Genomic DNA, 57,671 nt, shown 5'->3' on the forward strand with positions numbered 1-57,671 from the left:
TTCTTCAACACCGACCTCTTCCGCCGGTCCTTCTTCAACTCCGTCTATGTGTCCGGCATGTCGGTCGTCTGGGCGAGCGCCATTGCGCTTCCGCTCGCGGTGCTCACCACCCGCTTCGATTTCCGCGGTTCGCTCATCATTCAGACGCTCGGCTTCGTGCCCCTGATCATGCCGCCCTTCGTCGGCGCGGTGGCGATGCAGCTTCTCTTCGGTCGCAACGGCACGGTGAACCTGCTCTTGAACGACTGGTTCGGCATCCGCATCCCGTTCATGGAGGGGCTGAACGGCGTCATCTTCGTGCAGTCACTGCACTACTTCCCCTTCATCCTGATCAACCTGTCGACCAGCCTGCGCAACATCGACCGGTCGATGGAAGAGGCCGCCCAGAACCTCGGCTCCTCCGGCTTCCGGCTCTTCCGCCGCATCGTCTTTCCGCTCGCCATGCCCGGCTATCTCGCCGGCGCGTCGCTTGTCTTCGTCAAGGTCTTCGACGACCTGGCGACGCCGCTGCTCCTCAACGTCAAGGACATGCTGGCGCCGCAGGCCTATCTGCGCGTCACCTCGGTCGGCCTCACCGATCCGATGGGCTACGTCATCTCGGTGATCCTGATTGCTGTCTCGATCTTCGCCATGTGGCTTTCGGCGGTCGCCATGCGCGGCAAGGACTATTCGACGGTGCAGCGCGGCGGTGGCGGCCTTTCCAGGCGCAAGCTCAGCCGCGGCGAGAGCGTCATCGCCTATGGCGTCGTCGCGCTGATCCTGCTCTTGGTGTTGTCGCCGCATATCGGCCTGTTGCTGCTCTCCTTCGCGACCGTCTGGTCGTTCAGCCCGCTGCCCGATGCCTACACCGTCGCCCATTACGGCCGGGTCTTCGGCGAAAGCTCGCTCTACATCAAGAACACGCTGATCTACGCCAGCCTTGCCGGCCTGATCGACGTGGTCATCGGCGGCGCCATCGCCTATCTCGTGCTGCGCACCAAGGTCATCGGCCGTCGCTGGCTCGACTGGGCGGCAACTGCCGCGCTTGCCATCCCCGGCGTCGTGCTTGGCATCGGCTATCTCAGAACCTTCTACGGCATCACGCTGCCCGACGGCACGCCGCTCGCGACGCTCTGGGTCATGGTGGTTCTAGCGCTTGCCATCCGCCGCCTGCCCTATGCGCTTCGTGCCTGCTACGCTGCCCTGCAGCAGGTATCGGAATCGCTTGAAGAAGCGGCTGAAAACCTCGGCGCCACCAAGCAGCGGACCATCCGCCGCATCGTCCTGCCGCTGATGACCGGGGGGCTGCTTGCCGGTTTCGTCACCAGCTTCTCGACCGCAGCGGTCGAACTGTCGGCAACGCTGATGCTGATCCAGAGCAATTCGGACGCGCCGATCGCCTACGGGCTCTACGTCTTCATGCAATCGCCGGCCGGTCGCGGACCGGGTGCAGCCCTCGGCGTCATCGCCGTGATCATGGTCGCGCTCTGCACGCTTCTGTCCCACTACGTCATCGAGCGTCGCCAGAAGGCGCTGGGTACGGCCAAGTAATTCGGGAGGAAAAACAATGACAGTGAACATCAACAGCGCTGCACTCGCCGCCGGCCCCGCCAAGGCGATCAGCATCAGCGACGTCAATCTCTACTACGGCGCGCTTCACGTGCTGAAAGACATCAACCTTGAAATCCGGCCGGGCGAGTTCTTCGCCTTTCTCGGCCCATCGGGCTGCGGCAAGACCACGCTTTTGCGCCTGATCGCCGGCTTCAACAATGCCCGCCAGGGCAAGGTCGTGATCGGCGGACAGGACGTGCTCGACATGCCCGCGTGGAAGCGCGACATCGGCATGGTCTTCCAGTCCTATGCGCTCTGGCCGCACATGACGGTCGCCGCCAACGTCGCCTTCGGCCTCGAAGAGCGTCGGCTGCCGCGCGCGGAGATCGAAAGTCGCGTCCAGAAGGCGTTGGACCTCGTCGGCCTCAAGCACCTTGCCGACCGACGCCCGTCGCAGCTTTCGGGTGGTCAGCAGCAACGCGTGGCGCTCGCCCGCACCATCGCCATCGAGCCGAAGGTGCTGTTGCTCGACGAGCCGCTGTCCAACCTCGACGCCAAGATGCGTGTCGAGGTTAGGCGTGAACTGCGCGAGTTGCAGCAGCGGCTGCAGCTGACGACGATCTTCGTCACCCACGACCAGGAAGAGGCCAACACCGTCTGCGACCGCATCGCCGTCTTCAACGAGGGCAGTATCCAGCAGGTGGGAACGCCGATGGGGCTTTATGAAAAGCCGGCCAACCTGTTCGTCGCCAACTTCCTCGGCACGGCCAACATCCTCGACGGCAAGGTGGCCGGCAGCGGCGCTGCCAGGAGCTTCGAGGTCGTGGGCGGCGGCTCCATCCCGATCCCGGCCGGCACCGACGTGCCCGCCGGCGCCAAACTCGTCTTCCGGCCGCAATATGCGACGATCGGCAGCCTCGAGCCCGGCGCCGTCGCGCTCGAAGGCATCATCGCGCATCGCGAATTCCTGGGCGCGACCGTGCGTTATGGCGTGAGGATCGGGGCTGCGACGGTGCTGATCGACGCGCCGTTCCATTCCGGCGACGCGCTTCTCGAACCCGGTGCGGCGACGACGCTCGGCCTCAAGCCGTCGTCGGCGCAATGGCTCGCCCATTAGAGCATACGATGCGCGTCCGCCGGTCTGACCGGCGGACGCGCCCCTCATCCATTCAAGCATCGCGAGATCGCTGCTTTCTTGAGTTCCGCATGAAAAAAGATCTTCCAAGCCTCATCCTCATCCGCCACGGCGAAACCCAATGGAACGTCGCCGGCCGCCTGCAGGGCCGCAAGGACACGCCGCTGACGACCAATGGCGTGCGCCAGGCGCTCGCCGTCGGCCTGCGCCTTGCCGAACGGATCGCCGAGGAGGACAAGAACCTGACCTTCTGGGTGAGCCCGCTCGGCCGCGCCCGCCAGACCGCATCGATCCTCGCCGACACCTGGTCGATCCCCTTCGATCGTTTTGCCGAGGCGGCCGCCCTCGCAGAACGCTCCTATGGCGCGTGGGAGGGGCTCGCCCATGACGAGATCGAGCGCGATCTTGTGGACCAGTACGAGGCGCACAGCGCCGACCCGTTCGACTATTCGATGCCGGGAGGCGAAAGCCGGACAGCGCTTGCAGCGCGCCTCGAAGCCTGGATCGACACGCTCGACCGCGGCCGGCGCCATGTCGTGGTTACCCATAGCGGCTGCCTCAGGGCGCTGCGCGGCATCTACACCGCCGCCTCGCGCGACGAGATTCTTGCCTATCGCGAACCGCAGACGGCCTCGTTCCTTCTGACAGCAGGCCGCGAGACCATGCTCGACGTGCCTCTCAACATCCTGCGCGCCCTTGGCTGCGATGGCGCCGGAAGGACCGTCTGGATCTGATCGACCAGGCTGCCGCAACCAGCCACAAGAAACGCCGCGCATGGAAGCCATGCGCGGCGTTCGATATTCAGAGGGATTGCCGCCCCCTTAGAAGCTCACCTTCAGCTTGGCGTTGACGCCGTGGTCGGAAACGCCGGAGGCGATCTGGCCGGTGTAGTTGACGCCAAAGGTCGCGGTCGGAGCGATCTTGACGTCGATACCGGCTTCGACGAGTGCGGCATCCCGGGCGATCGGCGCGCCGCCGACCGTAAAGCCCTGACCGCCGGCAAAGGCGAGCGTCGAGGTCGGCACGACATCGCCGAATGCATGGCGCCAGCCGACCGTGCCGCTGAGAACCGCCGCCGTTTCGCCGAAGGACACGTCGGTCGACGTACGCACGCCGATCGTCGTAAAGGTCGTGTCGGTGTTGTCCGAGCGGCCCGAGAGCGCCGCTGCTCCCCCATTTTCACGGAAACCGTCCGTGTCGAGGTTGAGATAGGCGAGGTTGGCGAAGCCCTCGAAATCGAAGCGACCGGCACTTGCCGCATAGCTCGCCTCGCCGAAGATCTGGGCGGTGCGGGCATCATAGGCTGCCGACAGGCTATCGTCGAAACCGCCGAAGGCTACGCTGCGGTTCGTTTCCATGCGGTGCCAGCTATAGGTCGCACCCGCCGTCAGCGACAGCGCGCCAAGCCCGGTCCCGGCATAGGCGCCGATATGGTAGTTGTCGCTGTCTCCCGAGGAACGACGATCGACCACGTCGAAGGTCGAGCGGCTGTAGCCGCCAAAGAGGCCGGCGCGCCAGTTGTCACCGACAAGACCGTCCGCGCCCATGAGGAAACCACCGACATTGCGCTGGAAGCCCGCCGCATTGCCGTTGCTGTCCGTATCGCCCCAGGTGCCGAAGGCCTGGCTCCAGAAGGCGAAGCGCGCAGTATCGGCCGCAACGCTTTCGATGCCGCCTTCGCCATAGGCGAGCACCGGCGTCGCCTTGGTGCTGTCATCGCCGAAGGCCGCACGGATGCGGTTGGTGGCTGCCGCGTTCAGAAGCAGACCGTCCTGCAGCAGCATGCCCTTGGTCGAGGCATGGATCTCGCCCGAGAGCTGGCCGAAGGCAAAACGCGCCTGTGCGCGGTCGAGGTTGGTGAGCGCCGAATAGGCGGCATTGGAGAAGCCGAGGCTTTCGGCCGCGATCGCCGTTGCCCGCTGGTTGGCGGTCTCGGTGACATCTGCGAAGCGGATATCGTTGCGGCTGAGCGTCAGCGTCACGCTGTTGGCGTCATAGCCGAGCGTAGGGTCGAGGAAGACGAGGCTCGATGCGACGTCGGCAAAGGTACCGGTCACGCCGCCGGCCGCCGTCAGGATCGTGTAGCTGGTTTGCGGCGCATAGCTGCCATTGGCCGCAAGCGCCAGGACCGAGCCGCCGTTGAGCGTCGCCTTGCCTGACGCGATGATCTTGTCGCTTTCACCCTTGTCGTTGGCTTCGACCTGATAGGTGGAGCCCGCCGCGAAACTGATATCACCGGTAACGTTGAGCGTACCGACCGAATTGCCGGGCGCGATCACGCCGCCCTCGGCAATCGTGATGCTGCCGAACGTACCGATGCCGCCGATGGCGCCCTCCTTTTCGATGGTGAGCCCCGAAGACGAGGCGATCGACCCTTGCACCGAGAGCAGGCCGGACTTGACCACGGTCGCGCCGGTATAGGTGTTCTGGCCGTTGAGCACGAGCGCGCCGGCGCCGAGCTTGGTGAGACCGCCGCTGCCGCTGATCGCCTTGTTGACGGCAACGACGTTGGCAGCGTCCGCCACGTCGAGCGAACCGCCGCCCGCTTCGAGCACGATATCGCGGTTGATCTGGTGCATGTCGCGGCCGGCGATCCGGAGCGCACCGCCGTCGAGCCGGAGCTTCGCCGCTGCGCTGCCGAGGGCTGCATCCTCTTCGACCACAACGGTACCGCCGTCGGTCACCAGCGTTTCGCCGATAAAGGAGTGATCGTCGATGCAATAGTCGCGGATCGCCTGCTGGAAGCGGGCGTCGGTGCTCCTGCAATCGAGCAGCGTCTTCTTTTCCTGGTCGGTCAGGCCGGTAAGGATCGGCAGCCCGTTTTCGTCGGCGATCTGGCCGAGATAGACGTCGTTGCGCATGTTGTTGCGGCTGAGGTTGAACACCCCACCCTTCTCGGCAAAGGTCGACGCTTCGTCATCCCAGACAATGCGGGTCTTTGCCGCCGAGGTCGCCGGATCCGTGTAGTTCTGCAGCACCGGGCCAATCCAGCGCACCGTGTGCGCAACCGGCTCATGATCCGAAAGCGGCGTCTTCGATCCATCCGGATTGTTGACGTAGCTGACGTCTGTGATGACGCCGGAATAGGGATCCTTCGGATCGTCGGCGAGCGTCCACCACTTGCCGAAAGGACGCGACGCCAGGAAGTGGTCGATCTTCACCCGGTGCCAGCTCGCCCAGGTGTTGGTGGCGTCCTCGCCGTGCGACGGCCAGGTGACGCTGCCGTCGTTCAGAGCATGCGGCGAGAACTGTTCGCGCTCGTTCGGAAGCTGCAGGATCTGGAACTGCTTCTTCAGGATGTTCATCGTCTGCGGCAAGTTGCCGGCAACCGGATACATCTCGTCGGCAAAGAGGCCTGACGGCACCGTCGAGGCGTTGATCGCCGAAGCGCTCTTGCCCTTCCACTCGGCGATATAGGCGTCGAGCTTCTGCTGGTCCTTGGCGTAGTCGCGCAGGAGGCTCAGATAGAAGCTGTTGCTTGGGCTTTTGACATAGGTCTTCAGCAGCAATTCCTGCTGGCTGACCGAATGCAGGCCGCGTTCCGAGACGTCGCCGGCATTGAAGTCGCCGGTGAGGATGATCGGCCGCGTCTCGCCCTTGGCCCACTGGTTGATGCCCTTGGCCTCGCTGATGCGCGTCGTCGCCGGGTCGTAATAATTGAGGTGGGTGGTGCCGACGACCACCTGCGGCTTGCTGACGGTCGGATCGACCACCGTATAGGTCACGATGTCGCCGAGTGTGCTGGCGCCGAAGGTGCCGGGCAGGCGCGAGAACACGCCGGTATCGCTGTCCTGGCGGGTGGCGTAGGTTCCGAGACCGGCATTCTTCAGGATGCCCGGGATGTCCCGCGCGTAGGTGCTGTTGGCGCGGAACTCCTGGAAGGTCAGGATGTCGTAGTTCCCCTTGATGAAGAAGTCCGACATGACGCTCGGGTTGGCCTTGAAGCGGTCCAACCAGGTGTTCAGCGTCAGGATCTTCATGCTGTCGTCGGCGGCGCGCGCCTCGGCCGCCGAAAGCGTCAGGCTCGTGCCGCACAGAAGGATCGCCGTCGCCAGGCGCAACGGTTGCGTAAGGCGCGCGAAAGCCCGCACCCCGCGGAGGTCGTGTCCACGTTGTCTCATTATCTGCTCCAATGTCGCGATGCGAACACGCTCCGTCACAAGACCTTCACGGCGATGGTGTTGATGAGCGGAAGAGTTCACTGAAATGTACGATTACGGACATTAGGCGAGTCAAATGTCAGTTTTACAACATTTCATATGTCGCCATAAAATTTCGCGCGGCCCACAGGTGGTGCGCCGGCTTCCTTGGAGATCGGCGTTGGCCCTATGGTAGCAAAACGTGCTGAGGGGCAATGAGGATGAGGGTGATGGACGATCGGGATATTGCGGGTGGGGACAAGAAGGCGCGCCGGCAAGCGCAGCTTCTCAGCCACCTCGAAACGAACCACTATATTTCGATCGAGGAAATTACCGGCCTGTTCGGCGTCACCACCCAGACGGCGCGCCGCGATATCATGGCGCTCGAACAGGAGGGCAAGGTGCGGCGCCTCCACGGCGGCGCGACCATTGCGACCCCGGTTGATCCCAACATCTACCGCCAGCGGCGCATCGACAACGCGGAGTTGAAGGAGCGCATCGGGCAACTGACCGCGGAGCTTGTTGCCGACGGCGCTGCCGTGTTTCTCGACACCGGCACGACCTGCGAGGCGGTGGCGCGCGGCCTGCTCAAGCGCCGCGACCTGCGCGTCGTCACCTACAGCCTGCGCGTCGCGACCACGCTCAGCGAAAGCAGCAGCTTTGCCGTTGCCGTGCCCGGCGGCTTCGTGCGCCAGGTAGATGCCGGCGTGTTCCGCGAGGAGACCGCCGACTACATCCGCAAATTCAAGTTCGACGTCGCCATCATCTCCGTCAGCGGCATCGACCAGGACGGCGATATCGGCGACGACGACCATGCCGAAGTCGCCGCTGTCTCGGCCGCCATGCGCCAGGCCGAGCGCGTCATTCTCGCCGTCGACAGCAGCAAGTTCGGACGGCGCGCGCTGGTACGGCTGGCATCGCTTGCCGATATCGATGCGCTGGTCACGGACCGGCTGCCCGACGAACAGATCGTCGCCCTGCTGCGCGAGCACGGCGTCAGCGTTCATTGCTAGCGTCGGGGGGAGCTAGTGCCGAGGGATGCCGGCGGCGAATTTTGCCGGGGGCTTGAAACCCTTCACCCGACACCACACATAGGCATCAACGAATTGCCCGTGGAGCGCGACGGATATGATCAACCGAAGGCTCCGGGCGTAGTTCGCGCGCAAACGCTGACCACGGATGTACTGGCAGTGTCACGCCGCGAACGGGAAAAGGTCGGCATTGCCGGCCTTTTTTGTTTTCAGCACCGGCAGGTGCCCGTCTAGCCGCTACCAGCGCACGGCCCAGCGGCCGCCCAACGCCCCAAGCACCGTCAGTATCATGACTGCGATCGTGTACCAGGTCGCGACGAAGAGTGGCGAATCGTCCGGGCAGTGGGCGGCGTAGAAGGTCGCGGCAATGCCGCCGGCTGCAAGCCCTGCCAGGGCGCCGGCAAAGCCGGGGCGCGACGGCGCGCCATGGCGCAGAGCGACAAGGAACAGTCCTAGGGGCGCAATGCCGATCAGCGGAATGAAGGTCATGCACACCAGATAATTGGTTCCGACGAGTTTCGTCGCCCAGGCGTCAGGTGGCACGGCAAGAAGCTCGAACAGTACGCCACCGGCAACGAGCAGCGGCGCGATGCCAAGAAAAGGCACCAGCCGGCGCGGGTCCGCATCGGGCCAGGCGGCAACGCGCATGGCCGCAAAGGCAGCCGCAGCGAGCGCGATCGTCACCACGAACTTGAACAGGAACCGAACCGTCTCGGCAGCAGCGGCGATATCCGGCCGCGGGCCGAGCAGGATCGAAAACGCGACACCGGCAAGGACGAGCGCGCCGATCGCCACAGCGGGCCATACGGTGTTCATCGGCAGACCGGGTCGCCGATTGTCCGCTGCGAGAGCCTTGATGAGGTCGTTCGTATCCATCTCAGTTTCGTCCAAATCGGCGGGCGATTGCAGCAAGGCCGCGGTGCAGCGCCACCCGAACCGCCGTTTCGTTCATGTCCAGTTTCTGCGCCGTCTCGGCCACGGTGAACCCCTCGACCGAGATCGCACTGACCACCGAACGCTGGCCCGGAGCGAGCCCCTCCAGCGCCCGGCCGATCTCCCAATCCCTGGCCGTCTCGGTTTCGACGCTCGGCAGCGTCTCTTCGAGCCCCTCGATGCCCACCGTCGGGCGGCGGGCCTGCCGGCGCACGGCATCCACGTATTTGTGCCGGGCGACGGCATGCAGCCACGGCATGACGGGTGCGTCCTCCCGCCAGGTATGACGTTTTACGTGCACCGCCAGCAGCGCCTCCTGCACGACGTCCTCCGCATCGACGCCGCCGCCGATGGTCCAGCGCCGGGCCCAGCCACGGATCACCTGTGCCGCGTCCCGCAGGAAGTCGGCATAGGCCTTCTCGTCGCCGGCCACGGCCGCGCGAAGGAGCCCTGCGAGATGTTCGTCGTCCGCGCCGCTCACCCGGGCCCTTCCTCCCATTCGCCGATTCCCGGCATTTGTTACACGGCTATCGCAAATTCACGGCTGCTGTCTGCTCGGACCGGCCTCGCGGACCCATCACGAAAGCGTGTTGCCAACGTTATGTAACGCCCGACACCTGCGTGGCGAAAGACCCGATGTGCGCCTCAGTCACGAGCGCACTCGATCAATTCAACACGGAGACACATTCATGTCCACGAAGTCCACGATCAGCACCGCAATGTTGGCCGGTGCTGTGGCCGCGGCCCTGTCGTCGCTTGCAACTGCCGCACCGCTCACCGAAGCACAGGTCAAGTCCGCCATGGATGCGGGCAAGGAAAAATGCTTCGGCGTCGCACTCAAGGGCCAGAACGATTGCGCTGCCGGCCCCGGTACCACCTGCCAGGCAACCTCGACGGTCGACTACCAGGGCAACGCCTGGAAATTCGTCGATGGCGGCACCTGCACGACGATGGAACTGCCCGACGGCCGCAAGGGCTCGCCCGAACCGCTCTCCCGCGACATGGCGTCCTGATCCACGACCAGACGGAAACGGGAGGCGGGGCAATCGCCTCCCGTTGCACTTTGGTTTTCAAGGGGATGGCCGGTCGAGCAACGCTCCCGCCCGCCATCAACGCTCACAGGATTGGAACGGGATTGGCAATGCGCACTTCAACCAACGATGGCAGCGGACTTGCCCCGGTGAGCCCTCGCCTGCCGAACCATCAAATTGCCGGGCTAGCCGGAACGAGCTTCAAGCATCAGCACCTTCAGGCGATCCTCGCCGACGAAGCCCTGGGCGGCTTTTTCGAAATTCATGCGGAAAACTACATGGGCGCCGGGGGCCCGCCGCACGCGGCGCTGACCCGCATCCGCGAGCAGTTTCCGGTCTCTCTCCATGGCGTCTGCATGTCGATCGGCGGCCCGCAGCCGCTCGACAAGGCGCATCTCGCCCGGTTCAAGGCGCTGGTCGACCGCTATGAGCCGGCGCTCGTCTCCGAGCATCTCGCCTGGTCGACCCACGAAACCACCTTCTACAACGACCTTTTGCCGCTGCCCTATACCGAGGCGACCGTTGCGCGCGTTGCCGCGCATATCGACGAGGTCCAGGAGACGATCGGACGCCGGCTGCTGCTCGAAAATCCCTCCACCTATGTGACGTTCCCGGAATCGACGATGAGCGAAACGGCGTTCATCCGGGAACTGGTGAAACGCACCGGCTGCGGGCTGCTGCTCGACATCAACAACGTCTTCGTCTCGGCCACCAACCAGGGCTATTCGGCGCGCGACTACCTCGGCGACTTTCCGCTGGAGCATGTCGGCGAGATCCACCTTGCCGGGCATGCGGAGCAGGAAGACGACGAGGGCGAGCTTCTGCTGATCGACAGCCATGACGGCCCGGTCGCAGACGCCGTCTGGAAACTCTACGAAATCGTCATCGCCAGGAGCGGCGCCATCCCGACACTGATCGAATGGGACAGCGCCATTCCCGAGTGGCCGGTGCTGAAGCGCGAGGCCATGGCGGCGCAAGCGATCCTCGATGCTCACGGGCAACGGCTGTCGCAGGAGAAGATCCGTGTCCGCGCCTGACGCAACGCTCCCCATCCCGATCGGCCGAGCCGGCAGCTATGCCGCCGGTTTCGTGCCGCCGTTGCTTGCACCCGACCGGCCGACACCGGCGCTTGTCGCCGGCCCGAACGGCAAGGCGGCGGTGAAGCGCTTCAATGTCTATCGCAACAACGTCACGGTCAGCCTGATCGAGGCGCTGGCGGCGACCTTTCCGGCAACCGAGCGGATCACCGGCGAGGCCTTCTTCCGCGCCATGGCGCGCTTTCATGTGCGGGAGACGCCACCGACCTCGCCGCTGCTTTTCGAATACGGCCACGACTTTCCCGATTTCATCGCGCGCTACGAATACGCGAAGGGAATGCCCTGGCTTGCCGACGTTGCCAGGATCGAGCGCGCCTGGCTCGACGCCTATCATGCCGCCGATGCTCCGGCGCTTGCGCCGTCAGCGCTTTCCCTGGTTCCGCCCGAGCGGCTTGGCGACATCGTTTTCGAACCGCATCCGGCAAGCAGGATCGTGCGTTCCGATTATCCGGCCGTCACGATCTTTGCCGTCAACCGCGGGCGCGGACCGGTCGGGCGCATCGAAACGGCTGATCCGGAGAGCGCGCTGATTACCCGGCCCGGTCTCGATGTGATCGTTCGAAACCTCGCGCCCGACGCCGATCTCCTGCTTTCGCGCCTGCTGGCAGGCGTTCCCCTCGCCGCGGCCGCCGCGGAAGCTTCAACCCGATCTCCCACGCTCGATCTTACGGCCGCAATCGCCACCGCGCTCGAAGCCGGCGCCTTTGCGGCCATTCATCACGGAGGATGAAACCATGATGTCCGCATCCAGATTTTCGCAGAACGGCAGTCCTGCCGACGTCTCGCAATGGGCCCGTCGAGCGAACCGCGCCGTCGGCGTGCTTGCGCCGCTCTGGCTCTCCCAGCTTGTGCTGCGCTTTGGCCTCGCCGTCCCGTTCTTCCGATCCGGCATGAGCAAGTGGGACGGCTTCCTGCAGTTGAACGACGTGGCGGTGCTGCTCTTCAGCTCCGAGTTCCAGCTGCATCTGCCGGGCGGACCCTATCCCTACCCCGCTCCCGCCGTAACGGCCTTTGCGGCCGGCTCGGCGGAAATCGTTCTGCCCATTCTGCTCGTTTTCGGCCTGGCGACCCGCTTTGCCGCCCTCGGCCTGCTGGTGATGACGATCGTCGTGCAGCTGACCGTGCCGGACGGCTGGCCGATCCACATTACCTGGGCCGCCATGGCGCTCGCGCTGATGGCCTCCGGTCCCGGCAAGCTGTCGCTCGATCACCTGCTGTGCGCCTGGCGCAAGGGCGGACGATAGGTTCCACGATCCCGGCGACTGCATCTGCCGCAGGCGCCGTCCCTCAGTTCGGGCGCAGCCGCACCGGGGTATCGACGATCAGCTTGGTCCAGTCGTCGATGAAGCGGGACCGCTGCAGTCGGTCCTGGGCGGCAAGCAATGCCGGGCCGATGCGGATCGGCCGGCCAATACCGGACTCCACGAGTTTTGCCGGGCCGTCGACCTCGGCCGGCAGTGCGCCGTTCCACGAAAAGAAGAACGCTTTCTCCCGCGCGACCTCCTGCCCTCGCTCGGAGAGCAGATAATCGAGAAAACGACCGGCAAGATCGCGGCGTTTCGCCCCCACCGGGACCAGCGCGCCGCGGCTGAGGATCAGCGTATAGTCGCGCGGCAGGACGATCCTGAGCTTGGCGTTCCGGCGCGAGGCGGCATAGGCGTAGGAGCCGAGGATGTTATAGCCGATATAGACGTTGCCACTGTCGAGTTCCGACAGAACCGCGTTGTTGCAGCAGCGCAGCACCGCCTGGGCGCGGCTCAGGCTTTCGAGCAGGCGGCCGTAGGTGGTCGAGGCCTGTTGCGCATCAAGGAAGGCGAGCAGGTATCCGATGCCGGACTGGCGCAGATCATAGGTGCCGATGCGGCCGCGATAGTAATCCGGCTTGAAGCGCAGCAGATCGGTCAGCTCGCCATGAGTGTGCGGCACGTCCTCCGGCGGCACGAAGTCCTTGTGATAGACCATGACCGAGGGCTCGAAGGTGAAGCCGAAGACCTCGTCGCGCCAGTTCGCCCAAGCCGGCACGCTGCCGGTCTCCGGCGAGACATGCTGCAAAGCACAGCCGTCGTTTGCAAGCTTCACCAACTGGTCGACGGACGACGACAGCAGGAGGTCACCGAAGGGCTGCTGCAATCGGCAGGCGATGTCGGCATCGTGATAAAGCTCGTTGGTCACGTAGTCGGTATAGTCGATGGCAACATCCCGCGCCGTCAGCTGAAAATCGCGGATCAGCGGCTCCATCGCCTCGATGTCGGTTGCGCCGTTGATGACGAGCCGGCCGCGTTCGGCGTCGAGCGCCGGAAAGAACGCGCGCGTCCCCTCGACCGCGCCGGCCGGGCCGGCAAGCCCAAGGACCGCGACAAGTGCGATCGAAGGAAGCTGTCGCCACATCCTCATGGTCCCTCCCGATAAAGGGGAACATCGAGAATGACGGTGAAGTCGTGCGCGCCTTTCTCCAGAAACCGGACCGTGCCGCGATGGGCAAGCGCCACCTCCGCCGCGATTGCAAAGCCGAGTCCCATGCTTCCCTCTCCCGTCTTCGAACTGACGAACCGCGTGGTCACCGCCGCCCATTCGCCCGGCGGAATGCCGGGACCGTCGTCGGCGACCTCCACCAGAGCCCGATCGTCGTCGCGCCGCACGCGCACGGCCAGCCGTTGCGCGACACCGTGCTGCAGCGCGTTGTCGATGATGTTGGCGATCGCCTCGCGCAGGCTCACCGCATCGCCGAGTACATAGACCGGCTCGCTGCAGTCTTCGAAGGAGACGACGACATCCGGGTCGACGGTAATCGGTACCGTCGAGCGAAACGCTTTCCGCGCGATATCGCCAAGATCGACCGGCTTGAAACGCACGGAATCGGATCGGTGGATGACCATGGCATGGCTGAGCAGCTGGTTGGTGAGCCGCGCCAACTGGCTGACGCGATCGCGCACCCGCGCCAGATGCCGTCTGCGGTTGGCGTCGAGGTCGTGATCTTCGAGCATGTCGACCTGCGCCGAAAGGGCCGTCAACGGCGTGCGGATTTGGTGGGCCGCATCGGCGATGAAGCGCTGAAGCAGGGTGACGCGTTCGTCGAGGCGGCCCATGAAATGATTGATCGACCCGACGAAGGGTTTGAGCTCCCTTGGCATGTCGGCCTCGACGGGGGTCAGGTCCTGCGGATCGCGGGCACGCAGCGTCGCGGCAAGGGCATCGACGGGCAGCAGCGAATAGCGGATGGCAAGCACGGTGCCGGCAAGTGCAAATAGGCTCATGATGCCGACAAGGATCATCGCGCGCGTCGTCAGTTCGCCGGCAAGCCCGCGCCGCGCTTCGGTCGTCTGCGCCATCACCACATAGGCCCAGCCGGAAAAGGACGGGTCCGAAAGCGCCCGCGAGACCACGGCCACGCGCACCGGCACCTTGCGATATTCCGTCGTCAGGAAGACCGGGCCGGCTCGGGCCGCTGTCACGTCGACACCGGTATCGAGATCGTCGTAACCGGTCAGGGTTCGGCCATCCGGTCCCACCACGCGATAAAAAATGCGGTCGCGCTCGGCAAGGCCAAGCAGTTCGAAGGCCGACGACGGCAGCGTCACGCCCAGATTGCCCGCATCCACGGTCATGTTCGCGGTGATCTGGATCGCCGCACCGAGCAGCAGCCGGTCGTAGGCATCGTCGGCAGCCGCGCGGGCATAGTACCAGGCAGCCGCCGAGAGCAGCGCCGCCCCAGCGCAAAGCACCAGCGCCACGCGCAGCACCAGCCGCCAGAAGAGAGAGGTTTCACGCCGCTTCATCGGCCACCAGTTGATAGCCGAGACCCCGGATGGTGACGATGCGCACCGACGAGCCCTCGATCTTCTTGCGCAGCCTTCCGACATAGAGTTCGACGGCGTTGGGGTTGACGTTTTCGTCGAAGCCGAACAGCCGGTCGAGCAGCTCGTCCTTGCTGAAAACCCGCCCCGGCCGGGCGGCCAGTACCTCCAGAAGCGTGATCTCCCGGCGCTTGAGCTGGACCTCGCGATTGCCCACCCGCACGGAGCGGCTGTTGCGGTCGAGCACCAGATCGCCGCACTCGATGAGGTTGGTCGGATCGCCCTGGCGACGGCGCAGGAGCACACGCGTACGCGCTTCGAGCTCGCGGAAATCGAACGGCTTGACGAGGTAGTCATCGGCGCCGAGGTCGAGCGCGCCGACCCGGTCCTCGATTTCGGAACGCGCCGTCAGCACCAGCACCGGCGTCGTCTTTCGCCGGGCGCGCAGATGGCGCAGGATCTCGAACCCGTCGAGCCCCGGCAACATGACGTCGAGGATCACGAGATCATAATCGGTAAATTCGAGTATGTCGGCGGCGGCTTGACCGTCCGTCTGCCAATCGACGGTGTGCCCGACCTTTTCCAGTCGACGGCTGATTGCCTCCCCGACATCCCTCGTGTCCTCCACCAGAAAGATGCGCATGAGCAAGCAGTGACACGGAAGATTCCGCCGATCAACCCGGCGGATATGACCGCTTTCGTGACAGCGTGGTGACAGCTTCGGGGAGGAAAGAGGGTTGCCTGACCGCGACAACGGGAGATGCGGCCAAGGTCTGGAGGACAATCATCGCCGGGGCATTTTCGGGCGGCCGCACACGCGGTCCGTCGATGCTGGTCGATGCCCGTCCGGGCCCTGGATGTCACGGTGGGGCAGGCGCGTGACAGCGCCTTCGAAAGAACAACTCATGGATGGGAGAGAGACCATGACCCGAACCTTCGTAAAGACCCTTCTGGCGGCCGGACTGTTTGCCGCCGTTGCATCGCCGGCCGGCGCCGAGCCCAGCAAGCCTGAGTGCCTGGCCGGCGCCAAGCCGGGCGGCGGCTTCGACCTCACCTGCCGGCTCGCCGCCAATGCGCTGCTCGAAGCCAAGATCATCGGCAAGCCGATGGCTGTCACCTACATGGAAGGTGGGGTTGGTGCGGTTGCCTACAACCACGTCATCGGCAAGCGCGGCACCGACGGCAACCTGATCACCGCGGCCTCGTCCGGCTCGGCGCTTCTGATCGCCCAGGGCAAGTTCGGCCAATATGACGAAACGGCCGTGCGCTGGCTCGGCGCGCTCGGCGCCGACTACGGCGTGCTCGTCGTTGCCGCCGACTCGCCCTACAAGACGCTTGGCGAATTGATCGCCGCCTACAAGGCAAGCCCGACCGACTTCTCAGTCGCCGGCGGCGGCGCCGTCGGCTCGCAGGACTGGATGAAGGGTTCGCTCTTGGCAAAGGCTGCCGGCCAGGAGCCGAAGCAGATGCGCTATGTGGCGCTCGAAGGCGGCGGTGCGGTGCTGACGGCGCTCGAAGGCGGCCACGTCAAGGTCGGCGCCGGCGATGCGGCAGAAATGTCCAAGCACCATGCCGCCGGCAAGGTCCGCGTGCTCGCCGTCATGGCGCCTGAGCGCCTTCCGGGCGAACTCGCCGAAGTGCCGACCGCCAAGGAACAGGGCGTCGACATCGAATGGCCGGTCTGGCGTGGCTACTATGTTGGCAAGGACGTCTCCGACGCGGACTATAAATGGTGGGCCGACGCCTTCACCAAGCTCGTCGCAACGCCGGAATTCGTGAAGGAGCGCGAGGCGCGCGGCCTCTACGAATACAACCAGGTCGGCGATGCCTTCGACCAGCAGGTCAAGGCGGACGTGGCACGCTTCAAGATCATCGCCAAGGAAGCCGGCATGTAATGCCGAGGATCGGAGCGGGACGACCTCCCGCTCCGATCGCCATCATCCTGCGGGCACACGGGCACGGGCGATCCGCCTGGCCGTGAAGGAATGCCCGTTTTCCGTGAAGACGTGATCATCGGGAAACCCAACATGTCAGACACTCCATCCTCATCCTCCCTCGTTGGCAGGATCGGCGGGCTCTTGATGCTTGCGCTGGCGATTGCCTATGGCATCGGCGGCAGCCAGATCGAATATGCCTTCGCTTCGGACCCGCTCGGTCCGCGCGTTGTGCCGGTACTGCTCGCCATCATCCTCGCGGCGCTTTGCCTTCTCTATCTGAAAAGCCCTGGTTCGACGGAAGCCTTCCCGAAGGGGCAGTTGCTCGTGAAGATCGCCGCGGTGCCGCTGCTGCTGTTCACATCGGCATTGCTCCTGGAGCCCGCCGGCTTTGCCGTCTCAATCTTCCTTCTCACCCTCGGCGTCGGCTGGATCTTCGGCGCGCCCTTGCGTCTCGCCGTCGTCGGCGCCGTCGGGCAGGCCGCCCTCTGGTGGTTTGTCTTTTCCTACCTGCTCGACGTCTATCTGCCCGCCGGTCGGCTGTTTGGCTGACCCGCCGGTTATGGAGTGATATCAATGAACCTCGATTATCTCTGGAACGGCTTTACCGTCGCGCTGACGATGCAGAACTTGCTCATCGGCCTTGTCGGCTGCTTTATCGGCACCCTGGTCGGCGCGCTGCCGGCGATCGGTCCGATCAACGGCATCGCGCTGCTGCTGCCCATCGCCTATACGATGGGCCTGCCGGCCGAAAGCACGATGATCCTGCTCGCCGCCGTCTATTGCGGCGCCGAGTATGGCGGCCGCATCTCCTCGATCCTTCTGAACGTGCCGGGCGATGCCGGCGCCGTGATGACGGCGCTCGACGGCAACCCGATGGCTCGCCAGGGCCGCGCCGGCGAGGCGCTGATGCTCTCGGGCCTCTCCTCCTTCGTCGGCGGGGTCTTCGGCGCCGTCGGGCTTGCGCTGTTCGCGCCGCTGCTTGCGGGCCTCGCGATCGGCTTCGGCCCGGCCGAATATTTCGTGCTGATGGTCTTTGCCTTCGCCACGCTCGGCTCCATGGTCGGCAGCCAGCCGGTAAAGACGCTGATCGGCTGCACGCTCGGCCTGATGCTCGCAACGGTCGGCCTCGACGCCACCTCCGGCGCCTACCGCTTCACCTTCAACGAGCCAGAACTCGGTGACGGCATCGAATTTGTCGTGCTGGTCATCGGCCTGTTCTCGGTGTCCGAGGCGCTGCTGATCCTCGAGCACCAGGCAAGCGGCGTCACGGTCATCCGCGAGCTCGGCCGCATGACCGCCCGCCTCGACGACATCCGCAAATCGATCGGCGCGACGCTGCGCGGCTCAGTCATCGGCTTTATCGTCGGCGTGCTGCCCGGCACCGGCGCATCGGTTTCGAGCGCGGTTTCCTACACCACGGAAAAGCGCATCTCCGACACCGAGGGCACCTTCGGCAAGGGCGACGTGCGCGGCCTGACGGCACCGGAGGCGGCCAACAACGCCACCGCCTGCGGCGCCTTCGTGCCGATGCTGACGCTCGGCGTGCCCGGCTCCGGCACGACCGCCGTCATGCTCGGCGCGCTGATGCTCTACAACATCCAGCCGGGCCCGATGCTGATCACCGAGCGGCCGGAAGTGGTCGGCGGCCTCGTCGCGTCGCTGTTCATCGGCAACGTGCTGCTGCTTCTCCTCAACCTGCCGCTCGTCAACATCTTTGCCCGCGTGCTGACAGTGCCGAACTGGCTGCTGGTTCCGGGCATCCTGGTGCTGTCGATCGTTGGCGTCTATTCGACCCACGCGTCGGTGTTCTCGATCCTTCTGATGCTCGGCATCGGCGTTATCGGCTGGATGCTTCGAAAGGCCGGCTTCGACATGGCGCCGATCATCCTCGGCTTTGTGCTCGGGCATGTGATGGAGGTGAACCTGCGCAATGCGCTGGCGATCAGCGGCGGCGACATCTCGATCCTGTTCCAGAGCAAAATCTCTATCATCCTCTGGATTCTGGCGGGCGCCATGGCCGTGATGCCGCTTCTTGTCGGCTGGAGGAAGGCGAAGCGCATGAAGACCGCGACGAGCTAGCTGATCGCCTCCCTGTCGGCTGCTTGGACAGCGGTGCGCGAACTCATCGCGCGCCGCTGTTGTCGTTTTGGGCGGCAGCAACTTAAGACTATAAATCCAGTATAGACACTTTTGTCTACGCATGTTCTAAGGGGCGCCATCGAGGAAGAGGAACGCCGTGACCCCAGAACTCCGCCCCTATAGCCTGGTCTGCGACGCGGTCGCCTTGCTGTTCCAACCCTATGCCGAGGTCGTGCTGCATGACCTCGCAACCGAAACCGTCGTCCATATCGCCGGCAACTTCTCCAAGCGCGAGATCGGCGAACCCTCGCTGCTGAGCGAAATCGGCTTCAGGGAAGGCGATGGGATCATCGGCCCCTACGAAAAGGTCAACTGGGACGGGCGCTCGATCAAGGCGATCAGCGCGGTCTTGCGCGATGCGGCCGGCAAGGCGATCGGCGTGCTTTGCATCAATGCCGATGTCTCGGACTTCCATGCAGCACTCCGCACGCTCAACGCGCTCGTCCGCGTTCCCGTCGACGCCGACAAACCAGAGAGCCTGTTCAAGGAGGACTGGCACGAGCGCGTCAACGAATATGTCCAGCAGTGGACGGCTGTCCGGGGCCTGACGATCTCAACATTGAGCCGGACCGATAAGCAGGCGCTGGTGATCGCGCTTTCTTCAAACGGCGCCTTCGGCGGCAAGAATGCCGCGTCCTACATCTCGCGCATCCTCGGCATGGGCCGCGCAACCGTCTACAAATATCTGAGCCAGGGGAGCGCGCCATGATCGTCGTCGGCCGCGAGAAACTCGCATCCCTGCCGCTGCTGACGCTTGCCGCACCGGCCATCCGCGACGCCTACATCGCCGTCACGGATGGCCGCGCCAACGTGCCGCCGGTCGGCTATCTGCCGCTTCCGGGGCGCAATGCGGATTGCCATATCAAATATGGCTACATCGACGGCGATCCGATCTTCGTCGTGAAGATCGCCTCCGGCTTCTACGACAATCCGGCCAAGGGATTGCCCTCGAGCAACGGCATGATGGTCGCGGTATCCTCGCAGACCGGCGACGTGGTGGCCGTGCTCGACGACAAGGGGCTGCTCACCGATCTTCGCACCGGCATCGGCGGTGCGATCGCGACGATGGCGCTCTGGCGCAAGGACGCGCGGAGGATCGGAATCGTCGGCACCGGAACGCAGGCGCGCATCCAGATCCGGGCGCTTGCCGCACTCTCGGATCGACCGCTGCGGTTCACGGTCTGGGGGCGATCCATGGAACGGGCCAACGCCGTGCTTGCCGACCTTGAGGACCTCGAACTTTCCATCGCTGCAACGACCGATCTCGAAACCCTCTGTCGCCAGTCCGATGCGATCGTCACCACGACGCCATCGAAGGAGCCGCTGATCCGATCGGACTGGATCGCGCCTGGCACCCATGTCACCGCCATGGGTGCGGACGCACCCGGCAAGCAGGAGCTCGACATTGCCCTCGTTGCGCGCGCCGACCGGCTGGTCGCCGATCTCGCCGAGCAATGCTTTGACCATGGCGAATTTTCTGCAGCGGCCCGCGCCGGGCTGATCGGTACGGACCGCTGTGTCGCGCTCGGCGCGATCCTTTCCGGTGCGGCCAAAGGCCGGCGCTCGGACCGTGACATCACCATCGCCGACCTCACGGGGATCGCGACACAGGACATCGCCATCGCCCGCACCGTGCTCGATGAACTCGGCCTGCTCGGCCGCCTGCAAGGAACAACCCAATGACCAAAGACGTCCTCGAAACGGCGGCGCGCTCTGTCCGTGCGCGCCAGCGCATCCGCCCCTTCATCTATGAGACGCCGCTGATCCCCTCGCGCACGATCGGGCAGCAAACATGCTCGACGGTGCTGTTCAAGGCGGAAAACCTGCAGTTGACCGGCTCCTTCAAGATCCGCGGTGCTGCGAGCAAGATGACCTCGCTGCCCAGGGACCATCAGGTGATCACGGCCTCTTCCGGCAACCACGGCATTGGCGCTGCCCATGCAGCAAGCGCGATCGGCCAGAAACTGACGGTCGTGCTGCCCGAAATCGTCAAGCCGGCGAAGCTGGAGCGCATCCGCGCCTACGGCGTCGACGTCGTCCTCCACGGCTCCGAAACCGGGCTTGCCGAACAGCATGCACAGCAACTGGCCGCGACCGAAAAGCTCGGCTACGTCTCGCCCTACAACGACCCGGAAATCATCGCCGGCCAGGGCACGATCGCGCTTGAACTGCTGGAGCAGGCCGAGCGCATCGACAATGTCTTCATCGCCATGGGCGGTGGCGGACTGATCAGCGGCATCGGCTCGGTGCTGAAGAGCTTCAGCCCGTTGACCCGCGTCATCGGCGTTTCCGCCGCAAATTCGGCGGCGCTCGCGGCTTCGATGAAGGCCGGCCGCGTGGTCGAAACCGAACACCTCGACACGCTCGCCGATGCCGTCGCCGGCGGTCTTGACGAAGACAGCATTACACTCGGGCTGGCGATGGCCGTCGTCGATGAGGTCGTGACCTGCTCCGAAGCCGAGATTGCCGCGGCGATGCGAGACGTGCTTCTCGATGAGCATATGCTGGTCGAAGGAGCGGCAGCTCTCGCGCTCGCCGGCTTCCGGCAGATCGCAGCAAAATGCGCCGGCCAGACCAATGTCGTCCTGCTCTGCGGCAGCAATATCGACAGCGCCAGCGTGCTGCCTTCATTGCTGGGCTAGAGGCGCCGCTGCATGGCCCTGCCCCGCCTCTAGAGACTGACGCGCTCCACGTAGTAGCGCGGGATCTTCACCCGGTCCCGGTCGCGGTAGAAGTCGATGCAGAAATCGACGAAGGCCTTGAACCGCTTCGAGACGTGCCGGCGGCGCGAATAGATGAGGTTGATCGCCGTCTGCGGCGAGCGCCAGTCCGATAGCACCGGCTCGAGCAGCCCCGCCTGCCGCTCGGTCTCGACGAAAAAGTCGGGCAGATAGGCGATGCCTTCGCCGGCGACGGCGAAATACTTGATCGTCCAATAGTCGTTGGTGGTGCAGGTGGCGGTCGGAAGCAGATCCACCTCGTCCTCGCCGGGCTGCGTCAGATACCAGGACTGCAACCGCGTCGGCTGGCGGAAGACGAGGCCGCGATGGCCGGTGAGCGCATCCGGATCATCCGGCTGGCCATGGCGGGCAATGTATTGCGGGCTGGCGAAGAGGCCGTAGGATGAGACCGAAAGCCGCCGGCTGATGTAGTCCACGTCGGAAGGCTCGCCCCAGTGGAAGATGCCGTCGAGCGCCTGTTCGGTGACGTCGGAGAATGGCTGGCGTGAGGACAGGAACACGACGTCGAGATTGACCTGCGGATATTGCTGGCGGAAGGCGTAGAGCAGTTCCGAGGTGATGGTCGTGCCGAATTCGCCGGTCGAGCCCACGCGCAGAGTGCCCGCCACATCCTGGCGCATCTCCGCCATCGCCGTTGCCGCATCGTCGCAATTCGACTGGATCAGGCGGGCGTAGCGCAGGAACTCCGCGCCGGCATCGGTCACATGCAACTGATGGCCCTCGCGCACGAAGAGCTCGATGCCGAACTCATCCTCCAATTGTCGGATCTTATGGCTGAGCGTCGATTTCGGCAGGCGATGGCGCCTGGAAGCCGCTGAAATCGAACGCGAATCCGCAACTTTCACGAAGCAGTCGATAAGCGAGAGATCCATTTTTCGTCCAAAATCTTGTACGATATGTCCAGAGATTAGCCTATTTCGGCCCATTGTGTAAACGACTGGGAATTGGGAATATTCACTGGAGCTAAGGGAGAAGAGGTTCCAGTGAGCGATATCAGAGAATTCATTCGCGCCGCATCCGGCACCGGCGGCAAGGCAACCCTGGCAATCCGCGGCGGTCGCCTGGTTAACGTCGTTTCGGAAGAGATTTATCAGGCCGACGTCGCCATCTATGGCGAACGCATTATCGCGGTCGGCGACATCTCCGACTATATCGGGCCCGAGACGAAGATCGTCAACGCCACCGGCAAGTACCTGGCACCGGGCATGATCGACGGACATCTGCATGTCGAATGCTCGAAGATGTCGCTGACGAGCTTTGCCAAGGCTGTCGTGCCGCTCGGCACCACCTCGATCGTCACCGGTCTCGACCAGATCATCGTCGTCGGCGGCCCCGCCGCTGCGCGCGAGTTCCTCGATGAAGCCAAGCAAACGCCGCTCAAGGTCTTCTGGGGCGCGCCATGCAAGACGCCCTACACCATGCCGCGTTCGACCGTCGGCCACTATTTCAGCCCGGCCGATCACCAGGCGACGCACCACTGGCCGGAATGCGTCGGCATCTGGGAGACCGTGCGCGAATTCATCCAGGAAGAGGACGCAGACGTCCTGGCGGCGCTCGAACTTGCCGAAAAGAGCCGGCTTCCCGTACTCGGCTGCTGCCCGATGACCCGCGGCGCGCGGCTCAACGGCTACCAGCAATCGGGCGTGCGCGCCGATCATGAAAGCTACACGCCCGAAGAAATGCTCGAAAAGCTGCGGGCCGGCATGCATGTGGTCGTGCGCGAATCCTCGATCTCGCACTTCCTTGCCGACAACCTGCGCATCGTCACGGAAATGGGCGTCAAGGCGTTGCGCCGCATCAGCTTCTGCACCGACGACGTGGTGGCGAGCGACATCCTCAAGCGCGGCCATCTCGACAACATGGTCCGCATGGCGATCGCCATGGGCATTTCGCCGATGGCGGCGATCCAGATGGCAACCATCAACGGCGCCGATGCGCTCCGCATCGACGACAAGGTCGGCTCGATCTCGCCCGGCCGCGCCGCCGACATCCTGCTCGTTAACGACCTGCGCAATTTCAACATCGAAACCGTCGTCGCCAAGGGCGAGGTGGTCGCCCGCGATGGCAAGATGGCGATCGAGCTGACGCCGCCTGAGCGGAGCGTCGCCCTGCTCAATTCGGTCAAGGTAAAACCGCTGCAGCCCGGCGATCTCAAGGTTGCTTATCATGGCGCCGGCGAGACGGCGGACGCGATGGCGATCGCCGTCACCCCGGAAAAGATCTTCGTGCGCACCCGCCGCGACGTGACGCTGAAGGTCAAGGATGGCGAGGTTTTCGCCGATCCCGCGGCGGACGTCCAATATGTCACCGTCGTCGAGCGCTACGGCAAGACAAGCAACCGCCCGGTCGCCTTCACCTCCGGCTTCGGCCTCAAGCAAGGGGCGATCGCCAGTTCCACCGCCCCGGACGACAACAACATCATCTGCATCGGCGCCGATCTTGAGGACATGCGCATCGCCATCAATCACCTGATCGCCAACAATGGCGGCCAGGTGGTGGTCCGGAACGGCAACGTCGAGGCCTTCCTGCACCTGCCGATTGGCGGCATCGTCTCCGACATCGAGCCGGCCGAGATGGCGGCGCTGGAAGATGAGCTCGACGACGCGGCCCGCGCGCTCGGCTGCTCGCTGCCCTGGCCCTTCATGTACATGTTCGTGTTGCAGATCACGGCGATCCCGGAATATGCGATCACCGATCTCGGTGTCGTCGACTGCGTCGGGCTGAAGGTGATCTCGCCGTTTTCGCCCGCCGGCGGGGACGAGCGCGCCGTCGCTGCGGAATGATGCCTTGGAAGGGGGCCGGTCACGCCGGCCCCCTTCTTCGTTCAAAAAAAGGGGAACAAGATGAACTATCAGAACAAGTCCGTGGAGGCGGCACCGAGCCCGGAGACATCCTGGCTCGCGGCGCTGCTCGACCGCTACTTCCAGATTTCGCGGCTCGGCTCGACCGTCCGCACCGAGATTCTCGCAGGCCTCACCACCTTTCTCGCCGCCTCCTACGTCATCGTCGTCAATCCCTCGATCCTCTCGCATGCGGGCATTCCGTTTTCGGCCGGCGTGACGGCGACGGTGCTCGTCAGCTTCATCGGCAGCTGCGCCATGGGGCTTTATGCGCGCAGCCCCATCCTGGTGGCGCCCGGCATGGGCATCAACGCGCTCTTTGCCTACACCATGGTGGTCGGCGCCAAGGTGCCGCTCGAGGTCGCGCTCGGCTGTGTCTTCTGGGCCGGCGTGCTCTTCACCGTCATGGCCTTCTTCAACCTGCGCCAGACCATCATCGAGGCAATCCCGGTCGATCTGCGCTATGGCATCGCCTGCGGCATCGGCCTGTTCATCGCGCTGATCGGCCTGGAAAACGCCAAGTTCATCGTCGCCAACCCCGACACGATCGTCGGCCTGACGCAATTCAACCCGGTCACCCTCACCTTCATCGCCGGCTTCGTGCTGACAGTGGCGCTGGTGGTGCGGCGGGTGCCCGGCGCCATGATGGCCGGCATGATCCTCACCACCATCCTGTCGATCCCGATCGGCCGTTGGTGGGGCGATGGAGCGGCGTTTTGGCCGGAGACGCCCGACGTCCACACGCTCGTCAACTGGAGCGGCTTCTCCGCTGCGCCCGATTTCAGCTTCGTCGGCCAGATCGATCTCCTGGGCGCGCTGAACCTAATCTACCTGCCCTTCATCTTCGTCTTTCTGTTCACCAACTTCATCGAGGCGCTCTCGACTTTCCTCGGCCTTGCCGAAGCGGCCGACCTCAAGGATGAAAACGGCATGCCGCGCAACATCCGGGAATCGATGCATGTCGACGCGATCGCGGCGCTGATTTCCGCACCGCTCGGCACCAGCCCGGCGACCGTCTATCTCGAATCCGGCGCCGGCATCCAGCAGGGCGGACGCACCGGTCTCGTCGCGCTGGTGGCGGGTCTTCTCTTCGTGCCCTTCCTGTTCCTGTCGCCGTTGCTTTCTCTGGTGCCGGCGGTCGCGACCGCACCGGTGCTGATCCTCACCGGCCTTTTCATGTCCGAGCCGATCAGCAACATCCGCTGGAGCACGCTCGACGAGGCGATCCCTGCCTTCCTTGCGATCGTCTTGATCCCGCTCACCTTCTCGATCACGCTCGGCCTGTCGCTTGCGATCATCGCCTATGTGCTGATCAAGCTGGTCTGCGGCCGGGCCGGCGATGTAAGACCGGTCATGTGGTTCGTGGCGCTGCTTGCCGCAGCACTCGTCGCCCAGACCCAGTAACCGCCAGAAAATCCTTCGGCGCCCTCGATGGTGGGGCGCCGACATCGCCCATCCGAAGGAAACTGTCATGCTTCAATCCTGGTCGAAGACCGCACCCGAACTGGTCGACGTCGCCATGGGCCGCAAGCCCGCCGATCTCGTGATCCGCAACGGCAAATGGGTCAACGTCTACTCCGGCGAAATCATCCCCGGCACCGACATCGCCGTCAAAGCCGGCCGCTTCGCCTATGTCGGCCCGGACGCCAGCCACACGATCGGCGACGGCACCAAGGTCGTCGACGCCGCCGGCCGCTATCTCGTTCCCGGCCTCTGCGACGCGCACATGCATGTGGAAAGCGGTCTCGTCACCGTCACAGAATTTGCCCGCGCGGTCATTCCCCACGGCACCACCACGATGTTCATCGACCCGCACGAGATCGCCAACGTGCTTGGCCTCGACGGCGTCCGGCTGATGAATGAGGAAGCGCAGAGCCTGCCGATCAACGTGCTCGTCCAGGTGCCGAGCTGCGTGCCGAGTGCGCCGGGTCTCGAGACCGCCGGCGCCGAGCTTTCGGCTGAGGATGTTGCCGAGGCGCTTGCCTGGCCGAACGTCATCGGCCTTGGCGAAATGATGAATTTCCCCGGCGTCGCCGGAAACGACCCGAAGATGATGGCCGAAATCGCCGCCACCCAGGATGCGCGGCTCACCGTCGGCGGACACTATGCCTCGCCGCATCTCGGCCGCGAGTTCCACGCCTATGCCGCCGGCGGCCCGGCCGACGACCATGAAGGCACGACGGTCGACGACGCAATCGCCCGTGTTCGCCAGGGGATGCGCGCCATGCTGCGCCTCGGCTCGGCCTGGTACGATGTAGCGGCACAGATCAAAGCCGTCACCGAATCCGGCCTCGACCCGCGCAATTTCCTGCTCTGCACCGACGACAGCCATTCCGGCACGCTGGTTCACGACGGCCACATGAACCGCGTGGTCCGCCATGCCATCGCGCAAGGCCTGAAGCCCGTCACAGCGATCCAGATGGCGACGCTGAACACCGCGCAGCATTTCGGCCTCGAGCGCGAAATCGGCTCGATCGCACCGGGTCGCCGGGCAGACTTGATCGTCACCTCGGATCTCGCCGCCCTGCCGATCGAAATGGTCTTTGCCCGCGGCGAGCTGATGGCCGAAAACGGCGCGCTGGCGCGCGATATCCCGGCCTATGCCTACCCGGAAAGCGCCCGCAACACGGTCCACCTCGGCCGGTTGTTGGCGGCCGCGGATTTCGACATCCCATCCAACGCACGGGCGACACGCGCGCGGGTCAACGTGATCGGCGTCGTCGAGAACCAGGCGCCGACGCGGGCGCTTCAGGCCGAAGTCGCGATCGAAAACGGCCTCGTGCAGATGGACCGGGCCAACGACGTCTGCCAGATCGCACTCGTCGAGCGCCACCGCGGCACCGGCGACGTGGTCAACGCCTTCGTCTCCGGCTTCGGCTATGACAGCGATTGCGCCATGGCGAGCACCGTCGCGCATGACAGCCACCACATGATCGTCGTCGGCACGAACAAGGCGGACATGGCTATGGCCGCCAACCGCCTGCACGAGGTCGGCGGCGGCATCGTCGTCATCAAGGAAGGCCGCGAACTGGCCCTGGTCGAGCTGCCGGTCGCCGGCCTGATGTCGGATCAGCGGGCGGAGATCGTCGCCGAGAAAGCGGCCGCCATCGTCGAGGCGATGCGCGCCTGCGGCTGCCGGCTCAACAACGCCTATATGCAGCACTCGCTGCTGGCGCTCGTCGTCATCCCGGAACTCAGGATTTCCGACAAGGGCTTGATCGACGTCCGGACCTTCCAGAAGACCGACGTGATTCTGAGCACGCACTGAGCGTGACAGCGATTGGCCACCGGCAACCCGGTGGCCAACGGGCTCGTGGTTCTTAATTCCGGGTGATCGCGGGATGGGTGAAGCCACATAATCCCCTGAAAACTTCCTTTATGGTTAACCGATACTTAAACGGAGCCAACTAGGTCCGTTGCCCAGGCGTATGTGCCGTTTGCTTGACCGCGACCGGCCGCAGTAGACACCTGAAACCCCTGTTGATACGGCGTCCCACAATGGGACATGCGCGCAGGCGGGGCCGAAGCGCCCACAGCCGTTCCGCCCCAAATTGCATGCAATGATGGCAAATGATACAAGAGGAAGCTTATATACAACCGTGTGGGGCAAAGGATATCGAGCAGCGCCCGCCATGCTCCGAAACGAGGTTTCCACAGGTAAGATCGCAGGCAGCCTATTGGCATTGACCCGGGCGGGCGACGCGGTAGCTTTGCAGAAGGACGAGCCGAACCGGAGCTCCGCCGGAGCGGGCTTTTATATTCTTCCGGCGCGTTCGAAACAGAGAGGGAAAGGCAAGCATGCCGGACACTGATGCAACCTTGTCTGCTTCAGCTTCAGTGCAGGATCCCGTTGCGGCTCATATGGACGAAGTCCTCTCGTTCTATGACGAAGCCTTTCATCTGACCAGCGCCTCGCCGGCGCTGCAGGAAACCTACGAAGTCGGCACGCTTGTCGATGCCACCCTGTGGCACCTCTATCCCGAATTGCTTGCGCCCGTTTCCAAGGCGGCGGTCGAATCCGTCATCGCCTACGGCGTGCCGCGCAGCGTCGAAGTGGTCGACGCCGTTACCAAGTCGCGACGCACGCTGCTCGTCTTCCGCGCCATGCGCGGCATCGGCGTGCTCGAAACGAGCGGCCGCGCCACACGCCGCGAGGTCGGCAGCCATGGCGAAAGCGAGCGCGCGCTGCTGCTGCACCAGGCGACCCACGATGTGCTGACGGGCCTGCCCAACCGGCGGCAGTTCAGCGACGACCTGCAAAGCATCCTGCCGACACCCGGCGAGAAGCTGGCGCTGATGCAGATCGACCTCGACGATTTCAAGCCGGTCAACGACACGCTGGGTCACGGCGCCGGCGACGCCGTCCTCAAGATGGCGGCCGAGCGCATTCGCGGCGCCCTTCGCGACCGCGAAGTCTCCTATCGTCTGGCCGGCGACGAATTCGCCGTCATCCAGCGGCAAAGCGATCAGCCGGCGGACGCCGAATATCTCGCCGAGGCACTGATCGAGGCGTTCAGCGAACCTTTCACCATCGACGGCATCTCCGTCTTCGTTGGCGCCAGCATCGGCATTGCCATTGCGCCGAATGACGGAAACGACATCGAGCAACTGATGAAGGCGGCGGACATCGCACTCTATGCCGCCAAGAAGGACGGACGAGGCCGGGCAAAGACCTTCAGCCGCTCCATGCTGATCGTGCTGGAACAGCGCGAGATGCTGCGCCGCAGTCTGCGTACCGCGCTGCAGGACAAGCAGTTTTCGATCGAGTACCAGCCACTTGTCGAACCGCCGTTCTCGATCGTCGGCTTCGAGGCGCTGGTGCGCTGGCACCATCCGCTTGTCGGAACGATCCCGCCCAACGTCTTCATCCCGATGGCGGAAGCCGATGGCCTGATGAACGAAATCGGCCAATGGGTTCTGGAGGAGGCCTGCCGGCAGGCTGCCACCTGGCCGTCGCACTTCACCGTCGCAGTCAACCTGTCGCCGGCGGAGTTCCTGCGGGAAGGCCTGACAGACCGGATCGCCCAAGCGCTCGACATGTCGGGCCTGAGAGCCGACCGGCTGGAGCTGGAGGTCACCGAATCGGTGCTGCTTGAACGCACGACCAACAATCTCGACACGCTGAACACGCTCAACGTGCTCGGCATCCAGATCTCGCTCGACGATTTCGGCACCTTCTATTCGTCGCTCAGCTACCTCAAGAATTTCCCCTTCGATACGATCAAGATCGATCGCTACTTCATCAAGGATCTGGAAAGTGACGATAAGAGCCAGACGATCGTCCGGTCGATCATCGGTCTTGCTCACGGTCTTGGCATGCGCGTGACCGCCGAAGGTGTCGAGACGATCGGGCAGGCCGTCTGGCTTCGAAAAGAGGGTTGCGACCGTCTGCAAGGTTATTTCCTGGGCATGCCCATGCCGGCGGACGCGATCGGCGCCTATCTTCGCCGCTCATCTGCAATGGCAACGCTGTAGCCTCCGCATCCGTGCGTTGCGCCCGATGCGACGCGAGGCAAAACCCGGGTTGTCTTTCTGCAAGATCCCGGGGTTGCGTGGTTAGAAATCATTATAGAAAGTGGCGTATGGCCGTGGCAGAGTTCGGGGTGCGGAGGACATTGCTGCATGGGTGCTAGTGTCAACAAGACCACGGAAGCGGCTTTCGAGCCGCTGCTTCAGTTTGATATGGAGATGGAAGATTTCCTTTCGGACTGGCACCATTGCGATCATGTCTCGAGCTATCTCGCCCGGATGATCAGCCACAACAGGACCGATCCGGTACGGCATTCGAACTTCTTTTCCTCCGCCCTCAACGAGCTTCTGGAAGTTTCGTTTCGCGGCGGCACCACCGACGGAAAGATCGGCCTGTCGATCTATCGCCAAGGCGCCACGGAACGGGTTCAACTGAGCTTTCCATGCCCGCCTGGTCAGGCGCGCTTCTATCGCGAGGCGGTCTCGAAAACCCGTGAGAGCGATGCCCAGGCCCGCTATCTCGACGCCATTTCCAACGACCTTGCCCCCAGCCGGGAATCGGTGCTTCTGGACCTCGCGGTCAACTATGACGCCCGTCTTCGGCTTGACGAGGAGGCGGCCCCGGCCATCACCCTGATCGTGGATCTTCCCCTTGAAGGAATGGTGAGTTGATCGCAGCGAGCCTTCCTCAGCGTTTCAAGGTCGACTTCGATCCGAACAGCCAGATCTTCTCGCTTGCCGGAACGATCCGTCCGCGGTCGATCGATGAAATCGCCGAGAGTATCCATGCGCTGCGGGAAGCGATCGATACGGTGCGCGGCGTTCTCTATATCGATGTGAAGCGCCTCATCCAGATGAACAACACGGCCTTCCAGGCCTTCATCCGGGTGGCCCTCGACGCCTGCCGCGAGCGGTCGGACCTGCGCCTGATCGTCGTCACGTCAAGCGTCGTCAGCTGGACGACGCGCATGTTCCGGCACCTGAGCACGATCGAGCCGCAGATCTCAGTCGAGGTCTACGATTCGATGTTCTATCCCGGCCAGGACTATTTCGAGGATACGAGCTTCATTCCAATCCTGCGCGCGCAGACGAAATTGACCTGGCGTCACGAGCGCACCATCCTGCCCCGCCACGGCATGCGGCCCGGTATCGCCGTGGCCGACATCTGCTGCGGCATCGGCGATTTCGCCGTGCTCGCGCAGAAGGAGTTCCAGCCGTCGCGGATCGTCGCCCTAGACCACTCGAAGCCGAGCCTCGCCTATGCCCGCAAGGTGGCCGCCGAGTTCGGCGTTACGGATATCGAATACACCTACGGCGATGCGTCGGAGATGCTGCTCGAGGACAACCAGTTCGACTTCGTGAGCTGCCGCCACTCGCTGCAGGTCTTCAATCAGCCGGAACTGCTTCTCAAGGAACTCTATCGAATCGTGAAGCCGGGCGGCCGCGTCTACATAACCAACGAGAAGAACTCGCACTGCCTCGGCGAGCCGCGAGCGCAAAGCATCCAATGGACCTACAATGAGCTCGCGCGGCTTTTGACCAATTTCGAGATCGATGTGGAGTTCGGGCCGAAGAGCCGGCGCTATCTCGCCGACACGGGCTTCGACGACATCCTGGTCGAATCCTTCATGGTCACCAATCTGGACGGTGATCCACAGGATTTCGCCGATATCATCGCCGGCTGGGAGAAGATGTTTGCGGACATGGCGGTGAGGCACGGCGAAACACCCGAATTCATTGAGCGGTTCCGTCAGGGCTTCCGGGATCACGTCTTCGCTGCCCTGCATCCGAAGGGTTATGCGGGCTGGCCGATCTGGGCAGCGTCCGGGCGCAAACCACTATGAACGCGAGCAATATCCAACGTCCCCGGTTCGGTTTGAGATCCTTTCGCGCCAAGTTCGTTCTGGTGGTCGGCAGCGCCGTGCTCTTCGACCTCCTGCTGACAGGCGGCTTGGCGCTCTGGAACGTTCAAAGGCTGTCGCGCGACGCGACGACGGAGGTCGGACAAGGCCTGCAAAACGCCAACGAAGATTACATGCTCACCTATGCGGAATCGACGGCCGCACGGGTTAATCTTCTGCTCGGCCAGGTTCACGCCGACGTCGCCACACTCGCAGGCGTAATCCAGGCGCAGATCGACCGCCCCGTGCGCCGCTCCGACGTCGGTGAAGCGCTTGCGCGGCATGCACCGGAATCCGTTACCGTCACCTACGATGCCAAAGGTGGGTGGGCGCAGAACCTTCCGGGGCAGCTCTCGAGCGTAAGCGTGTGGAGCTACTTGCTTGGCCCCGACCACCGACCCCTGCCCGAGGTGCAGGCCGATATCGAGAACAGTGCCGTTCTCGATCTGGTTGCGCCTGCCTTGCTTGAGCACGGCCGCTCCAAACTGCAGATGTACTACGTCGGGCCAAAGGAACGGCCGATCTTGCGGATGGCGCCCTATGCGGACCAGGCGCAGACGTTCGACCGTCTCTATCCCGGCCACAACGAAGCCAACTTCTGGAACTTCTTCTTCCCCGGTCTGTACGATTCCTGGGAGGAATGGGCGAAGAACCCAAGCCTCAGGCCCGTTGCAGCCGATACCACGCAGACGGCCCCCTACACCGATGCGGCCTCGGGCAAGCTGATCGTCAGTTTCTTCCAGCCGCTCTGGACACCCGACCGCAAGGGTGTCGCCGGAGCGACCGGAACCGATATCACGCTCGACCAGCTGGCCGAGGTCGTCGAAAGCGTCAAGGTCGGCGACAGCGGCTTCGGATTTCTGGTGATGTCCGACGGCAACGTGCTTGCCATCAATCCGGTCGGCGAAAAGGTGATCGGCCTGCGGCGATCCAGCGACACGGGTGGACAAGGCGTCACCGGACTGGAGCGCTCGCTGCGCCGCAGCGCGCAGCCCGCAATCGCCGAGCTGCCGCTCGGCACCGATGGCGCCATTCAGCGCGTGCTGCTCGACGAAGCCGGTGAGAAGGTCCCCTATCTCATACTCCTGAAGCAGCTCGAGCCGGAGAACCTCTGGGTATCCGGCCCGGTGCGCCGCGAGACCATGTCGATCGGCATCGTCGTACCGGAGCGGGAAATCTACGCCTCGCTGTTTGCGGCACAGGCGAGTATCTCCGAAGCGACGAACCGCATCCTCATCTACCAGATCCTGGCCCTGCTCGCTTCGCTGCTGTTCGTCACGCTCGCCGTGTTCGGCATCTCCAAGCGGGTGACCCGCGGCATCAGCGCGCTCGCCGGAGCGGCAACCAGCATCGAAGCGAAGGACTATTCCGTCCGTGTGCCCATCACCACGCGCGACGAGGTCGGTGAAGCCGCTATCGCCTTCAACAGAATGGCTGAGGAGATCAGCTACCACACCGAGAACCTCGAAAACCTGGTGACCGAACGCACCAAGCAGCTCGAGGACGCCAACCATCAGATTTCGACGCTGAACACACAGTTGCGCAGCGAGAACCTGCGGCTCGGCGCCGAGCTTGCCGTTGCCAAGCAGATCCAGATGATGGTGCTGCCGAAGGCAGGCGAGCTCGCGGAAATCGCCGATCTCGAAATCGCCGCCTATATGCGACCGGCCGACGAGGTGGGCGGCGACTATTACGACGTGCTGCGCGACGGCGAGCGGCTGAAGATCGGCATTGGCGACGTGACCGGCCATGGCCTTGAAAGCGGCGTATTGATGCTGATGGTGCAGTCGGTCGCAAGAGCCCTGCAGGAAGCCGGCGACATGGACCCGGAGCAGTTCCTCAATCGCCTCAACCGCGCCATCTACAAGAACATCGTGCGCACCAACACCGACAAGCATCTGTCGCTCGCCTTCCTCGACTACGACGCCGGCCGCCTGACGCTGTCGGGGCAGCACGAAGAACTGATCGTCGTTCGCAAGGGAGCTGAAATCGAGCGGATCGACACGCTCGACCTCGGCCTGCCGATCGGCCTGGAATCGGACATTTCGCGCTTTGTTGCCACCCGCGAGATCTCCTTCGGTCGCGGCGACATGATCGTGCTGCACACGGACGGCGTGACCGAGGCTGCGAACGCCAAGGGCGAACTGTTTGGCATCGAGCGACTGTGCGAGAGTGCCGGAAAGTTTTACGGACAGAGCGCCGAGGACGTCAAATCGGGTATCATCGAGGACCTGATGGCGCATATCGGCAAGCAGAAGATCTACGACGACATCACACTCGTCGTCATGAGACACAGGTGATCAGATGACCACGCTCTACGGACTGGCGGACCTGACGATCGGCGCCCACCAGAAGATGACCCGGTTGCGTCTCTACGACGGGCCGCTGGATCTCAGCTGGAAGCATTGCGCCATGGCTTCGGATTTCGTCGCGGAACTGGCGGCGCTGCGCTACCGCGCGTCGCGCAACACCTATCGGGAAGTGCGCCACAACATCGGCTACCTGACCAACGAACTGGTCGAGAATGCCGTGAAGTTCCGCGCTTCCGGGTCCGTAGTCGTCGAGGCCGCCCTCGAGGCTCAAAGCTTCCGCACGAAAGTGTCGAACGTGATCGACAACGAAGCGGCCGCGCGCTTCCAGGATCTTTTGTCCGAGATCGCCGACGGCGACCCGGGCGACCTGCTCATCGAGCGCATCGAAGCCAACGCAACCGGGCTCGGCAAGAGCGGCTCGGGGCTTGGTCTTTTGACGCTGATGAGCGATTATGGCGTTCGTTTCGCTTGGGTTTTTGGCGCCCAGGGTGACGACGGCGAAACCTCATTGGAGACTTATGCCTCCATTGCGGTCCCAGACCTCTCGAACTGATGAGCCGGTGAACATGGAAAACAAGGACGAAGAAGAGTATCGCGTTTGGTCCGAAGGCAACGATATTCATTTTGAAGGCACGATGCGGCTGCCGGGAACGGAAGCCTATGCGCCGATCTTCTCGACGGTGATGGGCGTGCTGGAGACCGAGCCTGAGCACGTCACGATCGACCTCACCGAACTGCAGTTCCTGAACTCGTCCGGGATCAACCTGCTCGCCAAGCTGACGATCGAGGCACGCAACCGCCCGAACGTGCAATTGACGGTGCGCGGAACCTCGGAGATCCCGTGGCAGTCGAAATCGCTGCCGAACCTCAAGAAGCTGCACCCCGGCCTCGATCTCAGGCTCAACTGAGATCGCACCGTGCCGGGAACCGGTTCCCGTAGTTAAAGCCTGAGCATCGCGCGCCCCACCGGCGCGCGATGCGCGTTGTGTATGCGAACCAGCGCTACCAGCCGATGACAAATGCGGTCGGCAAGAGCGGTCGCGCGCCCTCTACACCTTTCTCTCCCTCTCGTCGTCACGCTTGACTCTCCGAACGCCTCGCCCTATCGGTCAAATCATCCGATGACTTGATGAGCAGACGATGCAACCGATCAATCGTACGAGCCTTGCCGAGAGCGCTGCCGAAAGCCTGCGGGCGGAAATCCTCGGCGGCCGCTGGGCCATTGGCGAGCGTATTCCCAACGAGACGGCGCTGACGGAACTCCTGGCGGTGAGCCGCGGGACCGTGCGCGAGGCCGTTCGCGTCCTGATCTCGAAAGGGCTGCTCGACGCCCGCCAGGGCTCCGGTACCTATGTCCGCTCGACGGTCGACAGTTCCGGCGCGCTTGACCGCGTCAAGCGGGCGAGCCTGCGCGACCAGTGGGAGGCGCGCGCGGCCCTCGACGTGGAAGCCGCCCGCCTGGCGGCGCTCCGGCATACGCCCAAGGATCTGGAACAGATGAAGCGCCTTCTTCTCGCCCGCGGTACGGTTGCCGATGGCGGGCGTGAGGCCTTCGGCCGACGCGATATCGCTTTCCACCGGTCGATCGTCGAAGCCTCCGGCAACAGGGCGATCGTCGAGCTCTATGACTTTTTCACCTCGGCCATTCTCGAAACCATCCACTCGACGCTGTCGGGCGACCTGCCGGAGCCGGACGACCGGGCGCATGCGGCTATCGTCGAGGCCATAGCGACCAGTGACCCGGACAAGGCCGCGGCCGCCGTTCGGGCGTTCATGGCCCCCGTCCTCGCTGAACTTGATCGGCTACTTTCCCAATGAACCAGACTTTTCGTGACGCCCACAAAACCGAAGCCGTCGAACCGCTGGACATCGAAGATCAGCTGATCGATGCCGAGGCCGACAGCGTGCCAGCCCCGCAGCCACCGGTGCTGAGCCGCAACGCCCGCATCCTTTTGGGCGCCAGCCTCGTGCTCATCGCCTTCAACCTCCGGCCGCTGTTTTCGAGCCTTTCGGTGTTGCTGCCCGAAGTGATGCAGGCGACCGGCCTTTCCACCGCAAGCGCCAGCGTGCTCACCACCCTGCCGGTGCTTTGCCTCGGCCTCTTCGCGCCGCTTGCGCCGAAGCTCGCGCAGCGCTTCGGCGCCGAACGCACGCTTCTCGGGGTGCTCGTGCTGCTCACGCTCGGCACCGGCCTGCGCGGCATCCAGTCCGTGCCGCTGCTTTTCCTTTCGACATTTGCCGCGGGCGCGGCGATCGCGATCGGCAACGTGCTGCTTCCAGGTCTTGTCAAGCGTGACTTTCCCGACCGGGCCGCGATGATGACGGGCCTTTACACCATGGCGCTCTGCGCCGGTGCTGCCGGCGCCGCCGGCCTGACGCTGACGATCGAACACCATGTGGTCGGCTCCTGGTCCGGCGCGCTTGCGGCCTGGGCGGTACCCGCCCTCATCGTACTGATGATCTGGGCGCCGCAGGCGCTGCGCGGCAAGGCGCAAGCTCGCCACAGCGGCTTCCGCGTCGTCGGCCTCTGGCGCGATCGGCTCGCCTGGCAGGTGACCCTGTTCATGGGGCTGCAATCCGCGCTCGCCTATTGCGTTTTCGGCTGGATGGCGCCGATCCTGCGTGAGCGTGGCCTCGATGCCGCAACCGCCGGCGCGGTGGTCTCCGCGTCGATCATGATGCAGGTCGTCACATGCTTGGCTGTGCCTTCCTTCGCCGTCCGTCGCCGCGACCAGCGCGCCGTCTGCGTGGCGCTCGTCGCCGCTGCCGTCGTCGCACTGATCGGCATCCTCTTTGCGCCGCTCTCGACGGTGCTCGTCTGGGCCGTTCTGCAAGGGATCGGCCAGGGCGGCCTCATTGCCGCGGCGATGACACTCATCGTGTTGCGCTCGCCCGATTCCCACGTGGCGGCGCATCTCTCCGGCATGGCCCAGGGCGTCGGCTACGTGCTCGCCGCCATTGGCCCGCTGCTTGTCGGCTTCATCCGCAGTTGGACCGGCAGCTTCGCCGCCAGCGCCATTCTCTTCATCGCGCTCGGCATCGGCGTGGCGATCATGGGAATGGGCGCGGGACGGGCGCTGCATGTCGGTGCGCGAACCGTCCGGATAGATGAGCGCTAAGACGGACGGATTGGAGTTAGAACAATCCAAAGGGCTCCCCCTTCCCAGGCGGAGCCCTTTTTCTCGCGGTCAGCGCTCGGATCAGGCCGCGGCCGCCACCGGCTGGTAGCGCGGCGCTGGCCGGAAGGTGAGCGCGATCAGGAACGCGCCGAGGCCGATGCCCCAGGAGCCGATATAGAGCCAGGTGTAGCTCGCCAGCGCATCATAGATCAGACCCCCGGCAATCGGTCCCGTCGCCATGCCGAGGCTGCCGGCCATCGCCGTTCCGCCGATCACCGTCCCCATCATCCGCAAGGGGAAATTCTCACGCGCAAGCACCGCATAAAGCGGCATGACGCCCGCATAGATGAAGCCGAACAGGGCCGCGACCGCGTAGAACGAGCCGAGCCCGGCGGCAAAGACATAGGCAAGCGCCCCGAAGGCCTGGGCGAGCAATCCGAGAACCAGCACGCGCTTGGCCCCGAAGCGGTCACCGAGCAGGCCGAAGACGACGCGGCCGCCCATGCCGGCGAGACCCTCGACGCTGTAGATCGACACGGCCGCCATGACCGGAATACCGCACGTGATGGCGTAGCTCACCGTGTGGAAGATCGGGCCGGAATGGGTGGCGCAGCAGAAGAAGTTGGTCAGGAGCAGGATGATGAAGAGCGGCGATTTCAGCACCTGGCTGGTCGTCATCGACGACTGCGGCTCTTCCTCGGGCGACGCCGCGGCAGCGCCGCCGGCAAGGGCCGGCGCCTGGCGAACGAGGAACGAGACCGGGATCATGATGACGGCGACGACGAGCGCGATGATCTGGAGAGCGGTCCTCCAGTCGTAGGCGGAAACCAGCCAGGCGGCAAAAGGCGACATCGTCAACGGCGCCATGCCCATGCCGGCAGACACGAGCGAGACAGCGAGGCTCCGATGCGTGTCGAACCAGCCGGTCACGCAGGCCATCATCGGCGCGAAGATCGCGGCCGTCGCCGTGCCGACGACGACACCGAAGAGGATCTGGAAGGCGATCAGCGAGGTCGCCCAGCTTGCCGCCATCAGGCTGACAGCCAGGAGCACCGAGCCAATGAGCACGATCGGGCGTGCGCCCCACCGGTCGGAAAGGCTGCCCCAGGCGATGCTGGCAAAGGCCATGGCCAGGAAGCCGATGGTCATGGCGCTCGAAACGCCGGTCACCGACCAGCCGGTATCACGCGAAATCGGCAGCAGGAACACCGGAAGCGAAAACATGGCGCCGATCGCCAGGCAGCCGAGCAAGCCGCCCGCCGCCACGATGACCCAACGGTAATGCGAATTGGTCATTGCAATCTCCTTCGAGCCGCCCGGCCGAACGTCCGGCCACGCCGATAAATTGTGCAATCTGATCGCGCGGCGGACCGTACCTGGGACATCCCCACGAATCCGCCCGATTGAAAGACGCTCGCACCGGCACCGAGCCGACAGGAGCTCCGAAAGAATTCATAATAGTTGCGGATTCACATTCGATGCAGTCTTGAAGGCATGCGCCCCACTGTTTCCGCTTGATTGTGCGACCAAGCTTCTTTCTGTTGTCGGTTGCCACCGGAGAGATAGATAAAAGCTGGGACACGGCTTGCGGGAGTGACAAGTGTGACGGGATTTCGATGGATTCGCTGATCACGGCCGCAGCACGCGCACTGGCGTCGGGCGATCCGCTCGGCGCGCTGAAGCGGGTGGCGCTGCGTGACGATCCGCCGGCACTGGCGCTGCGCGGCATCGCGATGGCCCAGCTTGGCGACTTCACTCGCGCAAAGGTCCTGCTGAAAAACGCCGCGCGCGCCTTCGGCCCCAAGGAAGCGGTGGCGCGGGCCCGGTGCATCGTCGCCGAGGCGGAGATCGCCATCGTCTCCCGCGACCTCTCCTGGCCGACGCGGGCGCTCGACGCCGCCCGCTCGACGCTCGAAGCCCATGGCGACCACCTCAACGCCGCCCACGCCCGCAATCTCAGCGCGCGGCGGCTGCTCTTGATCGGCCGGCTGGACGAGGCCGAGGACCTTCTTGCCGGCATCGATACGGCATGGCTGACACCGCTGTCGAAAGCCGCCCACGAATTGGCGCTCGCTGGCATCGCCGTGCGCCGACTGCGAACCGAGGCCGCCACCGCCGCCTTCAGGCGCGCGGATGAGGCGGCACGGGCGACCGGCATTCCGGCCCTGATCCTCGAAGTCGAGAACGCGGCCGCCGTGCTCAAAGCGCCGGCTGCCCGCCTGATGGCGGAAGGGGAAGAGCGTTCGCTGCAGCTGGGCGAGGTCGAAGAGCTGCTTGCTTCCGGCGCCCTGGTCGTCGATGCCTGCCGGAACCTCGTCAGAAGACAAGCGACCCTGTGCACGCTAGCCACCCGGCCGGTGCTCTTTGCGCTGGCGCGCACGCTTGGTGAAGCCTGGCCGGGAGACGTCTCGCGGCGCACCTTGCTTGCCCGCGCCTTCGGCGCACGGCATGTCGATGAATCCCACCGCGCAAGGCTGCGCGTCGAAATCGGCCGGCTGCGCGAGGAACTGCGCCCGCTTGCAGATATCAAGGCGACAAGCGACGGCTTTCGGCTGGTGCCGCACGGCAAGCACAAGGTTGTCGTCCTTGCGCCGCCCGTCGACGAGCGGCATGCCACCATGCAGGCGCTGCTGGCGGATGGCGAGGCCTGGTCGAGTTCAGCGCTCGCAATCGCGCTCGACGCCAGCGCGCGCACCGTGCAACGGGCGCTCGAAGAGCTCGCCTCGCAAGGCAAGGTCATACCGATCGGGCGCGGACGGGCACGGCGTTGGGTCGTGCCGCCCATTGCCGCATTCCCGACAGTCTTGTTACTCCCCGGCCCTTTGCCAAACGAATAGGATCAGCCCCATGAAAAGATCCGAAGCCGAAATCATCCACATCTATGGCCCGTTCCCCGGGGCAGACCAGGTCCACGGCGTCACCTTCGACGGCCGCAACGTGTGGTTTGCCGCGGGTGATACGATCAACGCCTTCGACCCGGAAAACGGTGCGCCTGTCCGTTCGATCGACGTCGCCGCCCATGCCGGCACCGCGTTTGACGGCAAGCACCTCTTCCAGATTGCCGAAGATCGCATCCAGAAGATCGATCCGGAAACCGGGAAGATTCTCGCAACGATCCCGGCACCGGGCGGCGGCGGCGATTCCGGCCTTGCCTGGGCCGAGGGCACGCTTTGGGTCGGGCAGCATCGGGGCCGCAAAATTCATCAGATCGATCCCGAGAACGGCGCAATCCTGCGCACGATCGAATCCAAGCGCGTGGTGACTGGGGTGACCTGGGTCGATGGCGAACTCTGGCACGGCACCTGGGAAGGCGACGAAAGCGATCTCAGGCGCATCGATCCGCAAACGGGAGCCGTGCTTGAAACGGTCGCCATGCCGTCCGGAATGGGCGTCTCGGGCCTGGAATCCGATGGCGGCGAACGCTTCTTCTGTGGCGGCGGCCCGAGCGGCGTCGTCCGGGCGGTTCGCCGACCGAAGCGGGCGCGCTGAAACCACTGACGATGATCTGCTGGTGACAACTACGGCTGCGCGCCGTTGTCGATGCGGCGCCGGCACTACAGCGCCGCGCGCCTTTGAGGCGCATAGAGGGCGCTGTAGCGCTTCGAAGCGCTGCATGTTCCGTCCGCAAAACCAGCGATGAATAGGGAACCATGCAGTAGCGTTGTCCCGGCACGGTCCGCAATACCCGGACACCGCGGACCGTGCCCGAGCTTTAGGCCTTAATGAAGGCGAGCAGGTCGGGATTGATGACATCGGCATGGGTTGTCAACATCCCATGTGGATAACCCTCGTAGACCTTGAGCGTGCCGTTCTTCAGCAGCTTCACCGCCAGTCGCGCGCTGTCGTCGATCGGCACGATCTGGTCGTCGTCACCGTGCATCACGAGCGTCGGCACGTCGATCGCCTTCAGGTCTTCGGTGAAGTCGGTTTCCGAGAAGGCCTTGATGCCTTCGTAGTGCGCCTTGGCGCTGCCCATCATGCCCTGGCGCCACCAGTTGCGGATGACGCCCTGCGACGCTTCGGCACCGGGGCGGTTGTAGCCGTAGAACGGACCGCTCGGAACGTCGAGGAAGAATTGCGCCCGGTTCGCAGCAAGCGCCGCCCGGAAACCATCGAACACTTCGATCGGCAGGCCGCCCGGATTGTTCGCCGTCTTGACCATGATCGGCGGCACGGCGCCGACGATGATCAGCTTGGAAACTCGGCCGCCCCCATGCCGCGCCACATACGCCACCGCTTCGCCGCCGCCGGTGGAATGGCCGATGTGGATGGCATCGCTGAGGCCGAGCTTGGTGGTCACCGCCGCAACGTCCTTCGCATAATGGGCGATGTCGTGGCCCTCGCTCACCTGCGTCGAACGGCCATGACCACGGCGGTCGTGGGCGATGACGCGAAAGCCCTTGTTGACGAAATAGAGCATCTGCGCGTCCCAGTCGTCCGCCGACAGCGGCCAGCCGTGGTGAAAGACGATGGGCTGGCCCGAGCCCCAATCCTTGTAGAAGATATCGACGCCGTCTTCAGTCCTGACGAAGTTCTCGGTCATGGGAACGGTTCCTTTGTTTGGGTTGGGTACATGTCTTCGAGATCTGGCCCCCGGCGCGGGATCCGCGCCGGGACGTGCGGTCCGCGTCAACCGAGATGGGGATGGTTGATCGCGAGAAAGTGGTTGACGACCGGAGCGGCCGGCCCCTTGTGGTAGCGGCGGACGTCGTCCTGAATGTCGGCATCGGCCTTCGACACGCGCTTGTGCTGGCGCAGGTGTTCGGCCCAGGATTCCACCATGAACCATTCGACCAGCCGTCCGGGATCGGCCGCGTCCTCGGTCACGCCCCAGCCATAGGCGCCGTCGCGCCGCCGCTCATGCGACAGGCGGGCGAGCGCCTTCAGGAACTCGGACCGATCCGCCTTGTCGATCGTGTATTCGATCAGGACGAGAACCGGTCCGCGGTCGTGTTCGACCGGCTCGCTGGTCAGCGGCTCCGGCCAATGATTGGAAGGAATGAGATCCGCCTCACCTTTCGGCAGCTTCATGGCGTGGAAGGCGAAGCCGACGGAGAGAAGGCCGATGGCCGCAACGGCCAGCGTGAAGGGCACGCCGATCGCGGAGGCTGTCGCGCCCCAGGCAAGGCTGCCACCGGTCATCGCGCCATTGAAGACGGTCAGATAGACGGCGAGCGTGCGGCCGCGCACCCAGTTGGGCAGGATCGCTTGCGCGGTGCTATTCAGGGTCGTTAATGCCGTGATCCAGGCCGCACCGCAGACGAGCAGTGCGGCGACTGCCACCCATTGCGCCGGTGCGAAGGAGAGCACGCCCATGACGGCGGCAGTCAGGACCGCCGACAACAGCAGCAACCCGTCGGCATCCATTCGCGCGCGCAGCCGCGGCATCACCAGCGCGCCACCGATCGCGCCGGCGCCGACGGCGCCGAGCAGGATGCCGTAGAAGCTGGCGCCACCGCCGAGAAGCTGGCGGGCGACCAGCGGCAGCAGCGCCCAGACCGCACTTGAAAAGGCGAAGAACACGGCTGCACGCAAAAGCACCACATGCAGCTCGCGGCTGGCGCGCGCATAGCGCAGCCCGGCGCGGAAGGCGCCGAGGAAGCGCTCGGCGAGCGCGTCGTCCTCCGGCACCTGCCGTCGCCACCAGACCAAGGCGGCAATGACGAAGACATAGCTGATGACGTCGACCCCGTAGGTGACGGCGGCGCCGAACCAGGCGAGCAGCAGACCACCAAGCGCCGGGCCGATCGCGCGGGAGATGTTGATGCCGAGGGAGTTCAGCGCGACCGCGCCCTTGACGTCCGGCCGCGACACGAGTTCCGGCACGATCGCCTGCCAGGTGGGGGCGACGAGCGCTGCGCCGATGCCGCCGACGAAGGTCAGCGCAATCAACGAGGTCACCGACTGCAGTCCGCTTGCGGAGAGGAACAACAGGCAAAGGCTCGCGGAGGCGAGCAGGAACTGTACGACGATCAGGAATTTGCGGCGGTCTAGAATATCGGAGAGAACGCCGGCGGGAATGGCGAGCAGGAAGATCGGCAACGTCGCGGCCGCCTGGATCATCGAGACGGCAGCGGGCGTTGCCGACAGGTCGGTGACGAGCCAGGAGCTGGCGACATCGCGGATGAAGCTGCCGGTATTACCAATGATCGTCGCCACCCAGAGGACGGCGAAGACCTTCTGGCGCAAGGGCGCGAAGGTGCCGGCGTTGTTGGTCGCTGCCTGCGTCATTGGCCGCCCCTCCCCGTGAATGCACGTTCGCTCAGATCATAGAGTGCAACGAGCACGAAGGCGCCTGCAAGGCCGATATGTTCGAAGAAGCCGTTTGTCGCCATCGCACGCTCCATGCCGGGCGACAGCTCCCAGAAGCGGAAGGCAAGCAAGGTGGCGGCGAGCGTGAAGGCCGCAAGCGCGCCTGCCGCCGCCCAGCGATAAAAGCCCGAGAGAACGAGAGCCGACATCCCAAGCTCAAAAACGATGACGCCGACCGCAAAGAGCGGCGCCGGATGGAGACCGAAGTGCTCCATCTCGGCAAGCGCGCCCGGGAAGTCGAAGATCTTCGTCAAAGGCCCCTGAATGTAGGCCGAGCAGAGCGCCAGCAATCCGACGAACATGAAGGGGTTGCCGGAACGGCCCGGTCGAAGGCGCGCGGCGAGATGGTTTTCGAGGGAAGAGAGGCTCAATCTTTCGTTTCCTTGTCAGGCGGTCTTCGGCTTGATGGGCGGCAAGGCCGCCCTCATCGGGTTTTCGGCCACTTCAAAGGCGTGATCGCGCTCTGGGATATGCCCTGGTAGTAGGCTCCGTGCTTTGCCGGCGAATGGTTCACGACGACTTTCGCAGAGGGGTGCCGGAGGCCCTCGGTCGGCGAGGCCGAGGCATGCTCCGGTCCGAGCGATGCGTTGATCAGGAGCGCAATCGCGGCCATCGCCACGCTGCCGGCTATCGTTCGCATTTTGCGTCTCCCTTCCGCTACACCGCCCAGCAGGAACAGCCGAGCGCGCCGAAGAAGCCCTTGAGATCAGCGATCGGCAGTTTCGACGTCCAGGCGCCGGCATGGTCGTGACCATGGACGCCGCAATCGCTGGCGCAGCCGCAGGACGTGATCGCGGTGCGCCGGAGCGAGCGCTTGCCGGCGCCCTCGGGCTCACCCCAGGCGGCATAGCCGCCGAAGGTGCGAACCGGCGACCAGTCAGGCATTGCCGGCGGCACCGGGTTCTCGTCGTGGGCGGCGAAGTCGCCCGCCGCATAGACGATCTTGCCGCCGACCATGGTCAGTTCCGAGGTCAGGAACGAGATCTCGTCCTCGGCGCAGTTGAAAAAGTCCTTGTTCGGTACGATCAGGTCGGCGAACTGCCCCTTTTCGATCCGCCCTTTCTTGCCTTCCTCGTTGGAGAACCACTGCACCTTTTCGGTCCACATCCGAAGCGCCGTTTCGCGGTCGAGGCAGTTGGCGCGCGGGTAGAGCTGCAGGCCGCCGACGGTCTTGCCGGTCACCATCCACGACAGGGAAACCCAAGGATTGTAGGAGGCGACGCGGGTCGCGTCGGTGCCGGCGGAGACGTTGACGCCTTTTGCCAGCATCTTGGCCACCGGTGGCGTTGCTTCAGCGACGCCATGGCCGTAACGCTCGACGAAGTACTCGCCCTGATAGGCCATGCGATGCTGCACGGCGATGCCGCCGCCAAGGGCGGCGATCCGGTCGATCGAGCGGTCGGAGATCGTCTCGGCATGGTCGAAGAACCAGTTGATGCCCTCAAGCGGGATATCCCGGTTGACCTTCTCGAAGACGTCGAGCGCACGGGTGATCGTCTCGTCATAGGTGGCATGCAGTCGCCAGGGCCAGCGGTTCTCGGCAAGAATGCGCACGACCTCTTCGAGTTCGCCCCCCATCTCCGGCGACATGTCCGGGCGCGGCTCGCGGAAGTCCTCGAAGTCGGCGGCGGAAAACACCAGCATCTCGCCGGCACCGTTGTGACGGAAATAGTCATTGCCCTGCTTGTACTTGACCGACGACGTCCATTTCAGGAAGTCGTCCTTCTCCTGCTTCGGCTTCTGGGTGAAGAGGTTGTAGGCAAGGCGGACCGTCATCTGACCCTCGTCCGAGAGCTTCTGGATGACGGCATAGTCATCCGGATAGTTCTGGAAGCCGCCGCCGGCGTCGATGACGCTGGTAACGCCGAGCCGATTGAGCTCGCGCATGAAATGACGGGTCGAATTGACCTGATAGTCGAAGGGCAGCTTAGGCCCCTTGGCAAGCGTCGAATAAAGGATGCCGGCATTGGGCTTGGCCAAGAGCAGCCCGGTCGGGTTGCCGCTGGCGTCGCGCGTGATCTCGCCACCCGGAGGGTTCGGCGTGTCCCTGGTGTAGCCGACTGCGCGGAGCGCCGCGGCGTTGAGCAGAGCCCGGTCATAGAGATGCAGCAGGAACACCGGCGTATCGGGCGCAACCGCATTGATCTCGTCGATCGTCGGCAACCGCTTTTCGGCGAACTGGTGCTCGGTGAAGCCGCCGACGACCCGCACCCATTGCGGCGCCGGCGTGATCGCCGCCTGCCGCTTCAGCATGTCCATCGCATCGGCGAGCGAGCGCACGCCGTCCCAGCGCAGCTCCATGTTGAAGTTGAGGCCGCCGCGCACGACGTGGGTATGGTTGTCGTTCAAGCCCGGCAGGACGCGCTTGCCCTTGAGGTCGATCGTCTTTGTGCCTGAGCCCGCCAGCGCCATGATCGTCCTGTCGTCACCAACAGCGTGAATCAGGCCGTCCTTAACGGCAACGGCGGTGGCCATCGGGTTGGCGCGGTCGAGCGTCGTCACTTGGCCGTTGTGAAGGATCAGGTCGGGCGTCATCGAGGTATCTCCGGTCTGTTGGGCGCCGGCGGTGCGGGCCGACGAAAAGAGCGCGGGCAGCGCCAGCGACGAGGCTGCACCGAGGAACGAGCGTCTTGTCGGCATCGTCAGGCCCTCTCGTCGTTGCCGGCTGCATCCTTCACCACGCCAGCCGCGGCCTGCCCGCCGGGCAGATGGCCGAACACATGCGGCATGCACTGCCGATTGAACCAGGAGAGGTTGACCGGCTCACCCGACAGGGCGCGCTTGACCAGGGGCACGGACTGCTCCCCGATGAGAATGCCGAGCAGACCGATCAGCGCGATGACCGGCGGCGCCGGCGAGCGGACATTGAGCAGCGCATAGATGACGCCGACGAGCAGCCCGGCTCCGAGCGAGAGAAGGTACATCTTCATCGCCACAACTCCTTCACGGGATAAAGGTGCCGCTCCGGCCGCAGCGCGGCGGCCAGAGCGTTAATCTGGAGCGCGGAGGCGTTCTGTCAGTGGCCCTCGGAGGCGCCGAACATCGACTTGGCGTAGATGATGCCGAGGCCGTACGAGCCGCCGAACTTCTTGGCGATGCCGGTGGTCATGTCGTAGGTCTCGGTGCGCGCCCAGTCGCGCTGCAGCTCGAGCATGTATTGCAGCGAGGTCATCGGTCGGACGCCGGCCTGCACCATGCGGTCCATCGCCCGCTCGTGCGCCTCGTCCGAAACGTCGCCGCAGGCATCCGCGATGACATAGACCTCGAAGCCCTGGTCGAGCGCCGAAAGTGTCGGGCCGACGATGCAGACCGAGGTCCACAGCCCGCACATGACCAGGCGCTTCTTGCCAATGCGGTTGACTTCTTCGATCACGGCCGCGTCTTCCCAGGTGTTCATGGACGTGCGGTCCAGCAGCTTCTGGCCGGGGAAGGCATCAGTGATCTCGGAGAACATCGGGCCGGAGAAGGTCTTTTCGGCAACGGTCGTGAGGATGGTCGAAACGCCGAAACCTGCCGCCGCATTGGCGACGAGTGCTGCGTTGTTGCGCAGGAGCACCGCGTCGATCGACTTGGTCGCAAAAGACATCTGCGACTGGAAGTCGATCATGATCAGGGTGTGGTCCTTGGGCGAGACGAGGAGTTTGCCGGGGGTCGCTGTCGCAGACATGGTCGTGACCTCTTACTGTTGAAACTGAGCTCCGATTGGAGAGGCCCAACTATGCCGCCGACCGGCGACCCGTTCTTGTCGCCAAAGGTGGATTTTTGAAAATTTCGCTCGCCTTCAGCCAGCAGGGCGCGTGTAGTTTCAGAGGGTTACGACTGCCGGCTGCGCCGCCACTGGCGCGGCGTGGCACCCGCGGCCTGCGCAAAGGCCCGGGTAAAGTGGCTCTGGTCCGAAAAGCCGCAGACGACCGCAATTTCACTTAAGGATGTGGGCGAGAACTGCAGCAGATCCTTGGCCTTTTCGATCCTTTGCTGCAGCAACCAACGATAGGGCGTGCTCCCCATGGTCTCGCGAAAGGCACGCAGAAAAGCCGCCTGCGACAGGTTGCAGGTCGCAGCCAATTCTTCGACGGTCAGCTCGCCATTGAGGCGGGATTGCACCAGATCGCGGATCTTTGCCTGGCAGCGCTGCGAAAGCCTGCGCCCCCCGGCCAGGCTCTCGCCACGGCCGTTGCCGTACTGCCGGACCATATGCACGCCGATTGCCACCGAGAGCTGGTCGACAAACAACGCGCTTCTATCCGTGTATCCGTCGACCGAAGCAAACAAAGCGCCGAGCATGCCGCCGAGAACAGGGTCGGGCGAGCCAGAAACGGACCGAAGCTCGTTGACGCCGGAAGCATTTGCCGCATCTGCGATGCGCTCGAGCGCTCCGTGGCCGATTTCGAGCAAGGTGAAATCGAACGACCCTTTGAGATCGGCCTTGTAGTCGTCGGAAAAGTTCCTGACGTAGACCGAGTTTTGGCTGAACTCCTGGGTCACAGAGTGGTGCGCTCCAAAAACGCGGCGGCTATGACCGCCGACAAGCGACAGGCCGATCAGATAACCCCGCCCGTTGCCAGGTGTCGTGACCTGGCCCGGCGGTCCCGCTGTCGACCGCTTGCGATAGAAGACCATGTCTCGGCCTTCGATCGTCCTATCGTCATCCAGCCGATCGAGCGAGCATCCGAGACTGTCGCGCCGTCGGGTTCCGGCCGAGGCAGCGGAAGCATTCGTCATCGTCTTCGCTCCTATGTGTCGAAACCATCCGCAAATCTTCCTGCCGCGATGACGAAAACGAAGAATGCGGATCGCCGTGCGCATGGAAAACGTGCACGGGATTCACTCTGGGGTTCGCCAAATCGTTTGCAGGAGCGGCCCTATGATTGCCCCGGTCGCCGCATCATTCTTGCACGTTTTTCATCTGTTTTGAAAATTTTGCATGAGGGCGCGCCCTCTTTCCACGTTATTGCGGAGGTCGGTTCACAGCGACGATGACCGACCGGTTCTTTTTCCGGAAGCGCGCCGGCGTTTCCCCCGTCTGGCTGGTGAAAACCCGGGTCATGTGGCTCTGGTCGGCAAAGCCGCAATGGATTGCGATTTCAGCAAGGGGCGTGTCCTGAAGCAAGCACTCCTTGACCCGCGCGATCCGATATTCGGACAGCCACCTGGACGGAGTACGCCCGAAGCTCTCCTTGAAGGCCTTGTTGAAATAGCTACGTGATAGCTCGCACTGGGTAGCGAGATCGCCGATCGAAAACGGCGTGTTGAAATGGGCGACCAGAAACTCCGTCGCCAGCCTCTCCTGCCATGGCGCCAGCGTCCCCTTCTTGTCGACGGGGAAGTGCAGGCCGCCATAGGCCTGGCTGAGATAGGCCAATGCGGCAAGATTGATCTGTTCGACGAACAGCAGATTGGCTCGTTCCGGCTCGTCGAGCGAAGGCAGCAGTGCCTGGGCAAGGCCGAACATGACAGGATCCACACGCCCCTGTACGGGAGAAAGCGACACATATTCGCCGCGCCCGGCCCTTTCTGTGAAGCTGCGCATCGAGGCAAAGGGGATGTGGAAGCGGACATTGTCGAAGGGCGACAGATGATGGCACTGCCATTGGTCGCGAAGGTCGGTGATCGCAAGCGAAGCCTTCGGGTGCCCACCCTCATAAACAAGTTCGCCGCGCCGCCACAGGCGGTGCGCCTCGAAGTCACGCATCTGGACAATGACGTTGAAGGCGTCGGCGACCGGGATCAGCGGCCCGACCTCCAGGTCGAAGCGATCCGAAAAGGTCCTCGTGACAGTGATGTCGCCGGCGCTGATCCGCTTGACGATAGGACGCGGTGTGCGTTCGTCTGCGCTCATTCCCTCTTGCAAGGCCATCGGTCAGGGTCTCCCGATTTCCAGCTCAGCCACCCGCTTCAGCGGCCGGGCGGATGCTACAACGGTTGACTGTCGCAATGAAGAGGCGAATCCAGCGATGTATCGCCGAGCGTCAAAGGTCAGCATCATACCCTCACTGCAGCCAGCGCGCGCGCCAGACGGCGGGCGTCACGCCCGTCACCTCGCGAAAGGCTTCGATGAACCGGGCCTCGTCGGCATAGCCGCAACTGGTCGCGGTTTTGCTCAGCGACCATCCCTCTTCGATGAGATAGCGCTTGGCGCGACCGATCCGGTAGCGCATCAACCACTCTTGCGGCGTCTGGCCGGTCACGGATGCAAAAGCCGCGGCAAAATCCTCCTCCGAAAGGCTCGCAGACGCCGCTGCTGACGCAAACGAAAAGTCCTTGGCCCAATGGTCGATCATGAACTCCTTGGCCGCCTTCTCTTGCCATACGGAGAGACCGGGGCCGCCGGATGCAAGGGCGCGATCCGGGTAGGAATGCAGAAGATGCGCGCAGATGGCGACGGCGATGTGCTGCAACACCGCACCCGGTTGCCCCTCGCTCTCGGCAAGAAGTGGCAACAGCGCCAAGGCGAGATTGTGCATGACGTCGTCGACTTCGCCGCGACGGCACCTGAGACTGGTGGCGGCCGGAGCATGCGAAAACTCGCAGACTTCACGAAACAAGGCGCGCGGCAGATGGAAGGCGAGGGAATCGAGATCGCTGACAAGCCGGATACTGGCGCCCTCAGCGAGATCGACGAGACAGATCGACCCCTGCCGGTAGTGGCGAATGTCACCTTCGCTTTCGCCCGGCACCAGGTCGCAATGCATGACATCCTTGAAGTAGAACATCAGGAAATAGGCGTCGTCGGCCGGTAGGGACACGATGCGGCTCAGTTCTCCGTTCAGCCGGCACTGCAGACGCGTCACCGAAAACCGGGCGTCCCGTACTGGCCGCACCATGAGAAACGGCGCCTTCGGCTCGCCGAAATACGCTCCAATGCCACTTGGCTCTGTCATCTTTCGTCCACCCCCGCCTTCTGGCGATGGAATTCACTGCACGCGTGCAATCCGCTTCGATATGCGAAAGACCCGACGCAAGGGGGCATCTCGCCATTGCCGCTCATATCCGGGAAAACATGGGGTGTGCTGCCAGTAATTTCTTGTATCCTTTGCTCACATTTGGCCGCAAACGGCGCTGTTTTGAGGTCCTGCCGCATGATCCAGCCGCTTCAAAGCGGCCGCGTCTCGGTGACGTAGCTCTCGAAGAAATCGGAGAACTTGGCAACCCTGAGCGGCAGTCGTTCATAGGGCGGATAATACAGGGTCAACCATAGCTGCGGCGCCTCCCACCCTTGGAGAATCTGAACCAGTGCGCCCCGCGCCAGCGCGTCCTCGACGATGAAGAGCGGCAGAAGCGCGATGCCCTCGCCGTTCTCAGCAAGCCTGGCAACGAATTCGCCGTTGTTGGCGGCGAGCGACTGGCCCGCCCTCACCTTTCGCGTCCGGCCTTCGGACGAGAGTTCCCAGGTCTCCGCGACCGCCTCTCCGTCATAGGCAAGGCAACCGTGGCGATCGAGATCATCCGGCGTCTGCGGGGTTCCGAACCTGGCGAGGTAGCCGGGCGAGGCAACGAGCACGCGCCGCACGGGACAGATCCGTCGCCAAATCGTCGATTTGTCGCGTGGCGGCTCCGACACCCGCACCGCAAGGTCGAAATCCTCAGTCACGATATCGATCAGCCGGTCGGTCATGGACAGCGAAATCCGCGTGCCCGGATGCTCGGCGCGAAAGCCGGTGACAATGTCCGGCAGGATATGCTGGCCAAGCGACAGCGGCGCATTGAGGCGGATCAGCCCGGCGACATCGCCATGCTGCTCACGCAGATCCTCGCGCGCCTCGTCGAACTGATGGATCAAGGGCTCGATGCGCGCCGCATAGACCGCGCCGGCCGAGGTCAACGAGACCTGGCGTGTGGTACGCAGCAGCAACTGAACGCCGAGATCCGCTTCCAAGGCACTGACGGCGCGCGTGACGCTCGGCGCCGTCATCGAAAGCTGACGCGCCGCGGCGGTAAAGCTCCGCTGCTTCGCCACCGCCAGGAAAACCCGGATATCGCTCAAATCACTCATGCGCTATAATTTCTGAAAATGAAATAATATTGTCAATATTATTGCTATTTATTTCGGTTATGAATGCGCCGATCCTTTCATCGGGAGAAGCACGTGGGTGCTGGCGGAGATCAGGCAGGCGTGAATGCTGCCACCTCGGCCCTTCGGTCTCCCAGAAGGGAGCGGCAAACATGACAATCTCATCGTCCAGCGAACAGAGAGAACCGTTCAGCCCCGACGCGCCGGTCGTATTCGCGTTCTGCGACCCCGCTCCGAACGATGCGGTCGCCCAGCTGATCGCCCATACGCTGCCGGGTTCCCAATTGGTTGTCGTCAACCAAGGCACAGCCGAAAGCGATGCGGCGCGCTCGTCTGCGATCGGCGACGGCTTGTGCAATATGCGGGCACTCGCAGCTTCCGTGGAAGACCTGGCGCACTCGATCCGCAACAGGCGGCGGCTGTATCCGCGCCAAGCCGTCTATGGCATCGGCTACGCCACCGGGGCGACCCAACTCGCCGCACTCCTGGTCAAATATCCTGATCTGTTCGAGCGAACCGCACTGTTGCATCCCCTCGTGTCGTGGGTGCCGCCCGGCAACGCCGAACTTCAGGGCAAACGGATCCTCGTCACCGGCGGCCAGGACGATCCGGCCCGCCCATTGGCGCTCACCGAGCAACTGGTCGACTATCTTGCGGGGCAGAAAGCGGATGTCCGGGCCCTCTACATCAGGGGCGGACACGAGATCGGGCAGGAAGAATTGACGGCGCTTCGGGATTTCCTTCAGGCGCCCATAGACTGAAGCAAAGCGGGCCGCATCTGACGACGCGGCCCGCGGTCGATTTTTTACTGCGCCTTCGCTTCGATATCGACTTGCTCGAGCAGAAGCGCCGGGTTTTCAGCAGCGCCCATCAGTTCGAGCGCGCCGACGCCGGCTTCATCCTTGGCCTTGACCTTCAGCGTGAAGGTGCCGGGCTTGCTGATGAACTGGGTGAATGCCATTGCGGCGTCCTGCAGCTTCGGCTGCGTGGCGGCAAAATGCTGCACGCCGGCGCTGGTCATCAACACGAGCAGGCCGCGAACGCTGTCCTCGGTCATGTGGTTATCTTCGGCATAGAGCTTGATGCCCTTGGCCATGATGCCCTTGTCCTCGAGCTTGAGCGTGACTTCGCGGGCGGTAAGACCGAACATCGCGATCTGCGCCGCATTCAGGTCGCCGGAGAAGAAGTCCTGCGAAGCGCCGCCCATGATGCCGGAGAAGGAGAGGCTGCCCATGTCCTTGCCATCAAGCGAAATCTGCTTGATGACGAAGTTCTCGTTGGGCTCGTCCCACGACAGTTCGACGTTGGACGAGAAGACCAGCTTGTCGAGGCCGATCTTGCGCAGCATCTTGAAGCCCTCCTCCTGCGTGTCCGCAGGGATCGGAACGCTGAGATCGCGGTAGCTGACGCGGACATCCGTCGGAATGCCGTTGCGCGGCTTCGTCAGCGCGACTTCATAGGCGTCGAGCGTGAAACGAACGCGTTCCGGAACGGACGGCACTGCCGACTGCTCTACCGGCGCCTCCGCCATCGGGTCTTCCGCCACTTCACCGGCGATCTCCGCGTCGCTCGCGGCTTCGCCATCGGTGGCTTCATCCGCCGGCTGCTCTGCTGGCGCCTCGGCCGTCGTGTCTTCTGCCGCATCGCCGGGGACCGCCGCGTCGCTGGCGGCTTCGCCGTCCGTCGCTTGATCCGGCACCTGCTCGGCTTCCGGCGCCTGTTCGGCGTTGGCCGACGGATCGACCTCGGTTTCGGTCGCGCTCTCGTCCTCGACGGTTTCGCTGTCCGTCACGGCTGCCGGGTCGCTGCCGGGCATGTCCACGTCGAGCCCGGCGATCTTGATCGTGCCGAATTCAGGCATCAGCGTGGTGTAGGGGAAGGTCTCGAACTCTTCCTCCTTCAGGCCCGCAAGCTTCGTCAGGGCTTCCATCGTCGGAGCCCAGGAGAAACCCTTGATGCTGGCTTCGGCAACCTTGAAGTAGTCGGTTCCCTCGCCCGCGGTGACACCGTTCATCGTGCCATCGAAACCGCGGCCGTTGAGCTGGAACGCCATCTTGTCGACGGCGAGCTTCACGAGCTTGCCTTCGGTGCTTTCCTGCTCCGGCACTTCCATCTTCAGGCCGAGCAGTTCCATGTCGCCCTTTGCCAGCATATCGACCAGCGAAAGGATGCGCTTGAAGAATGCCTGGCGTTCCGCCGGCGGCAGAGCTTCCGGGTCGCTGACCGCCTGGAGCTTCTCGAGCGTTTCGAGAAGCGGCTCGGTCGGCATGCGGACGCTGAGGCCGCTGCTTCGCACTTCGTCATAGCCGAAACGCGACTTGCTGTCGGCAAAGGCAAGGTTCTTTACCGAGATCGGGCCGTAGAGCAGCTTCGGCTCCTTGTCCTCGGGACCGGCTTTCTGCGTATAGATGCGGGCCATGTAGGCCACATCGAAGCTCTCACCGGTGACGGCGCCCATGGTGCCGTCCATTTTCTCCCGCTTCGTTGCCCCTTCGCCGTCAGGAAGATCCATGGAAAAGGCGAAGGTGGCGCCGCTCGCCGAATAGCGCGCAACGCGGCCGCTGGCGATATCGTCGAGCCGGACATCCTTGTAGACCGTCTTCTGCTCGGCGCCTGCAACGTTCTGAACGACGGCGACTTCCGGCGCGGAGACCTGCTTTGCCGCGAAACGCTCGATGCGCTTCAGCAGGTCAGCCTTTTCCCCGCTTGCCGTCAGGCCGGCGGCGAAGAAGTCGGGATCTTCCAGCGTTGCCGCAGGCACGGAAAGCTTTGCGGCCTTGAGGTCGAGCTCCAGGCCCTTCACGTCGAGCTTGCCGCTCAGAGAGAAGATCTTCGGACGGCCGTCGATTGCCGCGATGCGTGCGCTGACGCCATCGGCGAAAGGCAGCGTGACGTCGCGCAGATGGATGCGGCCGAAGAAATCCGCCTCAACCGAGCCGGCCTTGCCGCCGCGCTCGGCGATGAACGTCCCGACCGCCTTTTCAAGCATGAACTTGCCGCCGGCCACGCCGGCAGCCGCGATCGCGATCACCGCGACTGCAGCCCAGAGCGCCTTGCGGCGGCCACTACCGGTCTTCGTATCTGTCTCAGCCACGATGTCTGTCCTTTCACCACGCGAAAAATAGAAAGCTCTTGAGTCGTTGCGGTGTGACTAACCATTGGCGCTTTCTTCCGCAAGTTTGGCGGGAGTGCAGTGCAACAATTTTCTTGTATCGGCTGCAATCGGCAAACGCTCGCACGTCATCAAAAATGCATGGAGGGCTGCAAGCATGCACCTGCGGAGCTGCGTCCATTAGCCATAGGATTGCCTTATCGTTACAATCAGGAAATCCAACTTAAATTAATGGAACCACTTTGATAGAGTCCGCGGCACAATGAGGGAGACGCAGCCAGTGGCGACACCGCTTCGCGGAACGGCAACCACCGACGGCACAGCACATTCCGGGCCTAGCGCTCGGTTGGCTGCCGGCGCGCGCCTGGCGCTTTTCCTCTGACCCATCCAAAAATCACGTCATCTTGAAGGGAGATAAAAATGGACGCGAAAGCCGAAAAGACGGGCAAATGTCCCGTCATGCACGGAGCCCAGACGAGCGCTCAATCCGCCGGCACCTCGAACCGCGACTGGTGGCCGAACCAGCTCAACCTGAAGATCCTGCACCAGAACTCCTCGCGGTCCGATCCGATGGGTGAAGCCTTCGACTACGCCGAGGAATTCAAGAAACTCGACCTGCCGGCGGTGAAGAAGGACCTCTTCGCGCTGATGACCGATTCGCAGGATTGGTGGCCGGCCGACTTCGGCCACTATGGCCCGCTCTTCATCCGCATGGCCTGGCACAGCGCCGGCACCTACCGCACCGGTGACGGCCGCGGCGGCGCCGGTGCTGGGCAGCAGCGCTTTGCGCCGCTCAACAGCTGGCCGGACAACGCCAACCTCGACAAGGCCCGCCGTCTCCTCTGGCCGATCAAGCAGAAATACGGCAACAGCATCTCCTGGGCCGACCTCATGATCCTCGCCGGCAACTGTGCGCTCGAATCGATGGGCTTCAAGACCTTCGGCTTTGCCGGTGGCCGCCCCGACGTGTGGGAGCCGGAAGAAGACATCTACTGGGGCACGGAAAAGACCTGGCTCGACGACAAGCGCTACTCGGGCGACCGCGACCTCGAAAACCCGCTCGCCGCCGTGCAGATGGGCCTGATCTACGTCAACCCGGAAGGCCCGAACGGCACGCCGGATCCGCTGGCGGCTGCCCGTGACATCCGCGAGACCTTCGCACGCATGGCGATGAACGACGAGGAAACCGTGGCACTGATCGCCGGCGGCCACACCTTCGGCAAGACCCACGGCGCCGGTGACGCCGCCAATGTCGGCCGCGAGCCGGAAGCTGCCGGCATCGAGGAACAGGGTCTCGGCTGGGCAAGCACCTACGGCAGCGGCCGTGGTGGCGACACCATCACCAGCGGCCTCGAGGTCACCTGGACGACGACGCCGACCAAGTGGAGCAACAACTTCTTCTGGAACCTCTTCGGCTACGAATGGGAACTGACGAAGAGCCCGGCCGGCGCGCACCAGTGGACGCCGAAACATGGCATGGGCGCCAACACCGTGCCGGACGCGCACGACAAGTCGAAGCGCCATGCGCCTTCGATGCTGACGACCGACCTGGCGCTCCGCGTCGATCCGGCCTACGAGAAGGTCGCACGGCATTTCTACGAGAACCCGGATGCCTTTGCGGACGCGTTTGCCCGCGCCTGGTACAAGCTGACGCACCGCGACATGGGTCCGCGCGCCCGCTATCTCGGCCCGGAAGTGCCGGCCGAACAGCTGATCTGGCAGGATCCGATCCCGACCGTCGACCATCCGCTCGTCGACGCCAAGGATATCGCCGACCTCAAGGCCAGGATCCTCGCTTCGGGGCTATCGGTTTCCGAACTGGTTTCGACGGCCTGGGCGTCGGCCTCGACCTTCCGCGGCTCGGACAAGCGCGGCGGCGCCAACGGCGCACGCATCCGCCTTGCCCCGCAGAAGGACTGGCAGGTCAACCAGCCGGCACAGCTGGCGAAGGTTCTCGACGTCCTCGAAGGCATCCAGCGTGGCTTCAACGACGCCCAGTCCGGCGGCAAGAAGGTGTCGCTCGCCGACCTGATCGTGCTCGGCGGCACCGCAGCCGTGGAAAAGGCAGCGAAAGCGGCCGGCCACGACATTCAGGTTGCCTTTGCGCCGGGCCGCATGGATGCGACGCAGGAGCAGACCGATGTCGAGTCCTTCGCGGTTCTCGAACCGATCGCCGACGGCTTCCGCAACTACCAGCGGGGCCAGTACGCCGTTTCGCCGGAAGAGCTGCTGATCGACCGGGCGCAGCTCCTGACGCTGACCGCGCCGGAGATGACCGTGCTCGTCGGGGGCTTGCGCGTTCTCGGCGCGAACCACGGCCAGACCGCCCACGGCGTCTTCACCGATCGTCCGGAAACGCTGAGCAACGACTTCTTCGTCAACCTGCTCGACATGGGCACGGCCTGGACGGCGACATCGGATGCGAAGGATGTCTTCGAGGGCCGCGACCGCAGAACCGGCGACGTCAAGCGGACGGCGACCCGCATCGACCTCGTCTTCGGTTCGAACTCGCAGCTTCGGGCCATCGCCGAAGTCTACGGACAGGCGGATGCCAAGGCAAAGTTCGTACGCGACTTCGTCGCCGCCTGGAACAAAGTGATGAACGCCGACCGTTTCGACCTCGTCTGACGGCTCGATCCGGTAACAGTACAAGCTCGGGTCCCGGCATCGCGCCGGGGCCTGTCTGCCCGACGGCTCCGCGAGACCGTCACCGGAGGTTGCAGTCCCGACGCGGCAATTGTGACGATGTGGGCACACGTAAAACGTTCGCGTTCACGCAACTCCCTCAACCCAACCCCGACAGAATCGGGCCGTCGCCCTCCCTCGCCGTGAACCGGAGGGGCCGAGCAAATCATTGCTTTTGTGACAAGTTCTCTCTGATCCCGCCTCTCGCGGGTATTTGCGTTATCTTTGCAAGCCCTCGCTTAAATCAACTAATGGTTGCGTGACTTGGGGCAGATAACATGTTCTGATTTCAATGCACTGCCAAGGACTGAAGTCATCTCCAGCTGTTTCGTTCAGGGGGAACGTTGCATGCGCCGTTCGAGAATTCTTGCCCTTTCACTTTCATCCGCATTGCTTGTCGCCG

50 protein-coding genes (2 of these 50 running past the window's edge) are annotated in these 57,671 nt (G+C 64.0%); 30 read left to right on the top strand and 20 right to left on the bottom strand.

The window, feature by feature from the left end; all coding sequences use genetic code 11:
• From JVX98_RS03040 to JVX98_RS03050, 3 genes are all read left to right on the top strand, one after another.
• Nucleotides 1-1,530 carry the 3' portion of an iron ABC transporter permease gene (locus JVX98_RS03040; protein ID WP_043624382.1) on the top strand. It extends 180 nt beyond the left edge of the window, so 1,530 of the gene's 1,710 nt are visible here — the last part of the coding sequence; its start codon lies off the left edge, out of view; the stop codon is at nt 1,528-1,530.
• A gap of 16 nt (nt 1,531-1,546) precedes the next feature.
• Entirely contained in the window at nt 1,547-2,647 is a 1,101-nt protein-coding gene (locus JVX98_RS03045) for an ABC transporter ATP-binding protein (protein WP_043624384.1), read from the top strand.
• Between the two features lie 89 nt (nt 2,648-2,736).
• Nucleotides 2,737-3,399, top strand: coding sequence for a histidine phosphatase family protein (locus JVX98_RS03050; protein ID WP_205236816.1), 663 nt, complete (start codon nt 2,737-2,739; stop codon nt 3,397-3,399).
• 87 nt (nt 3,400-3,486) lie between these two features.
• Here JVX98_RS03050 and JVX98_RS03055 read toward each other — a convergent pair whose 3' ends face one another.
• Entirely contained in the window at nt 3,487-6,786 is a 3,300-nt protein-coding gene (locus JVX98_RS03055) for an autotransporter domain-containing protein (protein WP_205236817.1), read from the bottom strand.
• A gap of 239 nt (nt 6,787-7,025) precedes the next feature.
• Here JVX98_RS03055 and JVX98_RS03060 point away from each other — a divergent pair, with 239 nt between their 5' ends.
• Nucleotides 7,026-7,817, top strand: a complete 792-nt coding sequence (locus tag JVX98_RS03060; protein ID WP_371826507.1) for a DeoR/GlpR family DNA-binding transcription regulator — start codon at nt 7,026-7,028, stop codon at nt 7,815-7,817.
• A 255-nt stretch (nt 7,818-8,072) separates the two neighbouring features.
• Here JVX98_RS03060 and JVX98_RS03065 read toward each other — a convergent pair whose 3' ends face one another.
• Complete coding sequence (locus tag JVX98_RS03065) at nt 8,073-8,711, bottom strand: NrsF family protein (RefSeq protein WP_205236819.1); 639 nt, start codon at nt 8,709-8,711, stop codon at nt 8,073-8,075.
• 1 nt (nt 8,712) lies between these two features.
• Nucleotides 8,713-9,249, bottom strand: a complete 537-nt coding sequence (locus tag JVX98_RS03070) for a sigma-70 family RNA polymerase sigma factor (protein ID WP_205236820.1) — start codon at nt 9,247-9,249, stop codon at nt 8,713-8,715.
• 208 nt (nt 9,250-9,457) lie between these two features.
• Here JVX98_RS03070 and JVX98_RS03075 point away from each other — a divergent pair, with 208 nt between their 5' ends.
• The 4 genes from JVX98_RS03075 (at nt 9,458) to JVX98_RS03090 (ending at nt 12,140) form a co-directional block, all read left to right on the top strand.
• Nucleotides 9,458-9,781: a DUF2282 domain-containing protein gene (locus tag JVX98_RS03075; RefSeq protein ID WP_043624401.1), complete on the top strand. Its 324-nt coding sequence runs from the start codon at nt 9,458-9,460 to the stop codon at nt 9,779-9,781.
• Between the two features lie 128 nt (nt 9,782-9,909).
• The gene (locus tag JVX98_RS03080; RefSeq protein WP_205236821.1) at nt 9,910-10,836 is read left to right on the top strand and encodes a DUF692 domain-containing protein; all 927 of its coding nucleotides are present in this window, start codon (nt 9,910-9,912) and stop codon (nt 10,834-10,836) included.
• A complete protein-coding gene (locus tag JVX98_RS03085) occupies nt 10,823-11,626 on the top strand; it encodes a putative DNA-binding domain-containing protein (RefSeq protein ID WP_371826508.1) in 804 nt (267 codons plus the stop codon). The genes JVX98_RS03080 and JVX98_RS03085 overlap by 14 nt, the downstream gene beginning before the upstream one ends.
• Nucleotides 11,627-11,630: 4 nt before the next feature.
• Nucleotides 11,631-12,140 carry a DoxX family protein gene (locus JVX98_RS03090; protein ID WP_371826509.1) on the top strand — a complete coding sequence of 170 codons (510 nt, stop codon included), beginning with the start codon at nt 11,631-11,633 and terminating at the stop codon, nt 12,138-12,140.
• 43 nt (nt 12,141-12,183) lie between these two features.
• Here JVX98_RS03090 and JVX98_RS03095 read toward each other — a convergent pair whose 3' ends face one another.
• The 3 genes from JVX98_RS03095 to JVX98_RS03105 are packed head-to-tail and all read right to left on the bottom strand — an operon-like array spanning nt 12,184 to nt 15,333.
• Entirely contained in the window at nt 12,184-13,290 is a 1,107-nt protein-coding gene (locus JVX98_RS03095) for an ABC transporter substrate-binding protein (protein ID WP_371826510.1), read from the bottom strand.
• Nucleotides 13,287-14,672 carry a sensor histidine kinase gene (locus JVX98_RS03100; protein WP_205236824.1) on the bottom strand — a complete coding sequence of 462 codons (1,386 nt, stop codon included), beginning with the start codon at nt 14,670-14,672 and terminating at the stop codon, nt 13,287-13,289. Before JVX98_RS03100 ends, JVX98_RS03095 begins: the two co-directional genes overlap by 4 nt.
• Nucleotides 14,659-15,333: a response regulator transcription factor gene (locus tag JVX98_RS03105; RefSeq protein WP_043624419.1), complete on the bottom strand. Its 675-nt coding sequence runs from the start codon at nt 15,331-15,333 to the stop codon at nt 14,659-14,661. Before JVX98_RS03105 ends, JVX98_RS03100 begins: the two co-directional genes overlap by 14 nt.
• Nucleotides 15,334-15,613: 280 nt before the next feature.
• On the opposite strand from JVX98_RS03105, the gene JVX98_RS03110 reads away from it, so the two are divergent.
• The 6 genes from JVX98_RS03110 to JVX98_RS03135 all read left to right on the top strand — a co-directional run bounded on the left by JVX98_RS03110 (nt 15,614) and on the right by JVX98_RS03135 (nt 21,408).
• Nucleotides 15,614-16,585, top strand: a complete 972-nt coding sequence (locus JVX98_RS03110) for a tripartite tricarboxylate transporter substrate binding protein (protein ID WP_205236825.1) — start codon at nt 15,614-15,616, stop codon at nt 16,583-16,585.
• A 132-nt stretch (nt 16,586-16,717) separates the two neighbouring features.
• A complete protein-coding gene (locus JVX98_RS03115; RefSeq protein ID WP_205236826.1) occupies nt 16,718-17,176 on the top strand; it encodes a tripartite tricarboxylate transporter TctB family protein in 459 nt (152 codons plus the stop codon).
• Between the two features lie 24 nt (nt 17,177-17,200).
• The gene (locus JVX98_RS03120; RefSeq protein ID WP_205236827.1) at nt 17,201-18,706 is read left to right on the top strand and encodes a tripartite tricarboxylate transporter permease; all 1,506 of its coding nucleotides are present in this window, start codon (nt 17,201-17,203) and stop codon (nt 18,704-18,706) included.
• Nucleotides 18,707-18,863: 157 nt separating this feature from the next.
• Nucleotides 18,864-19,475, top strand: coding sequence for a transcriptional regulator (locus JVX98_RS03125; RefSeq protein ID WP_192449451.1), 612 nt, complete (start codon nt 18,864-18,866; stop codon nt 19,473-19,475).
• Entirely contained in the window at nt 19,472-20,449 is a 978-nt protein-coding gene (locus JVX98_RS03130; RefSeq protein ID WP_205236828.1) for an ornithine cyclodeaminase family protein, read from the top strand. The genes JVX98_RS03125 and JVX98_RS03130 overlap by 4 nt, the downstream gene beginning before the upstream one ends.
• Nucleotides 20,446-21,408, top strand: coding sequence for a pyridoxal-phosphate dependent enzyme (locus JVX98_RS03135; RefSeq protein ID WP_205236829.1), 963 nt, complete (start codon nt 20,446-20,448; stop codon nt 21,406-21,408). The genes JVX98_RS03130 and JVX98_RS03135 overlap by 4 nt, the downstream gene beginning before the upstream one ends.
• 29 nt (nt 21,409-21,437) lie before the next feature.
• On the opposite strand, the gene JVX98_RS03140 is transcribed toward JVX98_RS03135, so the two are convergent.
• Nucleotides 21,438-22,379, bottom strand: a complete 942-nt coding sequence (locus tag JVX98_RS03140) for a LysR family transcriptional regulator (RefSeq protein ID WP_205236830.1) — start codon at nt 22,377-22,379, stop codon at nt 21,438-21,440.
• Nucleotides 22,380-22,490: 111 nt separating this feature from the next.
• Here JVX98_RS03140 and JVX98_RS03145 point away from each other — a divergent pair, with 111 nt between their 5' ends.
• The 11 genes from JVX98_RS03145 (at nt 22,491) to JVX98_RS03195 (ending at nt 37,148) form a co-directional block, all read left to right on the top strand.
• A complete protein-coding gene (locus JVX98_RS03145; protein WP_205236831.1) occupies nt 22,491-24,290 on the top strand; it encodes an adenine deaminase in 1,800 nt (599 codons plus the stop codon).
• 60 nt (nt 24,291-24,350) lie between these two features.
• Nucleotides 24,351-25,751, top strand: coding sequence for an NCS2 family permease (locus tag JVX98_RS03150; RefSeq protein ID WP_205236832.1), 1,401 nt, complete (start codon nt 24,351-24,353; stop codon nt 25,749-25,751).
• Between the two features lie 67 nt (nt 25,752-25,818).
• A complete protein-coding gene (gene ade / locus JVX98_RS03155) occupies nt 25,819-27,615 on the top strand; it encodes an adenine deaminase (protein ID WP_205236833.1) in 1,797 nt (598 codons plus the stop codon).
• Nucleotides 27,616-28,145: 530 nt separating this feature from the next.
• Nucleotides 28,146-29,822 carry a bifunctional diguanylate cyclase/phosphodiesterase gene (locus JVX98_RS03160; protein WP_205236834.1) on the top strand — a complete coding sequence of 559 codons (1,677 nt, stop codon included), beginning with the start codon at nt 28,146-28,148 and terminating at the stop codon, nt 29,820-29,822.
• A gap of 147 nt (nt 29,823-29,969) precedes the next feature.
• Nucleotides 29,970-30,488 carry a ubiquinone biosynthesis methyltransferase UbiE gene (locus JVX98_RS03165; RefSeq protein WP_205236835.1) on the top strand — a complete coding sequence of 173 codons (519 nt, stop codon included), beginning with the start codon at nt 29,970-29,972 and terminating at the stop codon, nt 30,486-30,488.
• Nucleotides 30,485-31,660 carry a class I SAM-dependent methyltransferase gene (locus JVX98_RS03170; protein WP_043624447.1) on the top strand — a complete coding sequence of 392 codons (1,176 nt, stop codon included), beginning with the start codon at nt 30,485-30,487 and terminating at the stop codon, nt 31,658-31,660. Before JVX98_RS03165 ends, JVX98_RS03170 begins: the two co-directional genes overlap by 4 nt.
• Nucleotides 31,657-34,017: a SpoIIE family protein phosphatase gene (locus JVX98_RS03175; protein ID WP_192449442.1), complete on the top strand. Its 2,361-nt coding sequence runs from the start codon at nt 31,657-31,659 to the stop codon at nt 34,015-34,017. The genes JVX98_RS03170 and JVX98_RS03175 overlap by 4 nt, the downstream gene beginning before the upstream one ends.
• A gap of 4 nt (nt 34,018-34,021) precedes the next feature.
• On the top strand, nt 34,022-34,582 hold the full coding sequence (locus JVX98_RS03180) for an ATP-binding protein (RefSeq protein WP_043624452.1): 561 nt from the start codon (nt 34,022-34,024) through the stop codon (nt 34,580-34,582).
• 13 nt (nt 34,583-34,595) lie between these two features.
• Entirely contained in the window at nt 34,596-34,937 is a 342-nt protein-coding gene (locus tag JVX98_RS03185; RefSeq protein WP_043624455.1) for an STAS domain-containing protein, read from the top strand.
• Between the two features lie 232 nt (nt 34,938-35,169).
• Nucleotides 35,170-35,847 carry a FadR/GntR family transcriptional regulator gene (locus JVX98_RS03190; RefSeq protein ID WP_205236836.1) on the top strand — a complete coding sequence of 226 codons (678 nt, stop codon included), beginning with the start codon at nt 35,170-35,172 and terminating at the stop codon, nt 35,845-35,847.
• Nucleotides 35,844-37,148, top strand: coding sequence for an MFS transporter (locus JVX98_RS03195; protein ID WP_205236837.1), 1,305 nt, complete (start codon nt 35,844-35,846; stop codon nt 37,146-37,148). The genes JVX98_RS03190 and JVX98_RS03195 overlap by 4 nt, the downstream gene beginning before the upstream one ends.
• Before the next feature lie 81 nt (nt 37,149-37,229).
• Here the strand turns inward: JVX98_RS03195 and JVX98_RS03200 are convergent, their stop codons facing one another.
• Complete coding sequence (locus JVX98_RS03200) at nt 37,230-38,444, bottom strand: MFS transporter (RefSeq protein WP_205236838.1); 1,215 nt, start codon at nt 38,442-38,444, stop codon at nt 37,230-37,232.
• A 320-nt stretch (nt 38,445-38,764) separates the two neighbouring features.
• On the opposite strand from JVX98_RS03200, the gene JVX98_RS03205 reads away from it, so the two are divergent.
• The gene (locus JVX98_RS03205) at nt 38,765-39,985 is read left to right on the top strand and encodes a helix-turn-helix domain-containing protein (protein ID WP_205236839.1); all 1,221 of its coding nucleotides are present in this window, start codon (nt 38,765-38,767) and stop codon (nt 39,983-39,985) included.
• Nucleotides 39,986-39,995: 10 nt separating this feature from the next.
• On the top strand, nt 39,996-40,637 hold the full coding sequence (locus tag JVX98_RS03210) for a DUF5074 domain-containing protein (RefSeq protein WP_205236840.1): 642 nt from the start codon (nt 39,996-39,998) through the stop codon (nt 40,635-40,637).
• Between the two features lie 223 nt (nt 40,638-40,860).
• Here JVX98_RS03210 and JVX98_RS03215 read toward each other — a convergent pair whose 3' ends face one another.
• From JVX98_RS03215 to JVX98_RS03265, 11 genes are all read right to left on the bottom strand, one after another.
• Nucleotides 40,861-41,691 carry an alpha/beta fold hydrolase gene (locus JVX98_RS03215; protein WP_192449436.1) on the bottom strand — a complete coding sequence of 277 codons (831 nt, stop codon included), beginning with the start codon at nt 41,689-41,691 and terminating at the stop codon, nt 40,861-40,863.
• Between the two features lie 86 nt (nt 41,692-41,777).
• Nucleotides 41,778-43,379: an MFS transporter gene (locus JVX98_RS03220; protein ID WP_205236841.1), complete on the bottom strand. Its 1,602-nt coding sequence runs from the start codon at nt 43,377-43,379 to the stop codon at nt 41,778-41,780.
• A complete protein-coding gene (locus JVX98_RS03225) occupies nt 43,376-43,762 on the bottom strand; it encodes a DoxX family protein (RefSeq protein WP_205236972.1) in 387 nt (128 codons plus the stop codon). The genes JVX98_RS03220 and JVX98_RS03225 overlap by 4 nt, the downstream gene beginning before the upstream one ends.
• A gap of 122 nt (nt 43,763-43,884) precedes the next feature.
• The gene (locus JVX98_RS03230; RefSeq protein ID WP_192449434.1) at nt 43,885-44,100 is read right to left on the bottom strand and encodes a hypothetical protein; all 216 of its coding nucleotides are present in this window, start codon (nt 44,098-44,100) and stop codon (nt 43,885-43,887) included.
• A gap of 17 nt (nt 44,101-44,117) precedes the next feature.
• The gene (locus JVX98_RS03235) at nt 44,118-46,100 is read right to left on the bottom strand and encodes an amidohydrolase (RefSeq protein ID WP_205236842.1); all 1,983 of its coding nucleotides are present in this window, start codon (nt 46,098-46,100) and stop codon (nt 44,118-44,120) included.
• Nucleotides 46,101-46,102: 2 nt separating this feature from the next.
• Nucleotides 46,103-46,390, bottom strand: a complete 288-nt coding sequence (locus tag JVX98_RS03240; protein ID WP_205236843.1) for a XapX domain-containing protein — start codon at nt 46,388-46,390, stop codon at nt 46,103-46,105.
• Nucleotides 46,391-46,476: 86 nt separating this feature from the next.
• Nucleotides 46,477-47,127, bottom strand: a complete 651-nt coding sequence (locus JVX98_RS03245; protein ID WP_043623178.1) for a hydrolase — start codon at nt 47,125-47,127, stop codon at nt 46,477-46,479.
• 146 nt (nt 47,128-47,273) lie between these two features.
• Nucleotides 47,274-48,182 carry an AraC family transcriptional regulator gene (locus JVX98_RS03250; RefSeq protein ID WP_205236844.1) on the bottom strand — a complete coding sequence of 303 codons (909 nt, stop codon included), beginning with the start codon at nt 48,180-48,182 and terminating at the stop codon, nt 47,274-47,276.
• Between the two features lie 226 nt (nt 48,183-48,408).
• Nucleotides 48,409-49,317 (bottom strand): AraC family transcriptional regulator, encoded by a 909-nt coding sequence (locus JVX98_RS03255; RefSeq protein WP_205236845.1) that lies wholly within the window; start codon nt 49,315-49,317, stop codon nt 48,409-48,411.
• 133 nt (nt 49,318-49,450) lie between these two features.
• A complete protein-coding gene (locus tag JVX98_RS03260) occupies nt 49,451-50,341 on the bottom strand; it encodes a helix-turn-helix transcriptional regulator (protein WP_192449429.1) in 891 nt (296 codons plus the stop codon).
• Between the two features lie 212 nt (nt 50,342-50,553).
• Nucleotides 50,554-51,453, bottom strand: coding sequence for a LysR family transcriptional regulator (locus JVX98_RS03265; protein WP_205236846.1), 900 nt, complete (start codon nt 51,451-51,453; stop codon nt 50,554-50,556).
• Nucleotides 51,454-51,623: 170 nt separating this feature from the next.
• On the opposite strand from JVX98_RS03265, the gene JVX98_RS03270 reads away from it, so the two are divergent.
• On the top strand, nt 51,624-52,232 hold the full coding sequence (locus JVX98_RS03270) for an alpha/beta hydrolase (protein WP_205236847.1): 609 nt from the start codon (nt 51,624-51,626) through the stop codon (nt 52,230-52,232).
• Nucleotides 52,233-52,276: 44 nt separating this feature from the next.
• Here JVX98_RS03270 and JVX98_RS03275 read toward each other — a convergent pair whose 3' ends face one another.
• Entirely contained in the window at nt 52,277-54,565 is a 2,289-nt protein-coding gene (locus tag JVX98_RS03275; protein WP_205236848.1) for a hypothetical protein, read from the bottom strand.
• A gap of 438 nt (nt 54,566-55,003) precedes the next feature.
• Between JVX98_RS03275 and katG the strand changes: the two genes are divergently transcribed.
• Nucleotides 55,004-57,211, top strand: a complete 2,208-nt coding sequence (gene katG, locus JVX98_RS03280) for a catalase/peroxidase HPI (protein WP_192449425.1) — start codon at nt 55,004-55,006, stop codon at nt 57,209-57,211.
• A gap of 405 nt (nt 57,212-57,616) precedes the next feature.
• Nucleotides 57,617-57,671: the 5' portion of an efflux RND transporter periplasmic adaptor subunit gene (locus JVX98_RS03285; protein WP_205236849.1), read on the top strand. 1,058 nt of this gene lie beyond the right edge of the window; the window shows 55 of its 1,113 coding nt (coding positions 1-55); the start codon lies at nt 57,617-57,619; its stop codon lies beyond the right edge, outside the window.

Origin of the sequence: Ensifer sp. PDNC004, assembly GCF_016919405.1 — a bacterium.
In the GTDB taxonomy this organism is placed as follows: Bacteria; Pseudomonadota; Alphaproteobacteria; order Rhizobiales; family Rhizobiaceae; genus Ensifer.

Excerpts from the sequence above, each read along its gene's own strand:
- JVX98_RS03095 (WP_371826510.1), bottom strand. The coding sequence starts at position 13,290 with ATGAGGATGTGGCGACAGCTTCCTTCGATCGCACTTGTCGCGGTCCTT.
- JVX98_RS03060 (WP_371826507.1), top strand. The coding sequence starts at position 7,026 with ATGAGGGTGATGGACGATCGGGATATTGCGGGTGGGGACAAGAAGGCG.
- JVX98_RS03130 (WP_205236828.1), top strand. The coding sequence starts at position 19,472 with ATGATCGTCGTCGGCCGCGAGAAACTCGCATCCCTGCCGCTGCTGACG.
- JVX98_RS03045 (WP_043624384.1), top strand. The coding sequence starts at position 1,547 with ATGACAGTGAACATCAACAGCGCTGCACTCGCCGCCGGCCCCGCCAAG.
- JVX98_RS03100 (WP_205236824.1), bottom strand. The coding sequence starts at position 14,672 with ATGAAGCGGCGTGAAACCTCTCTCTTCTGGCGGCTGGTGCTGCGCGTG.
- JVX98_RS03250 (WP_205236844.1), bottom strand. The coding sequence starts at position 48,182 with ATGACGAATGCTTCCGCTGCCTCGGCCGGAACCCGACGGCGCGACAGT.
- JVX98_RS03235 (WP_205236842.1), bottom strand. The coding sequence starts at position 46,100 with ATGCCGACAAGACGCTCGTTCCTCGGTGCAGCCTCGTCGCTGGCGCTG.
- JVX98_RS03115 (WP_205236826.1), top strand. The coding sequence starts at position 16,718 with ATGTCAGACACTCCATCCTCATCCTCCCTCGTTGGCAGGATCGGCGGG.
- JVX98_RS03185 (WP_043624455.1), top strand. The coding sequence starts at position 34,596 with ATGGAAAACAAGGACGAAGAAGAGTATCGCGTTTGGTCCGAAGGCAAC.
- JVX98_RS03260 (WP_192449429.1), bottom strand. The coding sequence starts at position 50,341 with ATGACAGAGCCAAGTGGCATTGGAGCGTATTTCGGCGAGCCGAAGGCG.
- ade (WP_205236833.1), top strand. The coding sequence starts at position 25,819 with ATGCTTCAATCCTGGTCGAAGACCGCACCCGAACTGGTCGACGTCGCC.
- JVX98_RS03180 (WP_043624452.1), top strand. The coding sequence starts at position 34,022 with ATGACCACGCTCTACGGACTGGCGGACCTGACGATCGGCGCCCACCAG.
- JVX98_RS03065 (WP_205236819.1), bottom strand. The coding sequence starts at position 8,711 with ATGGATACGAACGACCTCATCAAGGCTCTCGCAGCGGACAATCGGCGA.
- JVX98_RS03080 (WP_205236821.1), top strand. The coding sequence starts at position 9,910 with ATGCGCACTTCAACCAACGATGGCAGCGGACTTGCCCCGGTGAGCCCT.
- JVX98_RS03055 (WP_205236817.1), bottom strand. The coding sequence starts at position 6,786 with ATGAGACAACGTGGACACGACCTCCGCGGGGTGCGGGCTTTCGCGCGC.
- JVX98_RS03200 (WP_205236838.1), bottom strand. The coding sequence starts at position 38,444 with ATGACCAATTCGCATTACCGTTGGGTCATCGTGGCGGCGGGCGGCTTG.
- katG (WP_192449425.1), top strand. The coding sequence starts at position 55,004 with ATGGACGCGAAAGCCGAAAAGACGGGCAAATGTCCCGTCATGCACGGA.
- JVX98_RS03135 (WP_205236829.1), top strand. The coding sequence starts at position 20,446 with ATGACCAAAGACGTCCTCGAAACGGCGGCGCGCTCTGTCCGTGCGCGC.
- JVX98_RS03160 (WP_205236834.1), top strand. The coding sequence starts at position 28,146 with ATGCCGGACACTGATGCAACCTTGTCTGCTTCAGCTTCAGTGCAGGAT.
- JVX98_RS03265 (WP_205236846.1), bottom strand. The coding sequence starts at position 51,453 with ATGAGTGATTTGAGCGATATCCGGGTTTTCCTGGCGGTGGCGAAGCAG.
- JVX98_RS03240 (WP_205236843.1), bottom strand. The coding sequence starts at position 46,390 with ATGAAGATGTACCTTCTCTCGCTCGGAGCCGGGCTGCTCGTCGGCGTC.
- JVX98_RS03090 (WP_371826509.1), top strand. The coding sequence starts at position 11,631 with ATGATGTCCGCATCCAGATTTTCGCAGAACGGCAGTCCTGCCGACGTC.
- JVX98_RS03120 (WP_205236827.1), top strand. The coding sequence starts at position 17,201 with ATGAACCTCGATTATCTCTGGAACGGCTTTACCGTCGCGCTGACGATG.
- JVX98_RS03195 (WP_205236837.1), top strand. The coding sequence starts at position 35,844 with ATGAACCAGACTTTTCGTGACGCCCACAAAACCGAAGCCGTCGAACCG.
- JVX98_RS03270 (WP_205236847.1), top strand. The coding sequence starts at position 51,624 with ATGACAATCTCATCGTCCAGCGAACAGAGAGAACCGTTCAGCCCCGAC.
- JVX98_RS03150 (WP_205236832.1), top strand. The coding sequence starts at position 24,351 with ATGAACTATCAGAACAAGTCCGTGGAGGCGGCACCGAGCCCGGAGACA.
- JVX98_RS03230 (WP_192449434.1), bottom strand. The coding sequence starts at position 44,100 with ATGCGAACGATAGCCGGCAGCGTGGCGATGGCCGCGATTGCGCTCCTG.
- JVX98_RS03140 (WP_205236830.1), bottom strand. The coding sequence starts at position 22,379 with ATGGATCTCTCGCTTATCGACTGCTTCGTGAAAGTTGCGGATTCGCGT.
- JVX98_RS03210 (WP_205236840.1), top strand. The coding sequence starts at position 39,996 with ATGAAAAGATCCGAAGCCGAAATCATCCACATCTATGGCCCGTTCCCC.
- JVX98_RS03165 (WP_205236835.1), top strand. The coding sequence starts at position 29,970 with ATGGGTGCTAGTGTCAACAAGACCACGGAAGCGGCTTTCGAGCCGCTG.
- JVX98_RS03190 (WP_205236836.1), top strand. The coding sequence starts at position 35,170 with ATGCAACCGATCAATCGTACGAGCCTTGCCGAGAGCGCTGCCGAAAGC.
- JVX98_RS03225 (WP_205236972.1), bottom strand. The coding sequence starts at position 43,762 with ATGTTCGTCGGATTGCTGGCGCTCTGCTCGGCCTACATTCAGGGGCCT.
- JVX98_RS03245 (WP_043623178.1), bottom strand. The coding sequence starts at position 47,127 with ATGTCTGCGACAGCGACCCCCGGCAAACTCCTCGTCTCGCCCAAGGAC.
- JVX98_RS03075 (WP_043624401.1), top strand. The coding sequence starts at position 9,458 with ATGTCCACGAAGTCCACGATCAGCACCGCAATGTTGGCCGGTGCTGTG.
- JVX98_RS03255 (WP_205236845.1), bottom strand. The coding sequence starts at position 49,317 with ATGGCCTTGCAAGAGGGAATGAGCGCAGACGAACGCACACCGCGTCCT.
- JVX98_RS03220 (WP_205236841.1), bottom strand. The coding sequence starts at position 43,379 with ATGACGCAGGCAGCGACCAACAACGCCGGCACCTTCGCGCCCTTGCGC.
- JVX98_RS03110 (WP_205236825.1), top strand. The coding sequence starts at position 15,614 with ATGACCCGAACCTTCGTAAAGACCCTTCTGGCGGCCGGACTGTTTGCC.
- JVX98_RS03205 (WP_205236839.1), top strand. The coding sequence starts at position 38,765 with ATGGATTCGCTGATCACGGCCGCAGCACGCGCACTGGCGTCGGGCGAT.
- JVX98_RS03215 (WP_192449436.1), bottom strand. The coding sequence starts at position 41,691 with ATGACCGAGAACTTCGTCAGGACTGAAGACGGCGTCGATATCTTCTAC.
- JVX98_RS03050 (WP_205236816.1), top strand. The coding sequence starts at position 2,737 with ATGAAAAAAGATCTTCCAAGCCTCATCCTCATCCGCCACGGCGAAACC.
- JVX98_RS03105 (WP_043624419.1), bottom strand. The coding sequence starts at position 15,333 with ATGCGCATCTTTCTGGTGGAGGACACGAGGGATGTCGGGGAGGCAATC.
- JVX98_RS03175 (WP_192449442.1), top strand. The coding sequence starts at position 31,657 with ATGAACGCGAGCAATATCCAACGTCCCCGGTTCGGTTTGAGATCCTTT.